Below are 57,466 nucleotides of genomic sequence, written 5' to 3'. Positions count from 1 at the left end.
CTCACGTTCGTGATGGGGCTCATCTTCGTGCTCGGTCAGGCCAACGAGTACCGCCAGCTCGTGCACGAGGGTGTGAAGATCAACGCCGACGGGTACGGGTCGATGTTCTACCTGACCACCGGCTTCCACGGCCTGCACGTGAGCGGCGGCCTGGTGGCGTTCCTGATCTTCATGGCCCGCACCACCATGGGCCGGTTCACGCCGGCGCAGGCCACCTCGGCGATCGTCGTCTCGTACTACTGGCACTTCGTCGACGTGGTCTGGATCGCGCTGTTCTCGATGATCTACCTGCTCCAGTGAGCGTGAGTAGGTTGTCACGTTCCGCCCGCTCGCTTCGTCCCATAGGTATGAAGGACATCTGGCATGACTTCTGACACCCCCGGCGGCCTGCTGGCGCGGCTGCGCCGCAGGCGGTCACAACCGCGCAGCCGGGTGCGGCGGCGCCTGGGCACGGTGGTGCGCCTCACGATCGCGCTGACGCTCGCCGGCGGTGTGTACACCGTCTTCGCCCCCGGCCTGTCGGCCGACGACACGCCGCAGCTGTCGACGGCGGCGCAGGAGGGCAAGGCGCTGTTCGACGAGAGCTGCATCAGCTGTCACGGGCGCAACGCCCAGGGCGTGGAGGGCCGCGGTCCCAGCCTGATCGGCGTGGGCGCGGCGGCGGTGGAGTTCCAGGTCAGCACCGGCCGGATGCCGATGGCGCGGCAGGAGGCGCAGGCGCCGCGCAAGCCGGCGATGTTCAACGACGACCAGACCCGCCAGCTCGCCCAGTACATCCAGGAGCTCGGCGGCGGCCCGCAGATCCCGGACGGTGACCTGCGCGCCCCGGAGGGTGACGACGAGGCGATCGCCCGCGGTGGCAACCTCTTCCGGATCAACTGCTCGTCGTGCCACGCGTTCGGCGGTGGCGGCGGCGCCCTCTCGTCCGGCAAGTACGCGCCGGACCTGAAGGAGGCGACCGACCGGCAGCTCTACGCGGCCATGCTGACCGGCCCGCAAAACATGCCGGTCTTCGGCGACAACCAGCTCACGCCGGAGCAGAAGAAGGAGATCATCTCCTACGTCCAGGAGGCCCTGAAGCAGGACAAGGACCCGGGCGGTTGGGGCCTGGGCCGGTTCGGCCCGGTCACCGAGGGGCTCGCGATCTTCCTGGTCGGCATCGTCGCGCTGGTGTTCGCGGCGCTCTGGATTGCGGGGAAGTCATGACCACGGATACACACGCCCACGACGTCGAGCCGGACGAGGTCGACGTCCACGACCCGCGGCTGTCCCGGTTCGAGATCGTCCGTGAGGGCGCGCGGCGTGACGGTGTCGAGATCGTCCACTACGAGGACCCGTTCCCGGTCAAGGGCACCAAGGCCGAGCGCCGGACGGTCCGTACGGTGTCGTTGTTCTTCCTGGTCACCGGCCTGGCCGCCACCGCGTTCATGATCATCTACATCTGGTGGCCGTGGGAGTACGAGCTGGGCGCCAACAACAGCAAGCTCTACACCCCGCTGCTCGGGCTCACCCTCGGCATCGCCCTGCTCGGCATCGGCTTCGGCATCCTGAGCTGGGGCAAAAAGCTGATGCCGCGGGAGATCGCGATCCAGGACCGGCACGACGGCCCGTCCGACCGGGCACAGCGCAAGCTGACCGGCGAGACGATGGCGTACATCGTCGACGAGCTGGGCATCAAGCGCCGCAAGACGCTCGGCCTCGCCGCGCTGCTGGGCCTCGCCCCGGTCGGCCTGGTCGCCGCCGCCCCGCTGATCGGTGGCCTGATCAAGAGCCCGACCAAGGACCGGATCCTGTTCCGCACCGGCTGGGACCCGGCCGCCAACGGCGGCCGCCCGGTGCGGCTGACCCGCGAGGACGGCACCCCGATCCGCCCCGAGGACGTCAGCGTCGGCGGCCAGATGACGGTCTTCCCCGGCATCCCGGGTGGCGCGACCAACGAGCACGCCGACTCGCCCACGCTCCTGATCCACCTGCGGGCCGGTGACGCGGAGCGGACCCGCGACAGCGCCAAGCCGGTCAACGCGGGCGCGCAGTGGGAGAACTTCGTGGCGTACTCGAAGATCTGCACCCACGCGGGCTGCCCGGCCAGCCTCTACGAGCAGCAGACCAACCGCCTGCTCTGCCCCTGCCACCAGTCGCAGTTCCTGATCACCGACAACGCCCGGCCGATCTTCGGGCCGGCCACGCGGAGCCTCCCCCAGCTGCCGATCACGGTGGACGAGGAAGGGTTCTTCGTGGCGACGTCCGACTACAAGGTGGCGGTTGGGCCAGCATTCTGGGAGCGGCCATGAAGCGCCGGAAGGTAGACGTCAGCGCGGTCCCCGCCAAGGTGGCCGGTGGGCTCGACGACCGGTTCCAGGCGGCCACACCGCTGCGCAACATCCTCAACAAGGTCTTCCCGGACCACTGGTCGTTCCTGCTCGGCGAGATCGCGCTCTTCTCGTTCATCGTCCTGCTGCTGACCGGTACGTTCCTGACGTTCTTCTACGAGCCGTCGCTGACCACCGTCACGTACGACGGCAGCTACGCGCCGCTGCGCGGGACGCACATGTCGGCGGCGTACGCGTCGAGCCTCGACCTCTCGTTCGACGTGCGCGGCGGCCTGATCATGCGGCAGATGCACCACTGGGCGGCGCTGACGTTCATGTCGGCGATCGTGGTGCACATGTTCCGGATCTTCTTCACCGGCGCGTTCCGCAAGCCGCGTGAGACGAACTGGATCATCGGCTCGCTGCTCTTCTGGATCGGCTTCCTCGCCGGCTTCACCGGCTACTCGCTCCCGGACGACGCGCTCTCCGGCACCGGCCTGCGGATCGCCTCGGCGATCATGCTGTCGATCCCGGTGATCGGCTCCTGGGTGACCACGTCGATCTTCGACGGCGAGTTCCCCGGCCACGTCATCATGGGCCGGTTCTACATCGCCCACGTGCTGCTCATCCCGGGCGCGCTGCTCGCGCTGATCAGCGTCCACCTCGGCCTGGTCTTCAAGCAGAAGCACACCCAGTGGCCGGGTCCGGGGCGCACCGAGCACAACGTGGTCGGCGAGCGCTTCGTGCCGCGGTACACGATCAAGCAGGGCGGCTTCTTCATGATCGTCTTCGGCGTCATCGCGCTGATGGGCGGTCTCTTCCAGATCAACCCGATCTGGCTCTTCGGCCCGTACGAGGCGTACACGGTCTCGGCGGCCAGCCAGCCCGACTGGTACGTGATGTTCCTGGACGGCTCGACGCGGCTCTTCCCGGCCTGGGAGATCCGCTTCGACCTCTGGGGCTGGGGTGACGGCTATACGATCCCGCCGATCTTCTGGCCCACGGTGGTGCTGCCCGGCATCTTGACGATGCTGCCGATGGCCTATCCATTCATCGAGGCGAGGCTGACCAAGGACCACCGCGCGCACAACCTGCTCCAGCGCCCGCGCGACGTGCCGGCGCGCACCGCGCTCGGCGCGATGGCGATCGCGTTCTGGCTGGTCCTGACGCTCTCCGGCGGCAACGACGTGATCGCCGACCAGTTCCACATCAGCCTGAACGCGATGACCTGGGCCGGCCGGATAGGCCTGCTGATCGCGCCGCCGCTCGCCTACTACGTCACGTACCGGATCTGCCTGGGCCTGCAGCAGCACGACCGCGAGGTGCTGGCGCACGGCGTCGAGACGGGCATCATCCGGCGGCTGCCGGACGGGCGCTTCATGGAGGTGCACCAGCCGCTCGCGCCGGTCGACGAGCACGGGCACGGCAGCCTGGACTACGCCGGCTGGGTGGTCCCGAAGAAGATGAACCGGCTGGGCGCGCTCGGCCCGGCGATCCGCGGCTTCTTCTTCCCGATCGAAAAGCCGTCCGAGGCGCCGGTCTCCCCGGGCCACCCGCCGGTCTCGGCGGCGCCGTCCGCGGAGCGCGAGGAGATCACCAAGTAAGGGTCCGACGTGTGACCGGAGAGGAGGCCGCGGACCCGCGGCCTCCTCTCTTTTCGCTGGTCCGGCGTCGCGGTCCCACCTTCCGCGGGTCTGGCTTCCCCGCGGGGTGTGGCTTCTCCGCGGGGTTGCGGCTTCTCGGCGGGTCTGGCTACTTCGCGGGTGCGGCTTCTCGGCCGGGCCTGTGCTTCTCCTCGGGTCTGGCTTATGCGCTGGCCTGGCTACTCCGCAGGTGTGGCTTCTCCGCGGGGCTGGCTTTCTCTGCGGTGCGGCATGATGGTGGGACAGCGACTGGCGGCCGGAGGATGGCTTCAACCATCGGGGAGCTTCGTCGCGGGCGTCGACCGCCTGGGCGCCCGTGCCGAGGAGGTCGCATGCCCGCCACCGCCCGCCTGCTCCCCGGCGCACCCGTCGCCGAGGCCGTCCTGGCCGAGACCGCCGCCGCCGTGTCCGCGCTCCGCGAGCGCGGCGTCACGCCCAGCCTGGCCACGATCCTGGTCGGCGACGACGACGCCAGCGCCGGCTACATCCGGATCAAGCAGCGCCAGGCCGCCGACCTCGGCTTCACCTCCCCGCACGAGCACCTGCCCGCCAACGCCAGCCAGGCCGACCTGGAGCGGGCGATCGACCGGTTCAACACCGACCCCGCCGTGCACGGGCTGCTGGTCCAGTACCCAGTACCGGCGCACCTGGACTACGACGCGGCGCTGCAGCGGATCGACCCGGACAAGGACGTCGACGGCATGCACCCGCTCAACATGGGGCGCCTCGCGGTCGGCCTGCCCGGCCCGCTGCCCTGCACGCCGGCGGGCATCGAGGCGCTGCTGGCGTACCACCAGATCCCCGTCGCCGGCCGCGAGGTGGTCATCCTGGGCCGCGGTGCCACGCTCGGCCGCCCGCTGGCCCTGCTGCTCGCGCAGAAGCGCCCCACCGCCAACGCCGCCGTGACCGTGGTGCACACCGGCGTACCGGACTGGCCCCGCTACACCCGGCGCGCCGAGATCCTGGTCGCCGCCGCCGGGGTACCGGGGATCATCCAGCCCGAGCACGTCCGGCCTGGCGCCGTCGTCATCGGGGCCGGCGTCCGCTACGCCGGCCGCCGCCTCCTGCCGGACGTCGACGAGGCCTGCGCCGAGGTCGCCGGCGCGATCACGCCCCGGGTCGGCGGCGTCGGCCCCACGACCGTCGCGATGCTCTTCCGCAACGCCGTCCGCGCCGCGCAGCGCGCCTCGGTCGCCGCACCAGCATGACCCAGATCTGAGCTGCCGCGACGCCCGTCGTGGTCCAAGACCCGACCCGCCTCGCCGTGATCGGGGCGCTGAGGTGAGCCCAAGGCGGAGATCGTGGTACTTCGCTGCCCCTGGAGGGGCACCCGTGTACCACGATCTGCCGGCGGCAGTCGCTGTGCGGGGTTCAGGTGGGGAGGGAGCGGGACCAGTCGGCGATGCGGGCGGCGAGAGGGTCGGCGGCGCGGGCCCAGGTGAAGTGGTCGGCGCCGGGGATCGTGTGGCGCTCGCGGGTCAGGGGCGCGGACGCCAGCTTGGCGCAGAGGTGGTCGAGTGTCTCGTGCGGCGTGAACTGGTCGTGGTCGACGCTGATGGCCAGCACCGGCGTCCCCACCTCGCGCAGCGCCGACTCCACGTCCACGCCGTCCAGGCGGGGGAAGCGGCCGGTCCGCGCCGTGTACGCCCAGTCGCGCATCACGCCCCTCGCCTGCCGGCCGCCGAAACCCCAGCCGGGCCAGACGCGCAGCAGGGCGCTCGTGGCGCCGATCGCCTGGGTCATGGCCAGCAGCCGGTAGCGCCGGCGGGGGTACGAGCGCCAGTAGGGGAGCCCCACCGCCACCAGCACCACACCGTCCACGCTGGACTCGCCGGGCCGCGCGGCCAGGTGCAGCAGCGCCGCCTGACCGCCCAGCGAGTGGCCGAGCACCAGCCGGCGCCGGCCGTCCAGCCTCGGCTTCAGCGCCTCCTGCACCGCGCCGACGTCGGCCGCCAGCTCGGCATACCCGTACCCGGAGGAACGGCTGGGTGGCGGGGTGCTGGCCCCCGTGCCGCGCAGGTCGACCACGACGGTGGCCAGGCCGGCCCGGCGCAGCGACGCGGCCAGGGGGCGGTAGTAGCGGGCGCGGACGCCCATCGCCGGCCAGACCACGACGACCGGGGCGTCCTGGACGCCCTCGGGCTCCGGATAGACCTGCAGGCCGATGCGGTCGGTGCCGCGGTCGAGGTGCTCCTGGAGGTACTCCTCAGTCGGCATCGTCGAGGCCGATCGCGAACGCGCCCTCGAGGTCGTGCTGCGAGTAGGCGCGGAACGCGATGTGGGTCTCGGTGTCGATCACGCCGGGCGTCTTGTTGATGGAGCCGGCGATGACCTCGGCGATCTGCTCGTACTCCCGGACGCGCACGATCGCGATGAGGTCGACGTGGCCGGCGACGGAGTAGACCTCGCTGACGCTGGGCAGGGCGGCCAGGGTCTCGGCCACCTCGGGGATCGAGTCGGTGGCGCAGTCGATCAGGACGATCGCGGTGATCACGCGCCTACCCTATCGGCATCGAGGGTGGGTCCGTCATCCGCTCCGGCGCTGTGCCCACCGTGCTCGGTCGCTCGGCGCTCATCCTCCGTGGTCGAGGCCCATGGCCTCGCGACTTCCGCATCCTGCTCGCCGAGCCACCGGTTGTGCGCCTCCCAGGCCGACTGCTTGGTGGTGCCGAGGGCGGCGCCGATCTGCGACCAGGAGGCGCCGGCCGACCGGGCCGAACGCACGCCGAGCTGCCGGCCGTAGCCCGCCTTGCGCGCGATCAGCTCGCCGAGCGCGAGCATCTCCAGGGCCTCCTCTTTGGACAGTGGCACCGCCGCGGGCGGCTCGTCGCCGGCCAGCGCGGGTGGGGCCAGTGTGTCCCGGGTGCGCAGAGTGTCGTAGCGGGCCACGGCGGTCTGCAGGGTGTGCTGGCGCTCCAGCTCGTCCGGCGTCGACATGCCGACCACTATGCCGTCAAGCCACCTTGACGTCAAGGCATCCTGACGATGTTTGATTACGCTGGGCGCGGATACCGAGCCGTATGCGTCCTTCCGCTCTGCTCCGCCGGGCCGCCCCGTTCGACAAGGTGTCCCGCTTCCTCGCCGAGGTCGACCGGGCCGCCGTCGCCCGTACCCAGCCGGACGAGCCGTCGACCGCGGTCACCACCGAGCTTCTCGCGCTCGGGGTCAACCTGGCCGGCGCCGGTGTCGCGGCCGCCGGGGTACTGACCCGGACGGCCCGGCTGCCCGACTCCGTACCTGCGCTCGTCTCGGCCGCCGTCAACGTGCCGCAACTGCGTACGTCGGTGCGCTCCCGCCTCGGCCCGGCCTGGTCCGAGCCGGTCGTGGCGGCCGGCGAGGCGACGCTGAGCGCGCTGGCCGGCCAGCCGGTGGGGCTGCTGGTCGACGCCGTACACCGGGTGCAGCGGCTCAGCGAGGCGCGGGCCCGGGCGGCGGCGTGGCGGCGGCGGGCGGGCGAGCTCTTCACCGAGGAGGCGCGGGAGGCGGACGAGGAGGGCGAGGACGGCGAGGAGGGAACGGATGGCGCGGACCGGCCCCGGCCGCTCGCCGAGGGGCCGGTCGAGCGGTACGCCTCGCGGGCCGCAACGGTCGGCCTCGGCGGTACGGCCGGTGGGCTGCTCGCCGCCTCGCCCCGGTTTTCGGCGGCCGCCCTCGCCGCCACGACCGCGAAGCCGGCGCGGCTGGCGAAGGAGTCGTTCGCCGCGCGGCTCGGCCGGTGCGTCTCCGAGCACGACGTCGTCGTGGTGGACCGGGAGGCGCTGCGCCGCCTCGACCGGGTGGACACCGTGGTGATCGACGCGGGCGTGCTGGTCACCGGCCGGTGGATGATCGACGAGGTGCGTTCCACCGGCGCCGACCCGGAGGGCGCGGACGACGCGGACCTGCACGCCCGCGCGCTCGGCCTGCTCGACCCGGCCGACCCCGCCCGGGAACGGCGGCGAAACGGCTGGCGGGTCGCGCCCAAGCGGGCCGGCCACCGGGGCACGGTGACGCTCTTTCGCCGCGACCGTGCCGTGGCCGAGGTGACGCTCCTGCCCGAGCTCGACCCGTACGCCGAGGCGCTGGTGTCGGCGGCGGCCGGCGTCGGCGACGTGTACGTGGCCGGCGTCTCCAGCCGCCTCGACCGCCGGTTGAAGGTGACCGGCTCGATCCCGGGCGGCTCGCGGCTCGGCGCCTCCCTGCGCCGGCTGGAGGAGGAGGGGCGCGGCATCGTCCTGATCGCCGGGCACGGCCGCCCCGGCCTCGCCGCCGCCGACATCGGCATCGCGGTGGTCGGCTCGGGCCCGGTCACGCCGGCGCACCGCGGCACCGGCCACCTGGTCTGCGGGCCGGGCCTCGCCGACGTGGTGCAACTGCTCGCCGCCGTACCGGCCGCCCGCCTGGCCGCCGCCGCGGGCGCGCGGATCGCCGGGTACGAGGCCGTCGCCGCGACCGTGCTCGGGCTCGCCGGTACGGGTGCCAAGGGCTCCCGCAACGCCCTGCTCGCCTCGAACGTCGCCGCGCTGGCCGGGATCGCCGTCGGCGTGTGGCACGCCGACCCGGTGATACGCATGCGCCCGCCCCGCCCGGTGGACCGCAACCCCTGGCACGCGATACCGGTCCGGGAGGTGCTCGCCCGGCTCCGCTCGTCGCCCCGGGGCCTGGACGAGCGGGAGGCCGCCGTCCGGCAGCCGGACCGGGCCGGCACCGAACCGGAGACGACCGGGCTCGGGCACGCGGTCGCCGAGGAGCTGGCGAACCCGTTGACTCCAGCCCTCGCCGCCGGCGCGGGGCTGGCCGCCGCCGTAGGGTCCACATTGGACGCGGCGCTGATCGGCAGCGTGGTCGCGGTCAACTCGCTCGTCGGCGGGGTACAGCGGCTCGGTGCCGACCGCGCGGTGCGGCGGCTGGCCGAGCACGCGTCCGTACCGGTGCGGCTGCTGCGCGACGGCGAGCAGGTCACCGTGCCGGCCGAGGAGGTGGTGCCCGGCGACGTGGTGGAGCTGCGGGCCGGTGACGCGGTACCCGCCGACTGCCGGGTCGTCGAGGCGGTCGGGCTGGAGATGGACGAGGCGAACCTCACCGGCGAGTCGCTGCCGGTGGCGAAGACCGCCCAGCCCAGCGCCGCGCGGATGCCCGCCGACCGGGTGAGCATGGTCTACGAGGGTACGGCGGTCGCGGCCGGCCACGGCCTCGCGACGGTCGTCGCGGCCGGCCCGGATACGGAGGCGCGGCGGGCCGAGCACCTCGCCCAGGCGCCCCGCCCCGGGGCGGTACACGACCGGCTGGACCGGCTCACCCGGCAGACCCTGCCGCTGTCGGCCGCCGGCGGCGCGCTGCTGCTCGCGGCGAACCTCCTGCGTGGACAGTCGATGAGCCAGGCGCTCTCGCCGGCGATCTCGCTGACCGTGGCGGCCGTGCCGGAAGGGCTGCCCTCCGTCGCCACCGTGGCCCAGCTGGCCGCCGCCCGCCGGCTGTCCCGCCGCGGCGTACTGGTGCGAAACCCGGGGACCCTGGAGTCGCTCGGCCGGGTGCAGGCGCTCTGCTTCGACAAGACCGGCACGCTCACCGAGGGGCGGCTGCGGCTGCGGCTGGTCACCGACGGCGCCGACGAGGCCGCCCCGGACGCGCTGCCGGAACGCCTGCGCGCGGTGCTGGCGGCGGCGCTGCGGGCCACGCCGGCGCACCGTACCGGCCGGCGGCTGCCGCACCCCACCGACCGCGCGGTCGCCGGTGGCGGGCAGGACGCCGGCGTCACCGTCCAGGATGGACTGTCCGGCTGGGAACGCCAGGACGAGCTGCCGTTCGAGCCGCGGCGCGGCTTCCACGCCGCGGTGGGTACCTCCCGGGAGGGGCGGACGCTCAGCGTCAAGGGCGCCCCGGAGACCGTGGTGGCCCAGTGCACGGCCCGCCTGCTGGGCGGCGACACCCGGCCGCTGGACGACCGGGCGCGGCGGGAGCTGACCGGGGCGGCCGGCCGGCTGGCGGAGCGCGGGTACCGGGTGCTCGCCGTCGCCGAGAGCCCGGTGCCGGAGACGTACGCGCTGGACGAGGAGCACCTGGACGGGCTCCGCTTCCTCGGCTTCGTGGCGCTGGCCGACCGGGTGCGCCCGGCCGCGGCCGAGGCGGTGGCGAAGCTGCGCGGGGCGGGCGTACGGGTGGTGATGGTGACCGGCGACCATCCCCGTACCGCCGAGGCGGTCGCGACCGAGTTGGGCGTACTCGACGGCGGGCAGGTGCTCAGCGGCGCGGAGCTCGACCGGATGGACGACGAGGAGCTGACCCGGATCCTGCCGGGCGTGACGGTCTTCGCCCGTACCGCGCCGGCGCAGAAGGTCCGCATCGTGCGGCTGCTGCGCCGGGCCGGGCAGGTGGTCGCGGTCACCGGCGACGGCGCCAACGACGCGCCGGCGATCCGGGCCGCCCACGTGGGCGTCGCGCTCGGCTCGCGCGCGACGCCGGCCGCCCGGGACGCCGCCGACGTGGTGGTGACCGACGACCGGATCGAGACCGTGGTCGACGCGGTGGTCGAGGGGCGCGTCCTCTGGTCGTCGGTGCGGGACGCGCTGGCGGTACTGCTCGGCGGCAACCTCGGCGAGATCGGCTTCACCGTCGGCGCCGGGATCCTCGGCGGTCCGGGGCTGAACACCCGGCAGCTGCTGCTGGTGAACATGCTCACGGACGTCGTACCGGCGCTGGCCCTGGCCGCGCGGCCACCCGCCGGCGCGACACCCGAGGCGCTGCTGGCCGAGGGGCCGGACGCCTCGCTGGGACCGGCCCTCAACCGCGACATCCGGCTCCGCGCCGTCGTCACCGCGGCCGCGACCGCCGTGGCCTGGACGCTCGCCCGGCTGACCGGCACCGCCACCCGCGCGTCCACTGTGGCGCTCGTGGCGATGGTCGGGGCCCAGCTGGGCCAGACGATGGTGGCCGGCCGCCTCGACCGGGTCGTCGCCGTGGCCTGCCTGGCGTCGGTGGCGGTGCTGGCCGTCGCGGTGCAGACGCCGGGCCTGAGCCAGCTGATGGGCTCCCGCCCGCTCGGCCCGGTCGGCTGGAGCATCGCCCTGGCCACGGCCGCCGCGGCGGCGGGTGTCGCGTGGTGGCTGGCCGCCCGCCCCAACACACCGGCCGGCGACGCTCCAGCGGACGATCCCGACCCGGCCGGCCCCGACGACGAGGACCCGGCAGACGCCGCAGGCCCGGATGACGAGGACCCGGCCGATGCGGCCGGCCCGGACGCCGCCGGCGCGGAGCAGGATGTCGCGGTCGAAGAGCGGGTCAGCTCGGCGGCGTGAGCCTACGGCACGGTCAGGTCCGCGCCGACCCGGATCGCGTCGACCAGGTGCTCGCCCGCGGCGACGTGCCCGCCCGGCCAGACCACGGCCCTGGTCAGCGCACCCTCCACGACCGCGCCGGCGCCGACCACCGCCCGCTCGACCGGGCCGGTCACCCGCGCGTCCGGGGCGACCAGGCTGCCACCACCGGCGGCGTGCAGGTTGGCCGCCAGGTAGTCGGGGGGCGTGCCGGTGTCCAGGAACGTGCCGGTGAACGTCACCACCTCCAGCGCCCCCTCGGCCTCGGCCGGCCGCCACACGGTGCGTACGAGCTCGGCCGGCTCGGGCGTGAGGTCGCGCAGGTACCGCCAGGGGAGCAGCGAGAAGCCGGCGAAGCGGTGGCCGGAGAAGCCGTACGGCTCGCCGGGTGCGGGCTGCCCGAGCAGGCGCACCGTCTCGCCGTCCCAGCCGTCCAGCAGCGCCACGGGATCCGCCCCGGGGCCGGCGAGGTAGGCGTCGGCGTTGCCCACGAGCGCGCCCCGGCCGTCGATCCAGCTCCGGAGCCTGCCCACCCCACCACTCGTACCCAGTGGGTGGTCTTCTGGGGAGACGTGCGCCCGCCCTCCGGCATGGGCGACCACCTGCTCACCGAGGTAGCTGGCGTTGACCGCGACGGTCGCCGGGTCGGCGAAGCCGAGCCGCGCCACGCGGGCGAGCGCGTGGTCGAGCAGCGGCACGTTGCCGACCGGGCAGAGCGCCTTGGGCACGCGGGCGGTGAGCGGCCGCAGCCGCCGGCCCTCACCCGCGGCCAGGATCACCGCGCAGAGATCGCTCATCGTTCGAGTGCGGCCCAGGGGCCGGGCTGGTCGGCGAGCGGGCCGATCCCGTAGTACGCGAGGAGCTTGGCGGTCGCGCGGGTGAGCTTTGGCAGGTCGTCGAGGCGGTGCCAGGCGGCCTCGTAGACCTCGGCGCCGTCGACGGTGAGCGTGGTGGTGGAGGCCGGCACGGACACCTCGAAGACGACGTCGACCCAGCCCCGGGCGTGTACGACCGCGTTGGGCACGGCCGGGCGCAGGTCCTGCGGGCGCAGCCGGATGCCGGACTCCTCGGCCAGCTCGCGGGCGGCGCCCACGATCGGCGCCTCCTGGCGCTGGAGCAGGCCGGCCGGCAGGCTCCAGCCGCGGCCGGGTGGCTGGCGGAGCAGCAGCAGCCGCTCGTCGCCGGACTCGGAGTCGCGGACCAGGCAGACCGCGCCCACGATGTACTTGGGGACGGCGCGCCGCACGAGCCACCGGCGCAGGCCGACGGGCAGGCGGTAGAAGACCCGGTAGGTGACGGCGCGCAGCGGATTCACGTGCCCAGGCTATCGGTGTATCTACTCGCGCCGGTCGACGAGGGCGATCAGCTGGTCGACCACGTCGTCGGGGGAGATCGTGCGGTCGACCACCGCGACCAGCATCGTCTCGAGGTCGGGGTAGCCGAGGTCGTCGGCGAGCGTGCGCAGCGGCATCTCGCTGGCCAGGCCGCGGTTGTGCTTGCGCAGCGCCAGCCCGATCGTGGCCCGGCCGAGCCGCACCTTGTCGCTGATGCTGATGCCGGGCTCCTGGTGGTCGGCGAACCACCGGTTGATCTGCATCTGCGCGTGCGGCGACTTGACGAAGTCGAGCCACTCGCGCTGCGGCCCGTGCGCCGCCTCGGTGAAGACCTCGACCACGTCGCCGTCCTGCAGCTCGGAGGCGAGCGGGGCGAGGCGACCGTTGATCTTGGCGGCGAGGCAGTGGTCGCCGGTCTCGGCGGAGAGCTCGTAGGCCAGGTCGACCGGGGTGGCGCCGGCCGGGAGCAGCACCTGGCGCCCCTCGGCGAAGACCAGGATCTGCGCCTCGGCCAGGTCGCACCGCAGCGACTGGAGGAACTGGGCCGCGTCGGCGGCATCCTGCTCCCAGTCGAGCACCCGGCGCAGCCAGGACAGCTCGTCCAGGCGGACCGACTCGCTGCGGTCGGCGGGGCGCTTGAAGCGGTAGTTGGCGGCTACCCCGTACTCCGCGGCGCGGTGCATCGCCTCGGTGCGGATCAGCACCTCGACCGTGCGCTCGCCGGGGCCGATGACCGTGGTGTGCAGCGAGCGGTAGAGGTTGTTCTTCGGGGAGGCGATGAAGTCCTTGAACCGGCCGGGCACCGGTCGCCACTGCCCGTGGATCGCGCCGAGCGCGGCGTAGCAGTCACCCTCCGGCCCATCGACCACGACCGCGATGCGGGGCAGGTCGAACGGGATGCCGTGGCCGCCGGCCACGGTGTCTTTCCAGATCGAGTAGTAGTGGCGGGGGCGGGGGGCGACGGCGGCGGTCACCTTGCCCCGCTTGAGCGCGAGGCGGGCGGCGGCGACGACGGTGTCGAGGTAGTCGGACCAGTCGGGGCGGCTGCGCACGTGGTCGTCGATCCGCTCGAACTCGTCCGGGTGGAGGTGCATCAGCACGATGTCGTCGAGCTCGCGCTTGAGCGCCTGGATGCCGAGCCGGTCGCAGAGCGGCACCAGCACCTCCTGCGTGGCCCGGGCGATGCGGGCGCGGGAGGCGGGGGAGCGGGCGTCGAGGGTGCGCATGTTGTGCACGCGGTCGGCGAGCTTGATGATCAGGACCCGGACGTCCTTGCCGGCCGCGACGATCATCTTGCGGATCGTCTCGGCCTCGGCCGCCTTGCCGTAGAACGCCTTGTCGAACTTGGTCACGCCGTCGACCAGGTGGGCCACCTCGGGACCGAAGTCGCCGTCGAGCGCCTGCAACGTGTACGTCGTGTCTTCGACCGTGTCGTGCAGCAGCGCGGCGACCAGCGTGGTCGTGTCCATGCCCAGCTCGGCGCAGATCTGCGCGACGGCCAGCGGGTGGGTGATGTAGGGCTCGCCGCTCTTGCGGTACTGCCCGCGGTGCATGCTCTCCGCGATCGCGTAGCCGCGGCGCAGGACGGTGGCGTCCGCGTACGGATGGATGGTGCGATGGGTCCGGGTCAGCACCGTCACCGGATCGTCGTCGGAGGACGAGCTCCAGGACAGGTAGGAACGCAACCGAGTCGTGAGGGGGAGGTCGGATGTCTGTGTCGGCAGGGCGCGTCCGATTGCGGCGCCGTGGCCGGCGTCGACGTCCACCGAGACACCTCCCTCACACGTTCACGCCGTAAAACGGGCGTTGGCCGCCAGGAATGCACTTGCCTAACAGCCTAAGTGAGTCTCGGTCATACGAATGGTTACTTAGTCATGAGCTTTCGGTCGAGTCTTTACCGGAAGCTGCCCTTTCCGCCCGGATGAGCAGATCGCGGAAGCGTGCTGCCCCTCGGATGGGTGACGCCCAACCGGCGGACATCTGCACCAGGCGGGTGTCCGGCCGCTCCAGCCAGGACAGGATCCGCTCGCTCTCCTCAGTGGACGCGGTGGGGCCGAGGACCGTCTCCGCGGTGATCCGGAGCATGTCGATCGTGGACCGTGGGTGCACCCGCGGCGGCGACACCCCGGCCGCGGCCAGCCGCCCGTGCCGCACGATCGCCAGCTCCCAGCCGCCGGTGGCCTGGTGGCGGCGGGCGGCCACCAGCTCGGCGATGCCGGTCAGCCCGGACAGCCGCTGCATGCGCACGGCCGCCCGGAGCAGCGCCGCCATGCGGGTGCGGACCACCGCCGCCTCCTCGTAGCGGCGTGCGTCGGAAAGTTTGCGGATGCGCGCCAGCAGGGGGTCGACCAGCGGTGCGGGGTCGCCGGTGATCGCGTCGCGGAACGGGGTGGCGGCCCGCTCCAGGTACTCCTGCGCGGAGATCCGGTGCTCGCACGGCGCCGGGCACCGGCCCAGCTCGGCCAGCGCGCAGGCGGGCGTCGTGCTGCGGGTGGAGAGGCGCAGCGTGCACTGCCGCAGCGGCACCGCGTCGTGCACCCCGGCGGCGGCGAGCTCGGCCGAGCGGCGCGAGCTGAACGGCCCCAGATACGCCGCCTCCGGCTCGCCCACCGCGCGGACCAGGGAGAGCCGGGGGTACGCCTCCGCCGTGAGCTTGAGCCAGACGACCCGCTCCGGGTACTTGGAGCGGCGGTTGTACGGCGGGGCGTGCGCGGCGATCAGGCGCAGCTCGCGCACCTCCGCCTCCAGCGAGTGGGCGCACTCCACCGGCTCCACCGTCTCGGCGGCGGCCAGCATCTCGGAGATCCGGGCCCGCTTCTCACCCGCCGTGAAGTAGCTGCGCACCCGGGTCGCGATGTCGCCGGAGGTGCCGACGTAGAGGGGGCGGCCGTCGGCGGCGCGGAAGATGTAGACCCCCGGAACGTGTGGCAGCCCGTCGGCCAGGTGGCGCTTGCGCCGCTGGGTGGGAGTGACCGCCTTGGCGAACTCGATCGCGTCGCCGAGCGTGTGCACCCGAAAACTGCCCAACCGGCCGATCAGCGCGTGCAGCACCTCCACCGTGGCCTGCGCGTCGTCGAGCGCCCGGTGGGTCGGCTGGCGGACGGTGTGGAAGTGGGCGGCGAGCGTGCCGAGGCGGTGGTTGGGCACCTCGTCGCGGGTCATCGCCCGCCGGGCCAGCGCGACCGTGTCGAGCACCTTGGGGTTGGGCCACCGGTAGCCGTGCTTGGCGCAGGCGGCCTTGAGGAAACCCACGTCGTACGACGCGTTGTGGGCGACCAGCACCGCACCCCGGATGAACTCCAGGAAGCTCGGCAGCACCCGCTCGATCGGCGGTGCCTCGTAGGTCATCGCCTGGGTGATGCCGGTCAGCACGGTGATGAACGGCGGGATCGGCACGCCCGGGTCGACAAGCGTGGCGAGCACGCCCAGCTCCTCGCCGCCGCACACCTTGACCGCGCCGATCTCGGTGATGCCGCCGCCGTCCGGTGCCCCGCCGGTGGTCTCCAGGTCGACGACGACGAAGGTGGTCTCCCGCAGCGAGAGGGCGGCGGGATCGTCGAAAAGGGTGTCGAGCGTCCCCTGGACGTAGTCCACATTCGTCACGCGCGGCACGCTAGAACACAGGTACGACATCCCCGGTCCCCGGAAAAGATCGTCTGCGCGACTGGGCGGGGACGGCGCTGGTGGTGGGAGACTTGTGGGATGTCCGTACCGGTTCCGCCCGACGGCCGCCCCGCTGATGGCGCGGCCCATGGGGGGTCGGAGCCTGTCTCGGGTGATATGCCCCTAAACGTCCCCTCGGAAGCGGGTGCGCCGCCCGACGAGCCGGAGCCGGTGCTGCCCGAGCCGGTCCGCCAGCGGGTGATCGCCCTCACCGCGGCCGCCCTGCCCACGCTCCCCAACGACGAGCTGCCGGCGGCGTTGCGGCGGGTGGCGAAGTTCGCGCCCAACCGCCGCGCCCGCCATGGCGGCCCGATGATCGCCACCCAGCTCGCCGGCGACCCCCTCTTCCGCCAGCGGATCACCAGCCGGGTCCTCGACGAGGCCGGTGACCTGGGCGCCGCCGTGCTCGACGGCATCTGCCCGGCCGCCGCCGACCCGGTCGAGGTCGCCGCGCTGGCCTACCTGGCCCGCCCGGACGGCTGGCGCGACCTGGTCGCCGCCGCCGGTGAGGCGGTCCGCGCCGAGGCCGACAGCGCCGCCGTCGCCGAGCTGCTCCGCGACGCCGAGCACCGGGCCGCCCGCGCCGAGCACGACCGCGCTGTCGCCAAGGTCGAGGCGGAAAAGCTCCGCGACGAGCTCGCCCGGGTCCGCGAGGAGCTGGGGCAGCTTCGCGAGGAGGCGCGGCAGGCCACCCGCGCGCTGCGGGAGACGCAGGCGCGCGAGCGCAAGGCCACCGAGATGCTCGCCACCGAGCGGGGCCGGGCCACCCGCGCCACCGCCGACCACGACTCGGAGCTGCGCCGGGTGCGGGCCAAGCTCGCCGAGGCCGAAGCCGTCGCCGGCAACGCCCGCACCAGCGCGAAGGAGGCGCGGGCCGTCGACGACGCCCGGCTGTGGCTGCTGCTGGAGACGATCGGGCAGGCGGCCGTCGGGCTCCGCCGCGAGCTGGCCCTCGACCCGGCCGACCGGCGCCCCGCCGACTTCGTGGCCGACTCGTTCGCCGTCCGGCCCGACGAGGTCTCCAGCACCCGCGCGCTGGACGCCGACGACCCCGCCCGCCTCGACCAGCTGCTCGCGCTGCCCCGGGCCCACCTGGTCGTGGACGGCTACAACGTGACCAAGCGCGGCTTCGGCGAGATGTCGCTGGAGCAGCAGCGCAAACGGCTGATCACCGGCCTCGGCGGCATCGCCGCGCAGACCGGCGACGAGGTGACGGTGGTCTTCGACGGCGCCGAACGGGTGCACGGGCTGCCACCCGCCCCGCGCAACGTACGGGTGCTCTTCTCCCGCAAGGGCGAGACGGCCGACGAGCTGATCCGCCGGCTGGTCCGCGCCGAGCCCACGGGACGCCCCGTCGTGGTCGTCTCCTCCGACCGCGAGGTCGCCGACGGGGTGCGCCGCCACGGTGCGTACCCGCTCGGCGCCGACTCCCTGCTGCGCAGGCTCTCCCGCGTCTAGCGAGCCTTCGGAGTGCACCCCACCGCTGTGATCGAAGCTCCCGCCAAGTCGCTAGAACGACTTGGCGGGAGCTTCGATCACAGCCCATCACCCGCCGGATCCGCTCCGGCGCTTTTTGTCGTACCCCTCCCATAGCGTCGATGTCACGGACGGTGCCAGACGGCCCACCCTGAGGAGGGACCATGCTCATCGACTGCGACACCTGCGCGGTCCGCGGAGCCGCGTGTGGCGGGTGCATGTTGAGCGCCCTGCTCGACACTCCGGCGGAGCGCGCCGACCTCACCGGTGACGAGCGCCGCGCGATCGAGACGTTCGCCCGCGCCGGCTTCGAGGTGGAGGTCATCTCCGAGCCGGCCCGCCCCCGGCTGCGGCTCATGCCCGGCGGACGCCGGCGCCGGCACGTGGCGTGACCCGCCCGCGGCGACAGCCGCGAGACGCCGGCGCCGCCACGTGGCGTAACCGTTACGATCGGCGTCCATGACCCCTAGGCTCTGGGCGGCCGTCGCTCTCGGCGGCCTCGCCGTGGCGCTGCTCGTGGCGGCCGTGCTGCTGGTGCCCTGGCACCGCCCGCCGGCACCCCGCGCCGACCAGCTCGACGCCCTCCGCGACCTGCCGCAGGAGCAGGTGCGCCGGGGGCGCGAGTTCCACGCGGCGCTGCGCCCGGGGTCGTACGGGGCGATGGCGCTCGGGCTGGCGGTGGCGCTCGCCCTGGGGCTCAGCCCGCTGGGCAGCCGCCTGGTCGAGCTGGTGGGGCGCCCCTTCGGCGACCACTGGGTGGCCCGCGCGGTGCTCGGCGGCCTCGCGATCGTGCTCGTCGCCGAGGTCGTCACGCTCCCGCTCGCCGCCTGGCGCCACACGATCATGGTGCGCTACGGCCTCTCCACCCAGACCTGGGCCGGCTGGACCGTCGACGTCCTGAAGTCGTACGCGGTGAGCGCGGTCATCGCCGCCATCGCCCTGCTCGGCTTCTACACGGTCACGCGGCTGGCGCCGCGCTGGTGGTGGGCGTTCGGCGCGGCGGGGGCGGCCGCGCTCGTCGTGCTGCTGTCGTTCGTCCTTCCGGTACTGGTGGAGCCGGTCTTCAACAAGTTCACGCCGATGGAGCCGGGGCCGCTGCGCACCGAGCTGATCAGCCTGGCCCAGCGCGACGGCGTGCCGGTCAAGGACGTGCTGGTGGCCGACGCGTCGCGGCGCACCCGCGCGGTCAACGCGTACGTGTCGGGCCTCGGCCCCACCCGCCGCATCGTCGTGTACGACACGCTCCTGCGCGAGGCGCCGCCGCAGGAGGTGGCGAGCGTGGTGGCGCACGAGCTCGGGCACGCCAAGGACCGCGACGTCCTCACCGGCACCCTGCTCGGCGCCCTCGGTGCCGCCGCCGCGGTCGTGGCGCTCTACCTGCTCGGCGGCTGGGGATGGCTGCTCCGCGCGGCCGGCGTCGAGTCGATGGGGGAGCCACGCGCGCTCGCGCTGATGGTCGCGGTGGTGAGCCTCGCCGGCATCGTGGCCGCGCCCGCGCAGAGCCTCGTCTCCCGCCGCGTCGAGGCCCGGGCCGACGCGCACGCGCTGGAGCTGACCGGCGATCCGGGCACGTTCGAGTCGATGCAGCGCCGCCTCTCCACGGTCAACCTCGGCGACCCCGACCCGCCCCGCTGGGAGTACCTCTACTCCGCCTCCCATCCGTCCACCGTGGAGCGGATGGCGGCGGCGCGGGCGTTCGCGCGCGGCGAGCGATGACCACGCTCCTGGTCACCAACGACTTCCCGCCCCGCCCGGGCGGCATCCAGTCGTTCGTGCACGGCCTCGCCGTCCGGCAGCCGCCCGGCTCGCTCGTGGTCTACGCCTCCACCTGGAAGGGCGCGGCGAAGTTCGACGCCGAGCAGCCGTTCGAGGTGGTGCGCGAGGCGACCGGCATGCTGCTGCCCACCCGCCGGGCCGCCCGGCGCTCGGCCGAGATCGCCCGGGCGTACGGCTGCGACACCGTCTGGTTCGGCGCGGCGGCACCGCTCGGCCTGCTCGCCCCCGGGCTGCGGCGGCGCACCGGCATCGAGCGCGCGGTGGCGCAGACCCACGGCCACGAGATCGGCTGGGCCGCGCTGCCCGGCGCGCGTGGCCTGCTGCGCCGCATCGCCCGCGGCGCCGACGTGGTCACCTACCTGGGGGAGTACACCCGGGTCCGGCTCGACAGGGCGCTGCACGGCCTCACCGACCTGCGCCGCCTCGCGCCCGGCGTGGACGTCGACGCGTACCACCCGGAGGTCGACGGCACCGACATCCGCCGCCGCCACGGCCTGGGCGACCGCCCGGTCGTCGTCTGCGTCTCCCGGCTGGTCCCGCGCAAGGGCCAGGACACGCTGGTCCGCGCGCTGCCCGCGATCCGCCGCCGGGTCCCCGACGCGGCCCTGCTGGTGGTCGGCGGCGGCCCGCACCGGTCCACATTGGAAAGGCTCGCCGCCGGCATGGACGGCGTCGTCTTCACCGGCTCGGTGCCGGCGGAGGAGCTGCCCGCCCACTACGCGGCCGGCGACGTCTTCGCGATGCCCTGCCGCACCCGCAACCGCGGTCTCGACGTGGAGGGCCTCGGCATCGTCTACCTGGAGGCCTCCGCGTCCGGCCTCCCGGTGGTCGCCGGCGACTCGGGCGGTGCGCCGGACGCGGTCCGCGAGGGCGCGACCGGCTACGTCGTGAGCGGCCGAGACACCGGCGCCGTCGCCGACCGCGTCGCCACCCTGCTCACCGACCGCGACCTCGCCCGTCGCCTGGGCACCGCCGGCCGCGCCTGGGTCGAGCGCGAGTGGCGGTGGGAGACCCAGGCCGCGAGGATGGCCGAGCTACTCCGGCAGGACCTTTCGACGTCAGAGTGATCAAAGCTCACCGGCGGGGCCCGCCGAACCCTGACCTCGAAAGGCATCCAGAGGCCCGGGCGTCCGGGCGCGCCGCTGCTGGTCACGGCGCGGCCACTGGCCCAAGATGAAGTTCCGGGCTACCGCGGACGTCGCGGTAGCTCGGATCTTTGTCTTGAAAGATCGGCTACAGCAGGGCGTCTACGTGGGACGGGGGCATCGGGGCGCCGAAGTGCCAGCCCTGGGCGGCGTCGCAGCCGATGGCGCGCAGCCGGTCCGCCTGGGTCGCCGTCTCCACGTTTTCGGCCGTCACCGTCAGCTTGAGCGTGTGGGCCAGCGACACCAGCGTCGCCAGGATGCGTTCGTCGGTGATGCTGGCCGGCTCGGCGGCGGGGGCGCGCAGGCCCTCGACGAAGGAGCCGGCCACCTTCAGCTCGCAGACCGGGAGCGTCCGCAGGTACGACAGGTTGGAGTAGCCGGTGCCGAAGTCGTCGATCGCGATCCGCACGCCCAGGTCGGCCAGGGAGCGGAGGCTGTCGACGGACTCGTCGGCGTTGTTCATCATGGCGCTCTCGGTGATCTCCAGCTGGAGCCGGTCGGGCGGGAGGCCGTGCTCGCGCAGCAGGCCGGTGACCTCCTTGACCAGCCCCTGGCCGCGCACCTGGCGGACGGCCAGGTTGACGCTCACGAACGGTGCCTTCGGGCTCAGGTCGACCCAGCGGCGGGCCTGCCGGCAGGCCTCGGCGAGCACCCAGCCGCCCAGGCGGACGATCAGCCCGGTCTCCTCGGCCAGCCCGATGAACTTGTCCGGCCGCAGCACGCCGAGCTGCGGGTGCCGCCACCGCACCAGCGCCTCCACGCCGAGCAGCCGCCCGTCGGCGAGCGAGACCAGCGGCTGGTAGTCGAGGCAGAACTCGCCCCGCTCCAGCGCGGCGGGCATCGCGGACGACAGCGCGTACCGGGTCAGCTCGCGCTCGTTGCGCTCCGGGTCGAACAGCGCCCACCGCCCCTTGCCCGAGGTCTTGGCCCAGTGCAGCGTGATGTCGGCGGCCCGCATCACCTCGCTCGGCGTGGTGCCGGCGACCGGGCGCTCGACGATCCCGATGCTGGCCGAGACGCGCAGCTCCTGCCCGTCCACGACGGTCGGCTCGTTGATCGCGGCCAGCGCGGCGTCGGCCACCTTGAGCACGTCGTCGGTGCAGGTGGTGTCTTCGACCAGGATGACGAACTCGTCGCCGCCCAGCCGGGCCACCAGGTGCTCGCCGACCCCGCGGCGCAGCTTGGCGGCGACCGAGGTCAGCAGCAGGTCGCCGGCGTGGTGGCCGAGCGTGTCGTTGACCATCTTGAAGCCGTCGAGGTCGACGAAGCAGACGCCGAGCCGGCGGGACGAACCGCCGTCGCGGTCGAAGGCGGCGGCCAGCCGCTCGGTGAAGAGCGCCCGGTTGGGCAGGTCGGTGAGGGGGTCGTGGGTGGCCTGGTGGCGGAAGCGGGACTCGCTCTCGCGCAGCGCCTGCTCGGCCTGCTCGCGGGCGACCATCGCGGCCCGGCGGATCGACTCCTGCTCGTCGAGCGTGCGGTCGCGCAGCGCCCGGGCGTACCCGATCGCGACGCTGCCGAGCAGCCGCGCCATCCGGTCGCGCAGGTCGTCTCCGGAACCAGGATCGGCGGAAGGGGCGGTCGGGGAGAGGCCGAGGTCGCGCAGGAGGCGAAGCTCGATGACCTCGATGGTGCGGCCGAGGCCCTCGGCCGAGGCGATGTGGGCGGCGACCAGGTCGGCGCCGATCTGGTACCCGCGGCGGAGGCTGAACGGCTCGGCGTAGAGCGCCTCGACGAGGCGGACCGTCAGCCCCTCCAGGAACCCCTCCAACTGGGCCGGGGTCACCGGCAGGTAGCTGGTGCCGGTCACCGCCTTGGCCCAGGCCCGCGCGAAGACCGCGAGGCCCGGGCGCTGCCCGCCGCGCTCGTGGCTCACCCGAGCCGACCTACGCCGCCGATGTAGATGGACCGCTCGGCCTCCTCGACCGCGTGCGGGCTGTCCGGCCGCCACTCCGGTACCCACACCACGCCCGGCTCGACCAGCGTGAACCCGTCGAAGAGGCGGGTGATCTCGGCGCGTCCCCGGTTGTGCAGGGGGTGGTCGGTGCGCTGGTAGATCGCGTAGGCCTCGGCCCACTCGGTGGAGGTGCGCCCCTCGCCGCAGGCCTGGGAGAGCACGAGGTAGCTGCCGGGGGCGAGCGCGGAGCGGAGGCGGGCGACGATCTCGGCGGGCCGGTCCTCGTCGCGGACGAAGTGCAGGACCGCCACGATCATGAGCGCCACCGGCTGCCCGAAGTCGATCAGCTTGCGCACTTCGGGGTGGTCGATGATGCGGTCCGGGTCGCGGATGTCCGCCTGGACGGCGACCGCCCGCTCGTTGCCGTCGAGGATCTCCCGGCTGTGCCCGACCGCGAGGGGGTCGACGTCGACGTAGACCACGGTGGACTCGGGCGCCGCCGCCTGGGCGATCTCGTGCACGTTGCCCACGGTGGGGATGCCGGAGCCGATGTCGAGGAACTGCCGGACGCCCGCCTCCGCCAGGAAGCGCACGGTCCGCCGCAGGAACGCGCGGTTGGCCTGGGCGATCAGCGGCGTCTCGGGTACGGCGGCGATCATCGCCTGGGCGGCTTCACGGTCGACGGCGAAGTTGTGCGACCCACCGAGGAAGTAGTCGTACATGCGGGCTGTGCTGGGCCGATCGATCTCGATCGTCGCTGATGCCCAGTCCGGACGTCGCATACCGTCCCCTCTGTCCTGTCCGGGGGCCAAAAGGCGGGCTTGGGTGGTCGCCGCCATTGTGCCCGTAGAGTGTGCCGTCTTCCAGACCGCCCGCTGTACCCCGCCCGTACCGGCAGACTACGCCCGAATGGCGCTGTGTGAGGTTCGCCCAGCCGGCGGGACGCCATGGTCATCCTGACGGTGACGTGTCACCGTGGGGAGCGTGGACCGTACGGCCTGGAGCGGGCTCGTCGTGGCCGTGGTGGCGCTGGCCGCCGCGACCGCCTTCGGGCTGTGGCGACGCCGCCGCGACGGCCGACTGCGCGCCGCCCCGGAGACCGCCCCGATGCCGGCGGTGCTGACCACGCTCGGGGTCGAGGAGGGCACGCCGGCCACGCTGTTGCAGTTCTCCTCCGCGTTCTGCGCGCCGTGCCGGGCCGTCCGGCGGGTCTGCGCCGACGTGGCCCAGACCGTCGACGGGGTGCGGCACGTGGAGGTCGACGCCGAGAGCCACCTGGATGCGGTCCGCGAGCTGGGCATCTGGCGTACGCCGACGGTGCTGATCGTCGACCGGAGCGGGCGGGTGGTCCAGCGGGCCTCCGGCGTGCCGGCCAAGGGCCAGGTCATCGCCGCGGTCGCCGCACTGCTGGAGCCGGTGCGATGACCGCTGGAGCCGGTGGCATGACCAAGCGCTTCCTGCTCACCCGCCGCCGCGCCGTCGACCACGGCCGGCTCGCGGCGAGCCTCTGTACGGGCTGACTGGCACCCGCTTTCCAGTCCGTCCCGTCGTACCCCCGGAGGCTCCTCATGCTGCTCGACCCCCGCGGCCCGCGCTTCGCCGCGGCGCTCACCGCCATCGTCGTCGTCGCCGTCCTGATCACCGGCTCAGGGTGGCTCGCCCTCGCGCAGGCGGCGGTCTTCGCCATCACCGCCGTCGATCCCCGCCGCGGCCCGTACGGGCTGCTCTACCGCGCGCTGGTCGCGCCCCGGCTGGGCCGCCCGGCTGAGTTGGAACCGGCCGCGCCGGTGCGCTTCGCGCAGGTGCTCGGCTTCGGGTTCACGCTCGTGGCCGGCGTCGGATACCTCTCCGGCGTGCCCGCGCTCGGGCTGGTGATGGCCGGGTTCGCGCTGGTCGCGGCCTTCCTCAACGCGGCCTTCGGCCTCTGCCTGGGCTGCGAGGCCTTCCTGGCGTTTCGCCGCCTGACCGGGCGGCCGATGGCAGCGCGGGTGCCGGTGGGGCGCGCGTGATCGAAGCTCACTTCAAGTCGTTCTAACGACTTGAAGTGAGCTTCGATCACAGAGGGGGCCTAGAACTTCGGTGCGTCCGGGGCCTCGAGCAGGCCCAGGCGCAGCGCGGTCATCAGGGCCTGGGCGCGGTTGGCGGCGCCGAGCTTCTCGTACAGCTTCGAGATGTGGGTCTTGGCCGTCGACTCGCTGACGAACAGCTGCTTGGCGATGCCGGCCACGCTCATGCCGTCGGCGAGCAGGCGGAGCACCTGGCCCTCGCGCGGCGACAGCTGCGGGCCGGACGGGGCGAGCCGGCGCTTCATCGCCTCGGCCAGGTCGGCCGCGGTGAACGCGCTGGGGGAGGAGGCCGCGTGCCGGGCGGCCGCCACCACCTCGTCGGCCGGGGCGGTCTTCGGCACGAACGCGCTGGCACCCGCCTCCAGGGCGCCGAAGAGCTGGTCGTCTCCCGCGTACATGGTCAGGACGACGATGCCCATGGTCGAGGAGGACTTGCGCAGCGCGCGGGTGGCCTCGAGGCCGCTGCCGTCCGGCAGGCGCAGGTCCATGATCACGACATCGGGCTGCAACGCGCCGGCCTGGCGGACCCCCTCGGCAGCCGTGGCCGCCTCACCCACGACCTCGAACTGGCGGTCCCGCTCGAACGCGTGCCGAAGACCCTTGCGGATCAGGTCGTGGTCATCGACGAGGAGGACCTTGGTGCGGGTGGTCGGTGGTGTGGGGCTGGTGGTCATGCTGGGCTTACTCCCCTTCTGGTGCATTCACGCTATCGCGCACGCTATCGCGCCGGGGCGAGCTTCCCAGCACGACAGCGACAGTTGTGCCGCTCGGATGACGTGGCCTGATCTCTAGCCGGCCACGGATACGTTCCGCCCTCTCGGCCATGATCGCAAGACCGTACCTCCCGTCCGGCCGCTGGTCAGCGATGCCCTGACCGTCATCCGACACTTCAATTTGCGCATACGGAGGATCGACGGCGCACGTGACCCAGAGATTCGACGCGCCGGCGTGCTTGCGCGCGTTGGTGATCGCCTCCTGGGCGATGCGCAGGAGCTCGGCCTCGGTGGCGGCCGGCAGCCGGGCGGTGGACTCGTCGAGGGTGTAGTGGACGCGGAGCCCGGCGGAGGCGCCGACCTGCCGGGCGTACTCGGAGATTGCGGCCGCCAGGCCACCGTGCCGGTCGACCTCGCTGCGCAGCTCGAAGAGGCTAAGCCGCAGCTCAGTGATGACGCGGGTGACCTCGCCGCGGAGGGTACGGAGCTCCTCGCCGCTCTCCTTCGCCTCCTCCGGCAGGAGCGCGAGGGCGTTGTCGATGCCGTACCCGACCATCACCAGCTCCTGCGCCACGCCGTCGTGGATCTCACGGGCGAGGCGCTGCCGCTCCTCGTTCGTGGCGAGGGAGCGGACCTCGTCGAAGAGCAGGGCGGCCTCCAACCGCAGCGCGGCCGGCCCGGTCACCGCGGTCACCCGCCCCACGACCGACGAGGGGTACGCGTTGGTGACATCAGCCTCGAGAGTCACTAATCCGACAGTGCGGACTCCGGCCACAAGAGGGACCACGAGGGCCGAGACATCACCCTTGCGGTGTGAACGCGCCTGCGACCGGTGGGCGGTCTGCGGCTGCTGGCTCGCCCACGCGTCGGCGATCGCCGAGTCGGCGTCGAGCGTGGTCTCCCAGTCGACCCGGTCGGCGCCGGTCTGCGCCAGTACGACCAGGCGGCCGCCGCCGCTCGCGGTCAGCACCGCCGCTCGTTCCGTCCGGGTGATCGTGCGCAGCTCGTCGAGCAGGTGCTCGGCGATGCCGCCCGGGTCGAGCGTGGCCCCGGGCAGCTGGCGGGCGACGCTGCGCAGCTGGGTGAGCAGGCGGGTGGCCTCGGCGTACGGCTGTGGGGGGCGGTTGCCCTCGCCGCGCGCCTGGAGCACCCGCTGGAGGGTGCCGGCGGCGGTGATGCCGACCGCGGCGAGGATGAGCCACTGCGCGCAGGCCAGCAGGTAGCCGCCGTCGGTGATCAGCCGCTCGTCGCTGACCTCGGTGACCGCGCCGCCGAAGGTCAGCGTGACCGCGGCGACCCCGAGCAGCGCGAGCGCCTCGCGGGTGCGGCGGTACAGGGTGGCGACGGTGAGCGGGACCGCCAGGTACGGCAGCATCGCCTCCGCGCCCAGCCCGGAGCCGAGCGTCCCCTGGATCTGCGCCTCGGCCGCGACCTTGCCGGCCGCCAGCCCCACGATGATCACCTCGGCGAAGCGGCCGAGCGGGCCGAGCACCGCGTGGCGCGGCGCCAGGACGGCCGGTATCCCCGCCACCGCCAGCAGCCCGATCCACCGCAGCTGCTCCACCTCGCGCGTGGTGATCAGCGTGAGCACCGCGACGAGGGCGAGCACGACCAGCCGCGCCGCCACGGCCAGCGGATGCGGCCGGGGCTGCCCGTGCGGGCGGGTGCGCGGTCGGGCCGCGACGGGGGACGGGAGCACCGGTCAGCCTCCGTAGATCGCGGTGATCTCGTCGGCGTACGTCTTCTGCACCACGCCGCGCTTCACCTTCAGCGACGGGGTCATCTCGCCGGTGGCCTCGGTGAAGTCGCGCGGCAGGATGCGAAACACCTTGATCGCCTCGGCGTGCGAGACGGCCTTGTTGGCCTCGTCGACCGCCTTCTGGATCTCGGCGTGCAGCTTTTCGTCCTCCCGGTGCTCGGCGACCGTGTCGGTCTCCGGGTAGCCCGCCGTGGCGAGCCACTTCGGCCAGGCCTCCTCGTCGATCGTGATCAGCGCGGCGATGAACGGCTGCCGGTCGCCGACCACCACCGTCTGGCTCACCAGCGGGTGCGCGCGGAGGCGGTCTTCGAGCAGCGCGGGCGCGACGTTCTTGCCGCCCGCGGTCACGATGATCTCCTTCTTCCGCCCGGTGATCTTGAGGTAGCCGTCGGCGTCGAGCTCGCCCAGGTCGCCGCTGTGGAACCATCCGTCGGCGTCGATCACGTCGGCCGTGGCCTGGGGGTTGTTCCAGTACTGCCCGAAGACGATGTCACCCTTGACGAGGATCTCGCCGTCGTCGGCGATCCGGATCGTCACGCCGGGCAGCGGGCGGCCGACGGTGCCGATGCGGATCGCGTCTTGCAGGTTGACGGCGACGGCGGGGGAGGTCTCGGTCAGCCCGTACCCCTCGTAGACGGTGACCCCGATGCCGCGGAAGAAGTGCGCGAGCCGCACGCCCAGCGGCGCCCCGCCGGAGATCGCGTCGGCGCACTGCCCGCCGAGGGCGGCGCGGAGCTTGCCGTAGACCAGGCGGTCGAAGAGCGCGTGCTGGAGCTTGACGCCGAGGCCGGGCCCGCCGGGCTTGTCCAGCCCCTCGCTGTACGCGATCGCGACCGCCTCGGCCCGGTCGAAGATCTTGCCCTTGCCCTCGCCGTGCGCCCGCTGCTTGGCGGTGTTGTAGACCTTTTCGAAGACCCGCGGCACCGAGAGCACGAACGTCGGCCGGAACGCCTGCAGGTCGGCCACCAGGTTTTTCACGTCCGCGCTGTGTCCCATCCGGGCCCGGGCGGAGACCACGCCGACCTGGATCAGCCGGGCGAACGAGTGCGCGAGCGGCAGGAAGAGCAGCGTCGAGGCGCCCGGGTGGAAGAGGTTGTGCAGGCCGGGGATCGCGTTGGCGATGTCGGAGTAGATATTGCGGTGGCTCAGGACGCAGCCCTTGGGGCGACCGGTGGTGCCACTGGTGTAGATGATGGTCGCCACGTCGTCCGCCCCGACCGAGGCACGCCGCCGGTCGATCTCGGCCGCCTCTACGCTCGCGCCCCGCCCGACCAGCGCCTCCAGGTCGCCGGTCTCGATCTGCCACACCTGCTCCAGGGCGGGCACCTGCTCCCGTACGCCGGCAACGGCCAGCTGGTGGATGGTGGTCTCCACGAAGCACGCGGTGGCGCCCGAGTCGGCGAGGATCCAGGCCACCTGCTCGGCGCTGGAGGTCTCGTAGATCGGCACGGTGACGGCGCCTGCCGACCAGATGGCGTAGTCGATCAGCGTCCACTCGTAGCGCGTCTTGCTCATCAGGGCCACCCGGTCGCCCGGCTCGATGCCCGCGGCGACCAGCCCTCGGGCCAGCGCCACGACCTCGTCGCGGAACTGGGCGCAGGTGACGTCGACCCACCCCCCGGAGGTACGCCGGGAGAACTGCACCGTGTCGGGGGCGGCCTCGGCGTTGTCCCAGACGGGGTCGGTCAGGTTAGCGGCGGCGTCGATGGTCACCACCGGCGGTACGGCGAACTCGCGCACGGCACTCCTCACGGGAAACTAACCGCAACCTACCCGGGAACTGGGCTTCCCCGCTCGCACGGGTAACCTCGCCGACATGGCGGACTCCTCCACCCAGTCCATCGTCGTCTCCGCGCCCCCGGAGCGGGTCGCGGCCGTCATCTGCGACTTCGCCCGGTACCCGGAGTGGACCGAGGCGATGAAGCGGGTCGAGGTCCTCGAAGAGTACGAGGACGGGTACGCCAGTAAGGTGCGGTTCACTCTCGACGCCGGTGTGATCGCCGACGAGTACACGCTGGAGTACGAGTACGCCGAGGACATCTCCCGGATCGAGTGGCACCTCGTCGCGCCGTCGAAGATGCAGAAGGCGCAGAACGGGTCGTACGACATCGTCGACAACGGCGACGGCACGACCACCGTCACCTACACCTTGGAGGTGGAGTTGTCGGTGGGCATGCTGGGAATGTTCCGCCGCAAGGCGGAGAAAATGATCATGGATACGGCCCTGAAGCAGCTCAAGCGCCGGGCCGAGGGGGAGTCCGCATGAACCCGACCGACCCCGCCTCCGCCCGCGAGGAGGCCGAGCGCCTGGTCGCGACGGTGCTCGCCACCGTCTCGTCCGGCTCCCTCTTCGGCGCGCCCACCGGCCCGGTCGCGACCGGCTCCGCCGAGTGCTGCGTGTGCCCGGTGTGCCGGGTCATCGGGGCGATGCGCGACCCCAACCCGGAGTTCGCCGAGCGGGTGGCGACCGGGGCGGGCGACCTCGCGGCCGGGGTGGCGAGCCTGCTGCGGTCGCTGTCCACGCCGCGATCTGCCCCGGAAACGCCCACGTCCCATTCCGGTTCGCGGGACGATGACGGGGATGTCTGGCGCGCGGCCACCCGGGCCAGTCATGATCCAGGGCCGAGCTAGAGCGGTGGCCACTGACGTTCACCGGGTGACCGGTGGCCCCTCGGCCGCTGGTCACCCGACGCCGGCGAAGGTTCGTGGCCCTAGGGCCTGTATCAAAGAGTTTGTCGGTGCGAGCCGGAGTCCAGGCGGCGTCAGGTGGTGGCGGGCGCAAGGTCGCATACCGGTGTTGTATGTGGCCCTACGCCCGGCGCCGCATGGCGGCGTCTGGGCCCGGCGCAGCCCGGCAAGGAATTTGATACAGGCCCTAGGGGCGCTTCGACAGAGGGGACATCGGCGTGACACTGACCATCGGTGTTGACGTCGGCGGCACGAAGGTGGCCGCCGGCGTGGTCGACGAGACCGGTGCGGTGCTGGCGCAGACGCGCCGCGACACCCCTGCCGAAGACGTGGCCAAGACCCGTGACGTGATCATCGAGGCGGTCCAGGAACTGGCCGAAGGGCGCGAGATCGAGGCGGTCGGCATCGGCGCCGCCGGCTGGATCGACGCCACCCGGTCCAACGTCATCTTCGCCCCCAACATCGCCTGGCGCGACGAGCCGCTCCGCGAGTACGTCACCGCCGCCACCGGCTTTCCGGTCATCGTCGAAAACGACGCCAACGCGGCCGCCTGGGCCGAGTTCCGCTTCGGCGCCGCCCGGCACGCCGAAGACTCGATGGTCCTGTTTACGATCGGCACCGGCGTGGGTGGCGCGATCGTGCTCGGCGGCGAGCTGGTCCGCGGCATCCACGGCATCGCGGCTGAGCTGGGCCACACGTGCTCGGTACCCGGGGGGCACCTCTGCGGGTGCGGGCGGCTCGGCTGCCTCGAGCAGTACGCGAGCGGCAACGCCCTGGTGCGCTTCGCCCGCGCCGGCGCCCGCCAGGAGCCGGGCAACGCGGTCGCCCTGCTCGAACTCGCCGAGGGTGACGCCGAGGCGATCACCGGCCCGATGGTCACCGCCGCGGCGATGGACGGCGATCCGGTGTCGCGGCAGGCGTTCGCGCAGATCGGCCACTGGCTCGGCATCGCCCTCGCCGACATGGTGCAGATCCTCGACCCCCAGATGCTCGTCGTGGGCGGCGGCGTCGTGGAGGCCGGCGACCTCCTGCTCGGCCCCACCGGCCGCTCCTATATGGACTCCCTGGCGCAGCGCGGCCGCGTACCGGTGGCCGAGCTCGTGGCCGCCGAGATGGGCAACGCGGCCGGCGTGGTCGGTGCGGGAGATCTCGCCCGCCGCCGTTAGGGTCGTTGCCGTGAGCGAGCTTGCTTCCGTTGCGCGAGCTTGCTTTTGGTGCGGCGCGAGCGAGCGGACCAGGAGGTTCGGTGGATCTGCGGGTGCTGACGTACAACGTGCACAGCCAGAAGGACGATCAGGACGCACTCGCCGCGGTGGTCAAGGATGTCGCGCCGGACGTGCTGATCGTCCAGGAGGGGCCGCGCCGCTTCCGCTGGCGCGGCAAGACCGCCGAGCTCGCCCGATCTTTCGGCATGCTGGTCGCCGCCGGCGGCTTGCCCTCGCTGGGCAACCTGGTGCTGACAAACCTCCGGGTACGGGTACACGACTCATGGTCGATCCGGCTGCCGCACACGCCAGGGCGGCACATGCGGGGCGCTGCCTTCGCGGAGTGCTCGGTGGGGCCGGCGCGGTTCGTGGTGGCCGGCTCGCACCTGTCGACGTACGCGGACGAGCGCCCGGCACAGGCCAGCGCCGTGCGGGCCGAGCTGTCCAAAGTAGACCTGCCGGTGGTGCTCGGCGCCGACCTCAACGAGCCCTCCTCCGGCGAGGCCTGGCGCATCCTGGCGGAGGGCCTGACCGACGCGGCCGGCGACGTCCAGCGGCCCACCTTCTCCTGCGCCAGCCCGCGCGAGCGCATCGACGCGCTCTTCGTGGACCCGCGGGTCGACGTGCTCGGATACGACGTGGTCGACACCCCCGAGGCACTCCGCGCGAGCGACCACTTCCCGGTGGTGGCGCACCTCCACTTCACGTGAGTCACCCGGGCCCTGGGCGACCCGTCCGCACCGCTGCCGCCAGCCGCCCACTACCAGCCGCTGGCCGCGGGCCCGACAACTCGGGGCGGGCGTGCCCCGGTACGTCACGCTGACGGCCCTGACCGTCCTGATCCTCCGCACCCTCCTCAACCCCGCCCCTGGGCGGGGCAGCACGAGACCGCACCAGCGGTGAACCTGGAGGGATGCCTAAACCTCCCCGGCGTCCGGCGGCGCTGGCCGGCAAGATCTTCCTGGCCCGCAACGCCTTGCGGCGGCGGCTGCTGACCCCCACCGAGCTGCGCAGTGCGGCGTGGCGGCCGCTGTTTCGCGGGGTCTACGCGGACGCCTCGTTGGCGATCACCCACCGGCACCGCTGCCTGGCGGTATGCCACTACCTGCTACCGGCCGGTGCCGCTGTCGCGGGCCGGTCGGCGGCGGCCCTGTACGGCGCCGGCGCGGCGGAGCCTGACCACCCGGTGGAGGTGGTGGTACCCCGCCACCTGCGGTTCGGCCGCTCGGCCGGCCTGCGCGCGCACTCGGCCGACCTGGTCGACGGGGATGTGCGTGATCTCGACGGAGTTCGGGTGACCACGCCGGTGCGTACCTGCTGGGACCTCGCCCAGTGGCTCGACCTCGTCGAGGCCGTGGTCGTCATCGACCTGCTGCTGCGAGGCCGGCTGTTGACCGTCGCCGACCTGCGGGCGTACGCCGCCCGGCGCCGGGGCGCCCGTGATTGGCGGCGGCTGCTGCGGGCGGCCACGCTCGCCGACCCGGGTGCCGAGTCGCCGCAGGAGAGCCGGTTGCGGGTGCGGCTGGTGCTGGCCGATGTGCCGGTGCCGGTCACCCAGTACGTGATCGAGCGCGATGGCCGGTTCCTGGCCCGGGTGGATCTGGCCTGGCCGGCGCAGAAGGTCGCGGTGGAGTACGACGGGCTGTGGCACGCGGGCCAGGACCAGATCCACCACGACCGCCAACGCCTCAACCGGCTGCTCGGCGCCGACTGGATCGTCCTGCACGTCACGTCCAAACGCCTCCGCGACGACCTCGACGGCGTGGTCGCCGAGCTGAAGGCCGCACTCCGCCGCCGCTCATGATCCGCGCAGAAACCAGGTTTCTGCTGTCAAAACCGGCGATGGTTACAGCAGAAACCTGGTTTCTGCTGTAACGCGACGCTGCGGGCACCGCGCGGGCGGCGCGGGTCGCGGGCACCCCAGAGGCCGCGCGGACGGCTTGAGCGGCGCGGACCGTGAGTGCAATGGACCGTCGCGTCGCATCAACCTTGAAACACTCGGTCCGGGGGTGGACAAAGAGGGCGGGCAGTCGAGAGGATTTCGCAGCCGCTATTTCAAGGAGAAGACTCGGTGACCACCTCCACCGACCATGACAGCGCGACCCTGTGGCGGGACGGGCGCCCGGTTTACGACCGGGGCGAGACAGTCTGCGTCGTCGGCGCCGGGCCCAGCGGCCTCGCCGCGGTGAAGAATCTCAGGGAGCACGGCTTCGGCGTCGACTGCTACGAGCGCGAGACCGGCGTCGGCGGGGGGTGGAATTGGCGCCACGACCGCAGCCCGGTCTACGCGAGCGCCCATCCGGTCTCGTCCAAGCCCCTCACGCAGTACCCGGACTTTCCGATGCCGGACGACTGGCCGGACTACCCGCACCACAGCCAGGTCCTCGCCTACCTCGAGCGCTACGCCGACCACTTCGACCTGCGGCCGCACATCTGGTTCGGCACCGAGGTGGTCAAGGTGGAGCCGGCCGACGGGATGCGGTGGGACGTGACCACGCGCAGCACGGGTGGATACGGCGCCGAGCGCACCCATCGGTACGCGGCGGTCGTCGTCGCCAACGGGCACAACTGGTCGCCCAACCTCCCGGCGTACGACGGGCTCGACGACTTCAAGGGCAGGGTGATCCACGCGTCGGCCTACAAGGATCCGGCCGAGCTGCGCGGCAAGCGGGTGCTCGTGATCGGCGGCGGCAACACCGGGTGTGACATCGCGGTGGAGGCGGCGCAGCAGGCGTCCCGCTGCTGGCACTCGACCCGCCGCGGCTACTGGTACGCGCCGAAGTACCTGCTCGGCCGCCCCGCCGACCAGTTCCACGACGCGATCCTGCGGCTGCGCCTCCCGCTGCGCCTGCGCCAGTGGCTGTTGCAGCGCATACTCCGGCTGGCGGTGGGCGACCTCCGGCGCTTCGGCATGCGGCGGCCCGACCACAAGGTCTTCGAGACCCACCCGATCGTCAACAGCCAGCTGATCTACCACGTCGGCCACGGTGGCATCGCGCCCGTGCCCGACGTCGCCCGCTTCCGGCAGTACAGTGTGGAGCTCGCCGACGGCACCGAGGTCGAGCCCGACGTGGTGGTCGCGGCGACCGGCTACCAGCCGAGGTTCGAGTTCCTGGCGCCGGAGGCGCTGGCCGCCACGGCGGAGGGGCGGCCGCGGCTGCACCTGCACGCGTTCTCCCGGCGGCACCCCACGCTGGCGGTGGCCGGGCTGATCGAGTCCGACTCCGGCATCCTCCCGCTCGTGCACTGGCAGACCGTGGCGATCGCGCGGTGGTTGCGCCTGCGCGAGGCGGCGCCGCAGCGGGCCGGCGAGTTCTGGGCCGGCACGGTGGCCAAGGAGCCCGACCGCCGCTGGACCGGCGCCAAGGTCAAGGACACGCCGCGGCACTGGTTCGAGGTCAGCCACGTCGACTACCTGCGGGCCCTGCAAAAGATGATCGACGGCCTGGCGGGAGCGCGCGCATGAGACTGATCCGCTTCGACGACTGGGCCAAGCCGGTGCCGCCGGTCCGTCGCGAGGTGCTCAGCGCCACCCCCGAGCTCGACGAGGGCAAGCCGCCGGTGCTGTTCGTGCCGGGCTTCGGGCACGGTGCCTGGGTGTTCGCCGAGTTCTGGCTGGAGCACGCCGCCGGCCGCGGCTTCGCGGCGCACGCGGTCAGCCCGCGCGGCCACGGCGGAAGCGCCGGCTCACCCAAAGCCACCCTCCGGGCGTACGCGCATGATGTCGTCCAGGCGGCGGCGAGCCTGCCCCGCCAGGCGGTGCTGGTCGGGCACGGCGCCGGGGCCCTGGTGGTCGAGCGCGCCCTCGCCCGCTACCCCGCGCGCGCCGCGGTGCTGGCCGCGCCGGTGCTGGGCGGCTGGGCGACGTTTGGGGCGGCAGTGCGGAGAAACCCCGGCGGCACGCTTCCGGCGATCTTCGGGGGGCGGCTGCGCCTCCGCCGCCGCCAGCTCTTCAGCCGCGAGGTGCCGGACGCGGTCGCCAAGGCCTACGCCGGCCGGCTGGGCCGCGCCTCCGCCCGCGCCCAGTGGCAGCTGCTCCTGCACCGCGCGCCCGAGCCGGCGGTGGGCGACCCGCCGGTGCTGGTCGTGGGGAGCCCCGACGACCGCGTGGTGCCGGCGTCCGCGCTGACCCGCGCCGCCCGCCGATACGGCGGCGCGCCCCTGCTCTTCCCCGGCATGGGCCACGACCTGATGCTCGACGCCCGGTGGCGCGAGCCCATCGACGCGATCCTCGACTGGCTGGAAAAGGGCGGCTCCTGAGGAGCCTTTCCACGATGGAGATTTGGGCTACCGCGACGTCCTCGGGAGCCGCAGGCCCCGGAGGCGGCAAAGCGTGGTGGGCGAGGCCATGTCGGGCCGGACGCGGTGCCCGGCCGGGTCCGCGGCCTGTGATCGAAGCTCCCTTCACGTCGTTCTAGCGACGTGAGGGGAGCTTCGATCACGGACGTGGGGGGGCGGGGAGCGGCGCGGGAGCGCCGCGCACAGACAGGTCGCCGAGCCCATGCACCCGGCGGGCTTGTCCCGCGGACCCGGCAGCGGAGGCCGGGGCTTTCGGCGAGCGCGAGCGAGCCGCCGGCCGCAGCGGTGCCCGCGGGAAAGCACCCCAAGAAAACGCTCCGCTGCGCTCCACGTTTCCCCGGGGGCCCCGCGCAAACGGTCTACGGCTGGCGCGGACCGGGGCAAATCTAGTCGGTGGTGAGGCGCGCGGCGAGGGAGCCGGTGTGGTCCAGGGCCGTGAGGTAGGAGCGGGCCCAGGCCTGGATGTCGTGGTCGCGCAGGTGCTCGCGCATCGCGCCCATCCGCGCGTTCACGTCGCCGGGCGCCGCCTCCTTGGCGTGCATGAGCGTCAGCTTCAGGCCGTCGAGGTCGTGCGGGTTGACCAGGTATGCCTGGGTCAGCTCCGCCGCCGCCCCGGCGAACTCGCTCAGCACCAGCGCGCCGCTGTTGTCGACGCGGGCCGCCACGTACTCCTTGGCCACCAGGTTCATGCCGTCGCGCAGCGGGGTGACGACCATGATGTCGGCGGCCCGGTAGAGCGCGGCCAGCTCGGCCCGGTCGAACGGCTGGTTGAGGTAGTGGATCGCCGGCTCGCCGACCCGCCCGAACTCGCCGTTGATCCGCCCCACCTCGCGCTCGACCCGGTCGCGGAGCACCTGGTACTGCTCGACGCGCTCGCGGCTCGGCACCACCACCTGCACCATCACGGTGTCGCGCACCTTGACGTGACCGTCGGCGAGCAGCTCGCTGTATGCCTTGAGGCGGTGCTCGATCCCCTTGGTGTAGTCCATCCGGTCGACGCTGAGGATCATGTGCTGCGGCTCGCCCAGGTCGACCCTGAGCTGCTTTGCCCGCGCGACCACGTCGGGACGCCCGGCGAGCTGCTCCATCTCGGCCATGTCGATCGAGACCGGGAACGCGCCGATGCGGACCACCCGGTCTTCGACGGCGATCCGGCGGTCGGTGGCCGGCACGTTGAGCACCTTGGCGCAGAGCTGGGCGAAGTTGTGCGCGGCCTGGGCCCGCTGGAAGCCGACCAGGTCGGCCCCGAGCATGCCGAGCAGCAGCTCGGCCCGGCGGGGGAGCTGCATGAACAGCTCCGGCGGCGGGAACGGCACGTGCAGGAAGAACCCGATCAGCAGGTCGGGCCGGAGCTCGCGGAGCATGCCCGGCACCAGCTGGAGGTGGTAGTCCTGCACCCACACCACCGCGCCGGGCTCCGCGATCTCGGCGGCCGCCTCGGCGAAGCGCTGGTTTACCCGCTGGTACGACTCCCACCAGCGGCGGTGGTAGACGGGCTGCTCGACGGCGTCGTGGTAGAGGGGCCACAGCGTCGCGTTGGCGAAGCCCTCGTAGTGGTCGCGCACGTCGTCGGCGGAGAGGGCCACCGTGTGCATGCGCACCCCGTCGACGTCGGGCAGGCTCGGTGCCGCGCCGGTGCCACCGGCCCAGCCCACCCAGGTCGCGGGCGTGTGATGGAGGATCGGGTGCAGGGCGCTGACCAGGCCGCCTGGGCTGCGTCGCCACTCACAGGCGCCGTCGGGCGCGACCGTGTCGTCGACGGGCAGGCGGTTGGCCACCACCACGAGGGAAGTCTGCCGCATTCGGCACCTCGTTTCGGCAGGGCGACGATCGGAAGAAGAATCCATCGACAAACCGCGCGCCATGGTCGGGGGAATTGGCGTGATAGGAGTATTCCTACTGACGCCAAGTTACACAAGCGTTACGTAACGGAGACGGCGGTAGATGAATTTCTCTGCCTCAGGGGTTGTGCGGCGGGAGGTTTCCGGGCCCCGGCGGAAATGTGGAGCGAAGCGGAGCATTTTCGTTGGGTGGTCTTCAGACCACGGCCCCGTCGTCGGGGTCGTCCTCCTCGTCGTCACCGGAACGGAGCCGCCAGATCAGCGTCACGAAACCGGCGAGGATCGCGGTGAACCCGAGCAGCGTCGTGATCCCCCGGTCGGCCGGCAGCAGGCTGGGGAAGAGGAAGAGCACGAAGCCGCCGATGATCGCGACGATGCCGAGCACCGCGTACCGCGAGATGCGGGGGAGGGGCGGTGGCGGGGGTGGCGTGTACCCCTCGTCGTCGTCATCACCGGGCAGATCGGCGCCGAACGTGTCGAGACCGTCCAGAAGGGACGGCTCCTCCTGCCGGCGGCCGAGCGTCACCCCGCTGACCCGGGTCGCGTCGGTCAGCGGCTCGCCCGGGTCGGCCGTGGGGCTCGGCGTGGCGTCTTCGGCGGCCGGCCACGGCGGCGTGCGCTCGGCGACGTCGGTGTGGAAGCCGGCCACGATGCGCTGCCACTCCGCCTCGACGTCGACGTCCACATCGCGCTCGGGCTGCGGCGCCTCGGCCAGCTTGGCGAGGTGGTCGCGGGCGACGTCGAGGTGGGCGCGGTCCACGTACAGCCGGTCGGTGGGGCGGGGCGGGATGGTCGTCGTACGGGTGACGGGGTTGAGGTCGGCGGAAGGCTGGAGGTAGGCCGCGATGCCCCCGGCGGCCAGGACGTCGAGGAGGTGCTCGCCGACCCGGGGGTCGACGTCGCCGGCCACGGCGTACTCGGTCGCGTCGAGCCCGTTGTCTCGCCGCCCCCGCCGGGCGCCACCCGCTGCCACCGCACACACTCCTCGCTGGCGCTCGTGGCGCCGGGTCGGCTCGGCTCGACGGCCCTCACCCGGGCGTGCGGGCCGTGCACTGAATCGTGACACGGCGAGGACTGGTTCGGGGAGTGCGTTGTGGCGCGGCGTACCCGCTTCGTAGGCTCATCCCGGACGGGTTCGTGCGCGGGTTGCGCGTGCGGAGCTCTGCGGGAAGGACGCCTGTGCTGTACTGGTTGCTCAAGTACATCCTGCTGGGGCCATGGCTCAGGCTGATCTGGCGGCCGCAGGTAGAGGGTCGCGACCACGTGCCGGACAGCGGGCCGGCCATCATCGCCAGCAACCACCTGTCGTTCTCTGACTCGATCTTCATGCCGCTGATGGTCAAGCGGAAAGTCACCTTTGTCGCCAAAGCCGAGTATTTCACCGGCAAGGGGATCAAGGGCTGGCTGGTGAAGATGTTCTTCGTCGGCACCGGCACGATCCCGGTCGACCGCTCCGGCGGCCGGGCCGCCCAGGCCGCGCTCGACACCCAGCTCCGCGTGCTGCGCGAGGGCAACCTGGCCGGCATCTACCCCGAGGGCACCCGCTCGCCGGACGGCCGCCTCTACCGCGGCAAGACCGGCGTGGCCCGGCTGGCGCTGGAGAGCGGCGCCCCGGTCATCCCGGTGGTGATGCTCAACGCCGACGAGATCCAGCCCCCCGGCAAGATCATCCCCAAGATCCAGCGCGTGAAGATCCGCTTCGGCCGCCCGCTGGACTTCAGCCGGTACGCGGGCATGGCCGGCGACCGCTTCGTCGAGCGGGCGATCACCGACGAGATCATGTACGAGCTGATGGAGCTCTCCGGCCGCGAGTACGTGGACATCTACGCCCAGAAGGTCAAGACCCAGCAGGCCAAGGCCGTCTCCACTCCCACCGACACCGGCGCCGAGCCCCCGCCCGCCCCGGTCGCCGCCTGACCCCGGCCAGCGCCGCCCGCGGCTGGCCGCGCCGGCTCCGGGGATCTCACGGCGGTGCTCAGGACGCGAGGATCGGCGAGTAGCTGGTGTCGGGGAAGGCGCCGTGCGCCAGGCGCAGCAGTCCGGGCGCCTGGTTGCGGTGGGCGAACGCCCGTACCTCCTGCAGCGTGCCGTCCGCCGCCGCGTGGTCGCCGCCGCGGCGCAGCTCGGCCGCGGCGAGCGCCAGGGCCAGCATCCGGTCGGTCGCGTCCGGGATGCCGGCGTAGATCTCCGCCGCCGCGAGGAGGCCGGCCGCCGGCCGGGCGGGGGTCGAGACCGTGTGCAGCGCGGCCTCCGCCCACGGGGTGCGGTGCGGCACCTCGGCGAGCGCGGAGCGCAGCGGCGCCGCCGCGTCCGGGCCGGTCAGGGCCGCCGCGTGGGCGGCCGCGGCCACCCATTCGCCGCTGGCCAGCGCGGGCACCCGGCGCCACGCCGCGACCAGCTCGTCGAGCAGGGCGGCCGCCTCGCGCCGCTGCCCGGCCAGCGCGCGGCACAGGGCGCCCAGGCCCAGCGCGGTCCAGTACGGGCGGTGGAAGCCGCTGCCGCGCGCGGTCTCCAGCGCCTCGTCGACGTCGTCCGCGTGCGCCTCGCCGCGGAGGATGCGCAGGACCGAGCGGACGCCGCGGACCTGCATGTCCCAGCGGCCGGTCGGGGTGTGCAGGAAGGCGTCGGCGGCGTTGAGCAGGGCCGGGAAGTCGCCGGCGAAGTACGCCCGCATCGCCTCGCCGGAGTACCCGGTCGCGAGTACGCCGGGGTCGGTGCCGCCGCCGAGCAGGGTGTCCGAGCCGAGCCAGTCGCCCTCCTCGCGCACCGCCCAGGCGAGGTTTTGCACGGCGCGGGGGAGGGCGAGCAGGCGGCGGTCCCGGCAGAAGGCGTGCACCTCGTACAGCTCGTCCAGCCCGGCCCGCTCGCCGGCCTGGTAGCGGGCGGCGGCCACGGTGATGCGGGCGTTGGCGACCACCTCGACGGCGCCCAGCCGCTCGGCCATCTCGGCCGCCGCCGTGGCCGCCTGGACGGCCGGTTCGCGCTCGTAGTTGAGCATGTGGAGGCGGCCCAGCTCGGCGTACGCGTCGGCCTTCTGCGCGCTGTCCGGCAGCGCGTCGAAGAGCTCCACGGCGCGGTCGAGGCTGGCCAGCGCGGCCGGGCGGTCGGCGCGCACCCAGGCGGCCTGGCCGAGCAGCGTCCAGGCGCGGGCCGCCCCGGCGTGGTCGCCGCCGGCGAAGAGGCGGGCGGCGAGCGCGGCCACCGAGTCGACGTCCAGCGTGCCCAGCCGGTGGAACGAGATCTCCGCCGCCAGCAGCTCCAGCCCGAGGCCGGGGATGCCGGGGAGCGCGAGGGCCCGTTCGGCGTGGGCGGCGGCCGCGTCGAGCGCGTGCAGCGCGTAGGCGCGCCGGGCCGCGCGGTGCAGGGCGCCGCGGGCGGCCGCGGCGTGGCGTTCGGCCCGGACCCCCAGCCGGCGGGCGATGTCGTGGGCCGCCCACCGGTGGTGGGCCAGGACCTCCGCGAGATCCGTGTCCCGGGTACGGGAGAGCGCGTCCAGCCAGTCGGCGGTGCGCTCGTGCCGGGCGACCCGCTCGGTGCGGGGGAGGCGGCGGTAGCAGACGTCGCGGACGAGCACGTGGCGGAAGCGGTACTCGGCCTGCCCGGCGATCGTGGACTGGGCCCGCTCGTGCACGAAGTCGCGCTGTTCGAGGCGGCGCAGGCAGCGCTCGACCCACTCGACCGGGCGGCTGAGCGCGGCGGCGACCGCACCGGGCCAGAACGAGGTGCCCACCACCGAGGCGGCCAGCAGCACCCGCCGGTCGTCGCCGTCGAGCAGGTCGATGCGGTTGGCGATCACGCCGTGGACGCTGTCGGGCATGGGCAGCTCGCGCTCGGCGTCCAGCGACCAGCCCCGCCCGGACTGGCGCAGCGTGCCCTGCTCGATGAGCATCCGCACGTACTCGTGGGCGTAGAGCGGGTTGCCGTCGGCGACTTCGACCAGCGGGCCGAGCATGTCGGCGGCGACCGGGCCGCGGCCGAACAGGTGGCTGTAGAGCGCGGCGATGCCGGTGTCGGGCAGCGGCGGCAGGGTGATCGCGAGGGAGCTGGTGCCGGCCCAGCCGGGTGCCTGGTCGAGCAGCTCGGGGCGGGCGGTGCAGAGCAGCATGAGCGGTACGTCACGGGCGGAGGCGGCCAGCAGCTCCAGGAAGCGGAGCATGGTGTCGCCGGCCCAGTGCAGGTCTTCGAAGACCAGCACGGTGGGGCGGCGGGCGGCGAGCGCGACCAGGAAGCGCCGCCACGACGACTCGGCCTCCTCGGCGGGCAGGCGGCTGCCGTCCAGTCCGACGAGCGGGCGGAGCGCGTCGACCAGCCGGGTGGCCTCCGCGGGCGGTACCAGGTCGGCGACCGCGTCCGACAGGCGGCGGGCCGCGGTGGGGGCGGTGTCGGTGTCGAGGATGCCGGTCGCCGCCTTGACGATGTCGGCCAGCGCCGCGAACGCCACGTCGTCGCCGAACGGCGGGCAGTTGCCGACGTACCAGGTCGCGGGTGGTGTGGCGAGCCCGTGCAGCTCCCGTACCAGGCGGGATTTTCCGATGCCCGCGTGGCCGAAGAGGGTGACCAGCTGCGGCGTGCGGTCCTGGAGCGCGCGTCGCAGCGCGTTGTCGAGGAGCCGCAGCTCGTGCTCGCGGCCGATCATCGGCGTCGCGTCGGGCGCGCGGTCGGCGCGGGCCGCCCGCAGCGGCGCCTCGGCCAGCCACACCTCGGTCGGCGCCGACCGGCCGCGCAGCGTCACCGCCGGGCGGGCCGCGTACCGGACGGCGGAGCGGGTCAGCGCGTACGTGGTGCCGCACACCAGCACCCCGCCGGGCGGCGCGACCGCCTGCATCCGGGAGGCGGTGTTGACCACGTCGCCGGCCACGATCGCCTGGCCGCCGTCGCGGGCGGCGGCCACGTCGACGAGCGCCTCGCCGGTCGCCACGCCCACCCGGAAGCGCAGGTCACCGGCGAACCCGGTGAGCACCCGCTGCAGCTCCAGCCCGGCTCGCACGCAGCGCAGCGGGTCGCTCTCGGTGGCCACCGGCGCGCCGAAGAGGGCCATCACCGCGTCGCCGATGTACTTCTCCACCACCCCGCCGTACTGCCCCACGACCCGGCGGGCGGCCGAGAAGAAGCCGGTCTGCATCCCGCGGACGAGCTCGGGATCGCTGCTCTCCACGTACGGCGTGAAGTCGACGAGGTCGACGAAGAGCACGCTGATCCGCCGGCGGTCCTCCTGCGGGGCCGCGGCCTGGACCGGGCCGACGGCCGCCCCGCATCCCGTGCAGTACGCCGCACCGGCCACCAGCTGCCGGCCGCACCGCGCGCACACCGGGCTGAGCTCGGCGCCGCACCCTGCGCAGAATCGGTCAGCTGCGGCGGCTGGCCGGGCGCACCGAGGGCATGGGGCGGTGATGCCGTCCTCCAAGAAGGTAGGGGCCCTTCTGTCGGATAGGGCGTGGGGCCCTTACCAGACCGAGTATCGCGGCGTCCCGCCAGCGCGGGAAGCGGGCAGTCGGCCGAATCACCCTGTCACAATCAGCGGTCGGCCATGCCCGCCCGGCGCCGCAGGGCCGCCACGTCGGTGACCACGATCCGGCGTCCTTCGGTGCGCAGCCAACCGCGGCTGGCGAATGAGCCGATGGCCTGGTTGACGCTTTGGCGGGAGCCGCCGGCCATTTCGGCGAGCTGGCTCTGGTTGAGCTCGATGGTGATCATCGGGGCCTGGCTCTCGCCGGCGAGCCGCACGAGCGTCTTGGCGACCCGGCCGGGCAGGTCGAGGAAGACGTGGTCGGCGTTCTGCTCGGTGAGGCGGCGGATCAGCGCGCCGAGGGAGCGCATGACGGCGTCCAGGATGCGCGGGTTGTTGTGCACCAGTTCCATGAACGCCGGCCGGGACAGGGCGAGGGCGGTGCAGTCTTCGATGGCTTCGGCGGAGGCGGACCGGGTGGAGGCGTCCAGGAGGGACACTTCGCCGAGGACGTCGGGCGGGCGCACGACGGACAGGACGGCGCGCTCGCCGGTCGGCGAGGTGCGAAAGACGGCGACGGCGCCGCGTTTGAGGACGATGAGCGAGTCGCCGGGGTCACTCTCGACGAAGAGGAGCTGACCTTTCCGGTACGTGCGCGGCACGGCCGCGTTGATGACACGCTGTCGCGCCTCGGGCTCGAGACCGGCGAACATCTCGACGCCCGTCAGTGCGTCGCCAGGATCCGGCAGGCGACCTTCCACGGTCCAACCCCTCCCCGGTAAGGACCACATTCCCGTTTCGCCCGCCATCGCGGCAGAAACAGGTCGAACACACAACAATCACCGCCAGTGGCGGGCCTGTCAACACCAGATGCCGTCCCGCGTGTCGTGTCCTGTACACCCGCGCGATCACATCGGCGACAGTCAGAGTCTCAGCATACGTGCAGGCTAGAGGAGCGATCCGTCGCAGGTGGGGGACTTTACGGGGGCCACGGCGGGTCCGGCGGCGGGGATGAGGAGCCGGCCGGGTAAAGCGAGGGGGGCTGCTTTACCCGGCCGGCTCGTCGCATTAGTACTCGATCGGGCTAGCGGGCATGATGACCCCCGATGGTGTACCGCTATTTCTACGACTGCGAGTTCATCGAGGACGGCCAGGTGGTCGACCTCGTCTCTATCGGTGTCGTCGACGAGTACGGCCGCGAGTTCTACGCGGTCTCGACCGAGTTCGACGACGCGAAGGCGGTGCCCTGGGTCCGCCGCAACGTGCTCGACCGCCTCCCCTCGCCGAGCGACCCCGCCTGGCGCTCCCGGGAGCGGATCCGGGACGACCTCCACCGGTTCCTGACCGAGCCGCTCAAGGGGCGGCCGCACGAGCGGATGGAGCTGTGGGCCTGGTACGCGGCGTACGACCACGTCGCGCTCGCCCAGCTCTGGGGGCCGATGCCGGCGCTGCCCCGGGAGATTCCCCGGTTTACCAAGGACCTCCGGCAGCGCTGGGACGACCGTGGCCGGCCCCATCTGCCGGACGCCGAAGCCGACCGCCACGACGCTCTGGTGGACGCCCGCCACAACCTCGCGCGGTGGCGGGCGATGGGTTGAACCCGGCCATCCCGCGTTCAGGGTGGACGACTACAGTGCGCACTGACGGCCCCGCCGCAGGGCCGGCAATGACGCCGACGGGCCATCTTCCTTCACCAGCCCATCAGATCTCGCTTCAGCAGCCCATCAGGAGGATTGAGGACATCATGCGTATCGGCGTGCTCACCGGCGGCGGTGACTGCCCTGGTCTCAACGCGGTGATCCGAGCGGTGGTCCGCAAGGGCGTGGCCACGTACGGGCACGAGTTCGTTGGCTTCCGGGACGGCTGGCGGGGTCCCCTCGAGGGTCTGACCAAGCCGCTGGGTATCGCGGAGGTGCGGGGCATCCTCCCGCGCGGCGGCACCATCCTCGGCTCCTCCCGCACCAACCCGTTCAAGATCGACGGCGGCGTGGAGAAGATCAAGGAAAACCTGGCCGGCCTCGGCGTCGACGCGCTGGTCGCCATCGGCGGCGAAGACACGCTCGGCGTCGCGACCAGGCTCGACGAGCTGGGCGTGAAGGTCGTCGGCGTGCCGAAGACCATCGACAACGACCTCAACGCGACCGACTACACGTTCGGCTTCGACACCGCGGTCAACATCGCGATGGAGGCGATCGACCGCCTGCACACGACGGCGGAGAGCCACCACCGCACGCTGGTGGTCGAGGTCATGGGCCGCCACGCCGGCTGGATCGCCCTGCACGCCGGCATCGCCGGTGGCGCCAACGTGATCCTGCTGCCCGAGCGGCAGTTCGACGTCGACCAGGTCGCCCAGTACGTCGAGAAGCGCTTCCAGCACCAGTACGCGCCGATCGTCGTCGTCGCCGAAGGCGCGCAGCCGCTCGACGGCCAGATGGTCCTGCACAACCAGGAGCTCGACTCGTTCGGCCACGTGCGGCTGGGTGGCATCGGCCAGTGGCTCGCCGAGCAGCTCGAGGCGCGGACCGGCAAAGAGGCGCGTACGGTCGTGCTCGGCCACATCCAGCGCGGCGGCACGCCCACCGCGTTCGACCGGGTGCTCTCCACCCGCTTCGGCCTGCAGGCGATCGACGCGGTGCACGAGGGCGACTTCGGCAAGATGATGGCGCTGCGCGGCACCGACATCGTCCGCGTACCGCTCAAGGACGGCACCGGCGAGCTCAAGACCGTGCCGATCGAGCGCTACACCGAGGCCGAGGTCTTCTTCGGCAGCTGAGACCCAGCGTCCGCAACGGCGCGCCGTCCCGAGGGCGGCGCGCCGTTTCCACGTTCGAAGAGGGAGGATGACCCCATGGCACCCGGAGTGCACGCCGTCGCCGTGATCGGCGCGGGCAAGATCGGTGAGCTGATGCTCTCCGGCCTGCTGCGCGCGGGCTGGCCGGCCGACAAGCTGCTGGCGACCACCCGCCGCCAGGCCCGGGCCGAGGAGCTGGCCGAGCGGTACGGGGTGCGCGTGGTCGACAACCTCACGGCCGTCGCCGAGGCCGAGGTGCTGGCGATCGCGGTCAAGCCGCAGGACGCCGGCGCGCTGCTCGACGACATCGGCGTCAAGATCCCGTCCGGCAAGCTGGTGATCTCGCTCTGCGCCGGGCTCCCGACGAGCTTCTTCGGGCGGCGGCTGCCCGAGGGCACCCCGGTCGTCCGGGTCATGACCAATACGCCGGCGCTGGTCGACGAGGCGATGACCGCGATCTCGGCCGGCCCGCACGCGACCGCGGCCCACCTGGCGCTGGCCGAGGAGATGTTCAAGCCGCTGGGCGCCACGCTCCGTGTACCCGAGTCGCAGCAGGACGCGGTCACCGCGCTCTCCGGCTCCGGCCCGGCGTACTTCTACCTGCTGGTCGAAGCCATGATCGACGCCGGCATCCTGCTGGGGCTGCCCCGCCAGGTCGCGCACGAGCTCATCGTGCAGACCGCGATCGGTTCGGCGGTGATGCTCCGCGACTCCGGCGAGCACCCCGTAAAGCTCCGTGAAGCAGTGACTTCACCTGCTGGGACAACGATTTCTGCGATCCGTGAGCTGGAAAACCACGGAGTCCGCGCGGCCCTGCTGGCGGCGCTGGAAGCGGCCCGCGACCGGGCCCGCGAGATCGCCCAGCAGAGCGGCTAGCGCGAAGATCAGGAACACGCGCCACTCTCAGGTGCTCCTGATTCATTCACGCGTTCATCCCTTCCGGGCCGCTCCGCGCGCTCCTAGTGTCATGACAGGGAGTAGTGATAGCGGCACCCAGGGAGGTACGGCCATGCGACGTCTCGCGGTGATCCTCGGCGGTGTTGCGGCGGCCCTCTGGGTCTCCGCACCGGCCTCCGCGTTCGCCCACGACAAGGTCTCCAGCCCCGTCCTGCACGCGGTGCTCGACGTGCTCGTGCTGGCCGTGGTGACGGCGCCGGTGTGGACCGCGTACCTCTGGGGCGGCCGGCGGCGGGGCCTGTTAGCGGCCCTCGTGGCGGTCGTCCAGATACCGGTGGCGGTCATCGCGTTCGTGCCGATCGTGCACCCGCTCGTGCACGCGGTCGCGTTCGTGACCGGGCTCGGCCTGACCGCCGCATCCCTGCTGTACGTGCGCCGGACCGCGTCTGCCGGGGTGCGGCCGGCGGGCGCACCACACTAGGCCCGCGCCCTATCCGGAGCGCGAGGGGGCGCCCGCCATCTTCCCCGCAGCAGGCGGGCGCCCAGGACGTGAAAGAAGTGCACAACTCGACAGAGACCCGGGGCAGCGCCCCGCTCAGGACCCGCTGTCGGCCGCGCACGCGGCCGGCGGCGGCCAAGGTCCGAGTCCTTCCGGCCCGCCGACCGCCGGCAGGACAGCTTCCGGACCAGGAGCGCGCGCCCCACCCGACGGCGGGCCGGTCACCGGTTCGGCGGGCAGGATGTGCTCGCCGAGCGTGAGGGCGGTGACCCGCCCGCCGTCGTGCACTCTGGCGACCGGCGGGCAGCCCTGGCGCGGCGGCTCCCACGAGCCATCCGGCCGGCGCAGCGCGTTGAAGCGGCAGTGCGCCTCACCCACGTACCCCCAGGCCATCATGAGCTCGGCCCCGGCGTAGCTGTAGACGCCGACGGTGAGCAGCCCCGACCCGCTGGGGCGGCGGTGGAAGCTGCCGCGCAGGCCGCGCACGACCACGCCGTCGAGGTCGACGTCGTCGATCACCTTGTGTAGTCGAAACCCCGACAAATCGGGCAGGTCCATGCCCGACTAACGAATGCACCATACTGTCGGACGTGTTCACTCTGGCCCAGGCACGCCACCTGCTCGCCACCCTGCGCCCGCGCGTCGACGAGCTGATCGTGCTCCGCGCCGACCTCGCCGAGCTGCATGCCGACCTGGCCGACGGCGGCACCAGCCCGCATGGTGGCCTGCCCGAGGTCAAGGCGCTGGAGGCCCGCATCTACGGCATCCTCGACGAGCTCGGCGAGCAGGACATCCAGGTCAAGGGGTACGCGCCGGTGCTGCTCGACTTCGCCGGCGAGCGGGACGGGCGGCCGGTGCTGTGGTGCTGGCTGGAGGGCGACCGGGACATCAGCTGGTACCACCGCCTGGAGTGCGGCTTCGCCGGCCGCCGCAAGCTCACCTAGGCGCGCGGTGTGATCAAAGCTCCCGTCAAGTCGCTCTAGCGACTTGACGGGAGCTTTGATCACCAGGGACAGCTGGTCAGCGGCGGTCCAGCTTCACCGTCCCGATGCCCTCGGCGGCGTCCACGTCGTACCCGGCTTTCGCCTGCGCCCACCCGTTCGGCGTGAACGTCGTACCGGGCGCGACCTTCGATCGGTTGAGCCGGTCGAGCGTGAGGTTGGTGACGCCCTTACCGATCTTCACCCGGGTGAGTACGCCCCGCGGCGCGTGCAGCAGCAGCTCGTTGAGGCCGCCGCGGAGCTGGATCGGCACCGTCGCGTCCGGCTTGGGCAAGGTCAGCTCCAGCCGCGTCGCCCCGCCCGCCATCTCCAGCCCGGAGAGTCGCCCGCCGCTCATGTCGACGGTCTGCGTCTTCGCGCCGGTGGTGAAGACCAGCCGCCAGGTCACCCGCGAGTTGAGGCGGATCTCGACCGCGCTCGCCCCCTCGCCGCGGTTCGACGTCAGCCGTACCGTCGTGCGGTCGCCCTGGATCGTCGCCCTGGGGATCGCGTCGTCGCTGTCCGGCGTGGTCACCTGGAAGAGGTTGTCGCCGAGGTCCGCGCCGCTCACCGTGACGGTCTCGGCGCCGCTCGCGAGCTGAAGCTCCCCCTTGGTACGGCCGCCGAGCGGCGCCGCGATCGTGTGCGAGCCTTGCGTCCCGCCGTCGAAGACCAGGCGGTAGATGGTGCCGGCGGCGACCACGGCCGAGGCGGCGACCGCCGCGGTCAGGGCGATCGCGAGCACCATCAGCGGCTTGCGCCGGCGCCCGCGCCCGCTGGGCCGCCCGCCGGTCCGCCCCCCGGTCGGCGGGCCGCTGGGCCGGGGACGGGGCTGGGGGCCGCGCCGCCGCTTGGCCGGGGGCTCGTCCAGGTCGTCGTCGGGCGTGATGTCCAGGGGCGCCGGCCATGCCTCGGGGACCGGGTTGTCGCTCGGCTCGGCGTCCGCCCACCCACCGTCCGGGGCCGCGGCCGGGGCGCCCGCGGGAACCGGGCTGGTCACCCAGTCGGGGCGCGCCTTCCGCTCGCCCCCGTCGCCCGTGCCGACGCGGCGCTCGCCGCCTCCGCCCCAGCCGCCGGGGTCGTCCGGCTCGTTGCCTGTGCTGACGCGGCGCTCGCCGCCTCCGCCCCAGCCGTCGCGGTCGTCCGGCTCGTTGCCTGTGCTGACGCGGCGGTCGCTGCCTCCGCCCCAGCCGCCGGGGTCGTCCGGCTCGTTGCCTGTGCTGACGCGGCGCTCGCCGCCACCGGCCCAGCCGTCCCGGCTCTCCGGCTCGTCGTCCCAGCCCTTGCGGCTACCCGGCTCGTCCCAGCCGGTGCGGCGGTCGGACTGGTCGGGGCCGCTGTTCCGGCCGTTGCGGGGGTCGGCCGGCTCGGGCTCGCTGTCCCACCCACGGCCGCGATCGGTCGGCTCGGGCCCGCCGTTCCAGCCGGTGCGGCGGTCGATCTGCTCCGGCTCACTGTCCCAGCCGGTGCGGCGGTCCGCCTGCCCTGGGCCCTCGCGGTCGGCCTGTTCCGGGCGGCCGTCCCAGCCGTCTCGCGGATCCGGCTGTTCGGGCGCGGTGTCCCAGCCGTTTCGGGGGTCGGCCTGTTCGGAGGCGGTGTCCCAGCCGTGGTCGGGCTGGTCGGGATTGGTGTCCCAGCCCGGCCGGCCGTCCGGTGGTGGCGCGGCGTCCCAGGCCGGGCCGGCGGGGGTCTCGCGTGGCGTGTCCCAATCCGGCGTGGCGACCCAGTCCGGCCTCTGCGGGGTCTCGGCGGCGAAGGCGCCCCGGTCCGCCGCTGCCGGCGCGTCCCAATCCGGGCCGGTGGCGGGCGTGCCCCGATCCGCTGACGCGGCGTCCCGGTCCGGGCCGGCGGCCGGCTCCCGGGGCTGGTCCCACTCCGGGGTCGGTGCCGCGGCCCAGTCGCCGCCGCGCTGGGGTGGCTCGTCCCACTCCGGACGGTCCGCCTCGCCATTGGGCGCGCCGTCCCCGCCGGGTGCCTCCCGCGGCGTGAACCAGTCCTCACGAGGGGCCTCCCGCGGAGGTGGCGGCGGGACGGGCGGGGTGCTGGCCCAGTCCTCGTCGTCGAGCGCGCCTTCCGGGGCGGCGGCCCAGGCCGGATGCGGTCCGGTGTTGCGGGGTGCCTCCTCGGGGAGGGCCGCCAGCCCGCCGTCACGGGGCTTCGTATCGCGGGACGCCGCCCACTCCTGCCGGGGTGCCGGGCCGCGGAGCGTGGTGAGCCAGTCGTCGCCGGCCGGCGCCGGCCGGTCGCCTGCACGCGGCGTCACGTCGCGGGGTGGGTCGTCACGTGGGGGCTTCTCCTGGGTCGCCTTCCCGCGCCGCCACAGCCTCCCGCGGGGCGGTTTCGGCGGCTTCGGGGGCTTGGGCGCCTTCTCCCGCCGCGACTTCTTGGCGGGTGGCGGCTCCTCGGCGGCGGGGGTCAGCTCGATCACCGACTCCACCGGTACGAAGGGCACGGAGCCCCGCTTGGGGTCGTCCTCGTCCAGCCACGACACAGTGCGTTCGCCTGGCTGGGCCGTCATGGGCCGTCCTCCCCTCGACTGGAGCGCCCGCCCGGGGCCACCGCTGGGGCTGTGCCGTCCGGGCCGATCGCTCACTCCTACGTACGTAGCCGGGGCGCCAGCGGTTGAGCCCTGCCGCGATCGAGAAATTCGCATCTTGACGAGTTCACACACGTGTGAGTAACGTCGCATCAACCTTCTGGAAAGTTTCCTAACAATTAGGGAGACGTCGGATGAGGAGATCCCTACGGCGTGCGCTGTGGGCCAGCACGGTGGTCGCTGTGGCAGTCGCCGCGATCCCCGTCGCGTCGGCCTTTGGCGCGGGCAGCGTCACCACCCAGTTCACGGCCAGCTCCGACTGGGGGAGCGGCCACGAGGTAAAGGTCACGGTAACCAACGGCTCGGACGCCTCCGTCGCCACCTGGCGCATCGAGTTCGACCTGCCCGCGGGCACCACCATCAGCAGCTTCTGGGACGCGGACGTCACCCGCACCAACAACCACTACGTGGCGACCAAGAAGAGCTGGGCCGGCAGCATCCCGCCCGGCGGCTCGCAGACCTGGGGCTACATCGGCACCGGTGCCTTCCGCGCCCCGACCAACTGCACCATCAACGGCGCGTCCTGCGGCGGCGGCACCACCCCCACCACCGCGCCGCCCACGAGCAACCCGCCGACCACCGCACCCCCGACCACCCCACCCCCGACGACGACCCCGCCGACCAGCCCGCCGCCGCCCGGTGGGCAGAAGCTCGTCGGCTACTTCGCCCAGTGGGGCGTCTACCAGCGGCAGTACTTCGTCAAGAACATCCACACCAGCGGCTCGGCGTCGAAGCTGACCCACATCCTGTACGCGTTCGGCAACGTCACCAACGGCCAGTGCGCGATCGGTGACTCGTACGCCGACTACGACATGGCGTACACGACGGCGAACAGCGTCGACGGCGTCGCGGACACCTGGGACGCCGGCGCGCTGCGGGGCAGCTTCAACCAGCTGCGCAAGCTCAAGCGGATGTACCCGAACATCAAGGTGATCTGGTCGTTCGGCGGCTGGACCTGGTCCGGCGGCTTCGGCCAGGCCGCGCAGAACCCGACCGCGTTCGCCAACTCCTGCTACAACCTGGTCGAGGACCCGCGCTGGGCGGACGTCTTCGACGGCATCGACATCGACTGGGAGTACCCGAACGCCTGCGGCCTCACCTGTGACACCAGCGGGCCCAACTCCTTCAAGAACCTGATTTCGGCGCTGCGTACCCGCTTCGGCTCCAGCGCGCTGGTGACCGCGGCGATCACGGCGGACGGCAGCAGCGGCGGCAAGATCGACGCGGCCGACTACGCGGGGGCCGTGGGCAATCTCAACTGGCTGATGCCGATGACGTACGACTACTTCGGCGCCTTCAGCCCGCAGGGCCCGACGGCTCCGCACTCGCCGCTCACGTCGTACACCGGGATCCCGACCCAGGGCTTCAACTCCGACGCGGCGATCCAGAAGCTGAAGAGCAAGGGTGTACCGGCCAGCAAGCTGCTCCTCGGCGTCGGCTTCTACGGCCGCGGCTGGACCGGCGTCACGCAGAGCGCGCCCGGCGGTACGGCGACCGGCGCGGCACCCGGCACGTACGAGGCGGGCATCGAGGACTACAAGGTGCTCAAGACCCGCTGCCCGGCCAACGGCACCGTCGGCGGCACGGCGTACGCGTACTGCGGCAACCAGTGGTGGAGCTACGACACTCCGGCCACGATCGGCGGCAAGATGTCCTACGCCCGTACCCAGGGCCTGGGCGGCGCCTTCTTCTGGGAGCTCTCCGGCGACACGACCAACGGCGAGCTCATCGGGGCCATGCGCGGCGGCCTCGGCTAGACCAACACGCAAGTCCCACACCCGGGGCGGGGAGCCAGGTTACTGGCTCCCCGCCTCGCCTCAGCAGGAGGCGCGAGAGGCCGCAGGAGAGGCGCGAGAGGCAGGAGCCGCAGGAGCCGCGGGAGGCCGCAGGAGCCGCGGGAGAGACTGCGGGAGAGGCCGCGGGAGGCCGCGGAAATAGAGTGCTGCCCGCGGGCGTTCGTCGGTATCGTGATCGTCATGTTCGCCCCGGTTGGCTTCGCGCGGCCCGCAGGCATCGGCCTGCCCGCCGCGGCCGCCGTGTGTGCGTCGCCGGTCCGTCTGGATACCTGACCCTCCTCCCGTTCCCGCGGGCATGCCGTCCACTTCGGACGGACATGGACGTGCGCGCGGACGCCGGGTGGAGGGTGCCCCGCCTTTCTCCCGTAGCAAAGCCTTTCCGGAAACAGGGGTAGATCCAACCATGGCCAAGAGCCAGTTCCTGCGGACCAAACCGCACCTCAACATCGGCACGATGGGGCACGTCGACCACGGCAAGACGACGCTGACCGCCGCCATCACCAAGGTCCTCGCCCAGCGGGACCCGTCCGTCAACCAGTTCGTGTCGTTCGACGGCATCGACCGGGCACCGGAGGAGGTCGCCCGCGGCATCACCATCAACATCGCGCACGTCGAGTACGAGACGGCCACGCGGCACTACGCCCACGTGGACATGCCCGGCCACGCCGACTACGTGAAGAACATGATCACGGGGGCAGCACAGGTGGACGCGGCGATCCTCGTCGTCTCGGCGCAGGACGGCGCGATGCCGCAGACCCGCGAGCACGTGCTGCTCGCCCGGCGGGTCGGCGTGCCGTACCTGGTGGTGGCCATGAACAAGGCCGACGCGGTCGAGGACACCGAACTGCTCGACCTGGTCGAGCTGGAGGTGCGTGAGCTGCTGTCCGAGTACGGGTTCCCGGGCGACGAGGTGCCCGTGGTGCGGGTCTCCGCCCTCCGCGCGCTGGAGGGCGACCCGCGCTGGACGCGGTCCATCGTGGACCTGCTCGACGCGGTCGACCGGTACGTGCCGGTGCCGCCCCGGGTGCTGGACGAGCCGTTCCTGATGCCGATCGAGAACGTGCTCACCATCTCCGGCCGCGGCACGGTCGTCACCGGTGCCGTGGAGCGCGGCGCGCTGCGGGTCGGCGAGCCGGTGGAGGTGGTCGGCTTCGTACCGACGACGTCCACTGTGGCCACCGGGCTGGAGACGTTCGGCAAGTCGCTGGAGCGGGCCGAGGCGGGCGACAACGCGGCCGTCCTGCTGCGTGGCGTGAAGCGCGACCAGGTACGGCGCGGCCAGGTGGTCGCGGCGCCCGGTTCGATCCGCACGCACGCCCGCTTCCGGGCGCGGCTGTACGCGATGACGACCGCCGAGGGCGGCCGGCACACGCCGTTCTTCGGCAACTACCGGCCACAGTTCTACTTCCGGACCACGGACGTGCCGGGCTCGGTGGACCTGGGCGAGATCACGATGGTCATGCCCGGTGACACCGTCGACCTGACGGTCACGCTCGGCGCGCCGGTGGCGATGGAGGTCGGGCTCGGCTTCGCGGTACGCGAGGGCGGCCGCACGGTCGCGGCCGGCTCGGTCAGCGAGCTGCTCGACTGAACCAGGGGGCGCGGCCCAGCACGGGGGGCCGCGCCCCCGCTACCGTCGCGGCGGGCTCAGGCGAGCTGGGCGGGCTCCACGCCCACTTCACGGGCGGCGGTGCCCCGGATCCAGTCGCTGAGCTGCCGGCGGCTGATCACCCGATCGTGCACCGTCACCTGCACCGCGAGACCGTCGACGAGCGCGAGGATCCGCCAGGCCGCGCCGGCCGCGTCTTCGCACTTGAACGACCCCGCGTCGACCCCTTCCGAGATCACTTCGGTAAGGGCTTCCTTCCACCGGAGATCCAACCGGCGGGAAACCTTTTCCAGCTCCGGCGTGCGCAGCGACTCGGACCAGCCGTCGATCCACATCGCCCACGACTTGGAACGGCCCTGTGGCGCGTACAGCCGGAGGATCTTTTTCAGCTTTTCCAGCGGCGACGCGGTGGAGTGGACGACCGCGTGGAGGCGGGCCAGGTCCTGCTTGGCCGCGTACGCGAATGCTTGCGCGAGCAAATTTTCTTTGGTGGCGAAATGGTAGAAGACCAACGCTTGGCTGACGCCCGCGGCGGTGGCCACGTCGGAGGTGCGGGTGTTTGCCAGGCCGCGCTCCACGATCACATCGCAGGCGGTGCTCAGTAGCGCATCAAGCCGGACTTCTGCGGTACGTCTCGTCACAGCGCACACAGTAACTCATGAATGCCTGCACATATTTCTCAGCCATTAGCCGGTGTCATTCCGGAATGAAATCGAATCCGTGATCTTTCCGCGCGACGAGCGGGGGAGGGGGCACCGGCCGATCATCCGAGCCGAACAGATCATGATCGGCGCCTGTCGTTACCCGCTGGCACTATCGGTTCGCATGAGGTACCTGTGCAGAGGATGTCGCTAAGGCCCGAATGGGCCGATCGTAGGCGTGGTCGCCCGCGGGGGGTGACTTGGGGCTTCTTTCCTGGATTTTGGTTTGGCTGCCGAGTCCTGGAAACGCCCAGCTGGCCAGTGGACGGAGTGTGCGGCTATGGGCGGCTTTGGGCGGGCGCCGGCTCAGGCCGGCGCCATCGTGCCCGCCGTCCGGGCGGCCGCGCACCGCACGCCGGAAGACGGCGCCGGGCGGGTCGCCGGGCACCAGTCCGGACCCGGCCCGCTGCGCTCGATCGGCGTGCGCATCCTCCTGCCCGTGCTCGTCGCGACGGTCGGCCTGGTCACGCTCGGCGTGATCCAGACCCGCGACGCGCTGACCGAGTCCGACCGCGCCGGCGACGCCCGGGTCCTGGCCCGCACCGCGAGCGCCGGTATCGCGGTCGCCCACCAGGCCGAGCTCGAGCACACCGAGACCATCGCGCTGCGGCTGCGCGGCGGCGAGGCCGGCAAGCAGCTCCTGGAGGCGCAGCGGGCCCGCACCGACGCGGCCCGCGCGCGGTACACGGCGGCGGCGCGCGAGGCCCGCGAGGTCTCACCGGCGCTGGCGGCCAAGCTCGACGCGGCCGACGCCGTCCTCGCCGTCCTGCCCAGCGTGCGGGCGACCGCGGTCGGCGCGCCGGACGGGTCGCCAGAGGTCTTCGACGCGTACAACGCGGTGACCCACGCGATGATCGGCGTCGCCGACGCGGTGCCCAGCCAGCTCAGCGAGCCGCGGCTGCTGGAGAGCGCCCGCGCGGTCGTGGTCGTCACCGAGCTGGAGCACCTCGCCTCCGAGCAGCTCGACCTGCTGCGCCGGGTCTTCACGCGCGAGCGGCTGCAGCCGGGTGAGCTGGTGCGGCTGGCCGCCTGGGAGGGTGCCGAGCACCAGCAGTTCGAGGTGATCGAGCGGCTGCCCGGGGGGACCGACGAGCGGTTCGCGCAGCTGGTGACCGGCGACGACGTCAACCGGGCCCGCGAGATCCGTGACGCGGTGCTGACCAGTGGCGGGGGGCGCGCGTCGCTCCAGGTCGACCCCGACGTCTGGTACGCGGCGCAGAGCGGCCTGCTGCGCCGGCTGCGGCTGATGCAGTCCGAGCTCTCGACCGTCATGGAGCGCGAGGCGTACGACATCCAGGTCGCCGCGCACACCCGTACCCTGCTGACCGCCGCGCTCACCAGCCTGCTCGTCGGGCTCGCGCTGGCCGGCGCGGTCATCCAGGCCGTGCGTACGAGCCGCCGCCTGCGCCGTATGCGGGCCACCGCGCTCACCGTCGCGCACGCCGAGCTGCCCGACGCGGTCGCCCGTGTCTCGGCCGCGCCCGACGAGCCGGCGGTACGTGGCACGTTGCAGGCTTCGGGCACCCGGGTCGAGGCGATGCTCCCGCCCGGGGCGGACGAGATCGGCGAGCTGGGCACCGCGTTCGCGACCGTGCACCGGCAGGCGTTGCGGCTCGCCGCCGAGCAGGCGTTGCAGCGGATGGAGACCACGGCCACGTTCACCGCGCTGTCCCGGCGCGGGCAGACGCTGGTGCAGCGGCAGCTCCACCTGATCGGCGAGTTCGCCCGGCAGGAAGTCGACCAGGCCAGCCGGGCCCGGCTCTTCGCCCTCGACCACCTGGCCGCCCGGATGCGGCGCAACGAGGAAAACCTGCTGGTGCTCGCCGGCGGCGACCCGGGCCGGCGGTTCACCGAGCCGGTACCGGTGCGTGAGGTGATCCAGCTCGCGGCGGCCGAGATCGAGGAGCCGGGCCGGGTCGCCGCGGTGGCGACGCCGCTGCTGGCGGTCGCCGCGCACGTCGTCGGCGACGTCGTCCACCTGCTGGCCGAGCTGCTGGAAAACGCGGCGAGCTTCTCGCCGCCCACGACCGCTGTCCGGGTCTCCGCCCGCCAGGCCGTCGACCACGTGGCGCTGGCCATCTTCGACGAGGGCATCGGGCTCACGGCCGACCGGCTCGACGAGGCCAACGAGCGCATCGCCCACCCGTCGGCGTTGACCAGCACGCTGGTCGGCACGATGGGCCTGCTGGTGGTGGGGCGGCTCGCCGCGCGGCACGGCATCCAGGTGCGGCTGACCAGCGTGGCGGGCGGCGGCACCGCGGCCACCGTCACGCTGCCGGAGCGCGTCCTCGCACCGCTCCCGCCGCCGACCCGGTTCTACCGTGGACAGTTGCTGGGGCCGGTGCCCGATCCGACCCCCTCGGCCGCGCCGCCGCGCGTCGCCGCCGTGCGGCACGTCGAGGAGCCGGCGCCGCCGACCCCGTCGACCCCGGCGATGGCGCCCGCGTCCGTCGACGGGCAGACCGCCTCCGGCCTGCCCCGGCGCGCCCCCGCCCACGCGTTGCCGTCCGGCCCCGTCGCCGGGCGCCCGAGCCGTGCGGGTACGCCCGACCCGGACGAGGTCCGCGCCCGACTGTCCAGTTTGGCCAGTGGCATCGCCGCCGGCCGCAGTACCACGCCACCAGCCGCACCGACTACGAGCCCGCAGCCGTCCCGGGAGGATTCAGATGAACCACGTAACGGAGTCCCTACCGGCCCCCGTCGACTACGGTGACCTCGGCTGGCTGCTGACCTCGTTCGCGAGCAAGGTGCCGTCCATCGTGTACTCGCTGGCGGTCTCGGTCGACGGCCTCGCGCTGGCCGCCTCCGAGCGGCTCGAGCCCAACCAGGCCGACCAGCTCGCCGCCATCACCAGCGGCCTGGCCAGCCTCTCGGTCGGCGCGGCGAAGTGCATGCAGACCGGGCAGATCCGCCAGTCGGTGCTCGACATGGAGGGCGGCGTACTGCTCATCATGTCGGTGGCCGACCGCGCCTACCTGGCCGTGCTCGCCGAGTCCGGCGCCGACCTCGGCCAGGTGGGCTACGAGACGGCCGTGCTCGCCCGGCGCG

At 73.1% G+C, this 57,466-nt stretch carries 47 protein-coding genes, 1 pseudogene and 1 riboswitch (2 of these 49 only partly in view); of the genes and pseudogenes, 29 read left to right on the top strand and 19 right to left on the bottom strand.

The genetic code is table 11. The annotated features are described in order from the left end of the window. From ctaE to RB614_RS15115, 5 genes are all read left to right on the top strand, one after another. Window positions 1-300 carry the end of an aa3-type cytochrome oxidase subunit III gene (ctaE, locus tag RB614_RS15135; protein ID WP_308713123.1) on the top strand. 300 nt of this gene lie to the left of the window's left edge, so 300 of the gene's 600 nt are visible here — the last part of the coding sequence; its start codon lies beyond the left edge, outside the window; its stop codon occupies window positions 298-300. Window positions 301-363: 63 nt separating this feature from the next. Further along, complete coding sequence (gene qcrC / locus RB614_RS15130; protein WP_308713122.1) at window positions 364-1,206, top strand: cytochrome bc1 complex diheme cytochrome c subunit; 843 nt, start codon at window positions 364-366, stop codon at window positions 1,204-1,206. Then, a complete protein-coding gene (gene qcrA / locus RB614_RS15125; protein ID WP_308713121.1) occupies window positions 1,203-2,291 on the top strand; it encodes a cytochrome bc1 complex Rieske iron-sulfur subunit in 1,089 nt (362 codons plus the stop codon). Before qcrC ends, qcrA begins: the two co-directional genes overlap by 4 nt. Beyond that, window positions 2,288-3,913, top strand: a complete 1,626-nt coding sequence (qcrB, locus tag RB614_RS15120) for a cytochrome bc1 complex cytochrome b subunit (RefSeq protein WP_308713120.1) — start codon at window positions 2,288-2,290, stop codon at window positions 3,911-3,913. Before qcrA ends, qcrB begins: the two co-directional genes overlap by 4 nt. 274 nt (window positions 3,914-4,187) lie before the next feature. After that, window positions 4,188-4,271, top strand: a riboswitch (ZMP/ZTP riboswitch). Window positions 4,272-4,284: 13 nt separating this feature from the next. Then, window positions 4,285-5,160, top strand: a complete 876-nt coding sequence (locus tag RB614_RS15115) for a bifunctional 5,10-methylenetetrahydrofolate dehydrogenase/5,10-methenyltetrahydrofolate cyclohydrolase (RefSeq protein WP_308713119.1) — start codon at window positions 4,285-4,287, stop codon at window positions 5,158-5,160. Window positions 5,161-5,323: 163 nt separating this feature from the next. On the opposite strand, the gene RB614_RS15110 is transcribed toward RB614_RS15115, so the two are convergent. Genes RB614_RS15110 through RB614_RS15100 form a run of 3 tightly spaced genes read right to left on the bottom strand, consistent with a single transcriptional unit; the run spans window position 5,324 to window position 6,889 of the window. Continuing rightward, the gene (locus RB614_RS15110) at window positions 5,324-6,169 is read right to left on the bottom strand and encodes an alpha/beta hydrolase family protein (RefSeq protein ID WP_308713117.1); all 846 of its coding nucleotides are present in this window, start codon (window positions 6,167-6,169) and stop codon (window positions 5,324-5,326) included. Further along, entirely contained in the window at window positions 6,159-6,446 is a 288-nt protein-coding gene (locus tag RB614_RS15105; RefSeq protein WP_308713116.1) for an Lrp/AsnC family transcriptional regulator, read from the bottom strand. Before RB614_RS15105 ends, RB614_RS15110 begins: the two co-directional genes overlap by 11 nt. Further along, window positions 6,443-6,889, bottom strand: coding sequence for a hypothetical protein (locus tag RB614_RS15100; RefSeq protein ID WP_308713115.1), 447 nt, complete (start codon window positions 6,887-6,889; stop codon window positions 6,443-6,445). Before RB614_RS15100 ends, RB614_RS15105 begins: the two co-directional genes overlap by 4 nt. Window positions 6,890-6,972: 83 nt before the next feature. Between RB614_RS15100 and RB614_RS15095 the strand changes: the two genes are divergently transcribed. Then, window positions 6,973-11,226, top strand: coding sequence for a cation-translocating P-type ATPase (locus tag RB614_RS15095; RefSeq protein WP_308713114.1), 4,254 nt, complete (start codon window positions 6,973-6,975; stop codon window positions 11,224-11,226). A gap of 2 nt (window positions 11,227-11,228) precedes the next feature. Here the strand turns inward: RB614_RS15095 and RB614_RS15090 are convergent, their stop codons facing one another. The 4 genes from RB614_RS15090 to RB614_RS15075 all read right to left on the bottom strand — a co-directional run bounded on the left by RB614_RS15090 (window position 11,229) and on the right by RB614_RS15075 (window position 16,211). After that, on the bottom strand, window positions 11,229-12,041 hold the full coding sequence (locus RB614_RS15090) for a nucleotidyltransferase family protein (RefSeq protein ID WP_308713113.1): 813 nt from the start codon (window positions 12,039-12,041) through the stop codon (window positions 11,229-11,231). Continuing rightward, complete coding sequence (locus RB614_RS15085) at window positions 12,038-12,559, bottom strand: NUDIX domain-containing protein (RefSeq protein ID WP_308713112.1); 522 nt, start codon at window positions 12,557-12,559, stop codon at window positions 12,038-12,040. Before RB614_RS15085 ends, RB614_RS15090 begins: the two co-directional genes overlap by 4 nt. 21 nt (window positions 12,560-12,580) lie before the next feature. Continuing rightward, window positions 12,581-14,344, bottom strand: coding sequence for a RelA/SpoT family protein (locus RB614_RS15080; protein WP_308713111.1), 1,764 nt, complete (start codon window positions 14,342-14,344; stop codon window positions 12,581-12,583). Window positions 14,345-14,450: 106 nt separating this feature from the next. Further along, window positions 14,451-16,211: a DEDD exonuclease domain-containing protein gene (locus RB614_RS15075; protein ID WP_428983006.1), complete on the bottom strand. Its 1,761-nt coding sequence runs from the start codon at window positions 16,209-16,211 to the stop codon at window positions 14,451-14,453. Window positions 16,212-16,358: 147 nt separating this feature from the next. Between RB614_RS15075 and RB614_RS15070 the strand changes: the two genes are divergently transcribed. The 4 genes from RB614_RS15070 to RB614_RS15055 all read left to right on the top strand — a co-directional run bounded on the left by RB614_RS15070 (window position 16,359) and on the right by RB614_RS15055 (window position 20,560). Continuing rightward, complete coding sequence (locus tag RB614_RS15070) at window positions 16,359-17,699, top strand: NYN domain-containing protein (RefSeq protein ID WP_308713109.1); 1,341 nt, start codon at window positions 16,359-16,361, stop codon at window positions 17,697-17,699. Between the two features lie 182 nt (window positions 17,700-17,881). After that, window positions 17,882-18,109, top strand: a complete 228-nt coding sequence (locus RB614_RS15065; protein ID WP_308713108.1) for a hypothetical protein — start codon at window positions 17,882-17,884, stop codon at window positions 18,107-18,109. 67 nt (window positions 18,110-18,176) lie between these two features. Then, window positions 18,177-19,433: a M48 family metallopeptidase gene (locus RB614_RS15060; protein WP_308713107.1), complete on the top strand. Its 1,257-nt coding sequence runs from the start codon at window positions 18,177-18,179 to the stop codon at window positions 19,431-19,433. After that, the gene (locus RB614_RS15055; RefSeq protein WP_308713106.1) at window positions 19,430-20,560 is read left to right on the top strand and encodes a glycosyltransferase family 4 protein; all 1,131 of its coding nucleotides are present in this window, start codon (window positions 19,430-19,432) and stop codon (window positions 20,558-20,560) included. The genes RB614_RS15060 and RB614_RS15055 overlap by 4 nt, the downstream gene beginning before the upstream one ends. A gap of 166 nt (window positions 20,561-20,726) precedes the next feature. Here RB614_RS15055 and RB614_RS15050 read toward each other — a convergent pair whose 3' ends face one another. Both RB614_RS15050 and RB614_RS15045 read right to left on the bottom strand, forming a co-directional pair. Beyond that, entirely contained in the window at window positions 20,727-22,511 is a 1,785-nt protein-coding gene (locus RB614_RS15050) for a putative bifunctional diguanylate cyclase/phosphodiesterase (protein WP_308713105.1), read from the bottom strand. After that, the gene (locus tag RB614_RS15045) at window positions 22,508-23,314 is read right to left on the bottom strand and encodes an SAM-dependent methyltransferase (protein WP_308713104.1); all 807 of its coding nucleotides are present in this window, start codon (window positions 23,312-23,314) and stop codon (window positions 22,508-22,510) included. Before RB614_RS15045 ends, RB614_RS15050 begins: the two co-directional genes overlap by 4 nt. A gap of 202 nt (window positions 23,315-23,516) precedes the next feature. Here RB614_RS15045 and RB614_RS15040 point away from each other — a divergent pair, with 202 nt between their 5' ends. Both RB614_RS15040 and RB614_RS15035 read left to right on the top strand, forming a co-directional pair. Continuing rightward, window positions 23,517-23,957 (top strand): thioredoxin family protein, encoded by a 441-nt coding sequence (locus tag RB614_RS15040; protein ID WP_308713103.1) that lies wholly within the window; start codon window positions 23,517-23,519, stop codon window positions 23,955-23,957. Between the two features lie 143 nt (window positions 23,958-24,100). Next, on the top strand, window positions 24,101-24,541 hold the full coding sequence (locus RB614_RS15035) for a DUF4395 domain-containing protein (protein WP_308713102.1): 441 nt from the start codon (window positions 24,101-24,103) through the stop codon (window positions 24,539-24,541). 59 nt (window positions 24,542-24,600) lie between these two features. Here RB614_RS15035 and RB614_RS15030 read toward each other — a convergent pair whose 3' ends face one another. The 3 genes from RB614_RS15030 to RB614_RS15020 form a co-directional block, all read right to left on the bottom strand. Next, window positions 24,601-25,272: a response regulator transcription factor gene (locus RB614_RS15030; RefSeq protein WP_308713101.1), complete on the bottom strand. Its 672-nt coding sequence runs from the start codon at window positions 25,270-25,272 to the stop codon at window positions 24,601-24,603. Window positions 25,273-25,279: 7 nt separating this feature from the next. Continuing rightward, a complete protein-coding gene (locus tag RB614_RS15025) occupies window positions 25,280-26,926 on the bottom strand; it encodes a sensor histidine kinase (protein WP_308713165.1) in 1,647 nt (548 codons plus the stop codon). Window positions 26,927-27,013: 87 nt separating this feature from the next. Then, on the bottom strand, window positions 27,014-28,810 hold the full coding sequence (locus RB614_RS15020) for an AMP-dependent synthetase/ligase (RefSeq protein WP_308713100.1): 1,797 nt from the start codon (window positions 28,808-28,810) through the stop codon (window positions 27,014-27,016). 76 nt (window positions 28,811-28,886) lie between these two features. Between RB614_RS15020 and RB614_RS15015 the strand changes: the two genes are divergently transcribed. From RB614_RS15015 to RB614_RS14985, 7 genes and pseudogenes are all read left to right on the top strand, one after another. Then, the gene (locus tag RB614_RS15015) at window positions 28,887-29,336 is read left to right on the top strand and encodes an SRPBCC family protein (RefSeq protein ID WP_308713099.1); all 450 of its coding nucleotides are present in this window, start codon (window positions 28,887-28,889) and stop codon (window positions 29,334-29,336) included. Next, window positions 29,333-29,686, top strand: a pseudogene (locus tag RB614_RS15010) (hypothetical protein); the annotation flags it as partial. The gene RB614_RS15015 and the pseudogene RB614_RS15010, both read left to right, overlap by 4 nt. 290 nt (window positions 29,687-29,976) lie before the next feature. Next, window positions 29,977-30,924 carry an ROK family glucokinase gene (locus RB614_RS15005; RefSeq protein ID WP_308713098.1) on the top strand — a complete coding sequence of 316 codons (948 nt, stop codon included), beginning with the start codon at window positions 29,977-29,979 and terminating at the stop codon, window positions 30,922-30,924. A gap of 80 nt (window positions 30,925-31,004) precedes the next feature. After that, complete coding sequence (locus RB614_RS15000; protein ID WP_308713097.1) at window positions 31,005-31,673, top strand: endonuclease/exonuclease/phosphatase family protein; 669 nt, start codon at window positions 31,005-31,007, stop codon at window positions 31,671-31,673. A gap of 203 nt (window positions 31,674-31,876) precedes the next feature. Next, window positions 31,877-32,767 (top strand): endonuclease domain-containing protein, encoded by an 891-nt coding sequence (locus RB614_RS14995; protein WP_308713096.1) that lies wholly within the window; start codon window positions 31,877-31,879, stop codon window positions 32,765-32,767. A gap of 267 nt (window positions 32,768-33,034) precedes the next feature. Beyond that, window positions 33,035-34,429 (top strand): flavin-containing monooxygenase, encoded by a 1,395-nt coding sequence (locus RB614_RS14990; RefSeq protein WP_308713095.1) that lies wholly within the window; start codon window positions 33,035-33,037, stop codon window positions 34,427-34,429. Continuing rightward, window positions 34,426-35,223 carry an alpha/beta hydrolase gene (locus RB614_RS14985; RefSeq protein WP_308713094.1) on the top strand — a complete coding sequence of 266 codons (798 nt, stop codon included), beginning with the start codon at window positions 34,426-34,428 and terminating at the stop codon, window positions 35,221-35,223. Before RB614_RS14990 ends, RB614_RS14985 begins: the two co-directional genes overlap by 4 nt. A 425-nt stretch (window positions 35,224-35,648) precedes the next feature. On the opposite strand, the gene RB614_RS14980 is transcribed toward RB614_RS14985, so the two are convergent. Further along, window positions 35,649-37,064, bottom strand: coding sequence for an alpha,alpha-trehalose-phosphate synthase (UDP-forming) (locus RB614_RS14980; RefSeq protein ID WP_308713093.1), 1,416 nt, complete (start codon window positions 37,062-37,064; stop codon window positions 35,649-35,651). 235 nt (window positions 37,065-37,299) lie between these two features. Beyond that, window positions 37,300-38,076, bottom strand: a complete 777-nt coding sequence (locus tag RB614_RS14975; protein WP_308713092.1) for a DUF308 domain-containing protein — start codon at window positions 38,074-38,076, stop codon at window positions 37,300-37,302. A gap of 206 nt (window positions 38,077-38,282) precedes the next feature. Here RB614_RS14975 and RB614_RS14970 point away from each other — a divergent pair, with 206 nt between their 5' ends. Then, window positions 38,283-39,020 (top strand): lysophospholipid acyltransferase family protein, encoded by a 738-nt coding sequence (locus RB614_RS14970; protein ID WP_308713091.1) that lies wholly within the window; start codon window positions 38,283-38,285, stop codon window positions 39,018-39,020. Window positions 39,021-39,078: 58 nt separating this feature from the next. On the opposite strand, the gene RB614_RS14965 is transcribed toward RB614_RS14970, so the two are convergent. Both RB614_RS14965 and RB614_RS14960 read right to left on the bottom strand, forming a co-directional pair. Continuing rightward, a complete protein-coding gene (locus RB614_RS14965) occupies window positions 39,079-42,507 on the bottom strand; it encodes an ATP-binding protein (protein ID WP_346434200.1) in 3,429 nt (1,142 codons plus the stop codon). A 110-nt stretch (window positions 42,508-42,617) separates the two neighbouring features. Further along, window positions 42,618-43,310, bottom strand: coding sequence for a Crp/Fnr family transcriptional regulator (locus RB614_RS14960; protein WP_173070968.1), 693 nt, complete (start codon window positions 43,308-43,310; stop codon window positions 42,618-42,620). A 345-nt stretch (window positions 43,311-43,655) separates the two neighbouring features. Between RB614_RS14960 and RB614_RS14955 the strand changes: the two genes are divergently transcribed. From RB614_RS14955 to RB614_RS14940, 4 genes are all read left to right on the top strand, one after another. Beyond that, on the top strand, window positions 43,656-44,147 hold the full coding sequence (locus RB614_RS14955; protein WP_308713089.1) for a polyadenylate-specific 3'-exoribonuclease AS: 492 nt from the start codon (window positions 43,656-43,658) through the stop codon (window positions 44,145-44,147). Window positions 44,148-44,293: 146 nt separating this feature from the next. Next, window positions 44,294-45,322 (top strand): 6-phosphofructokinase, encoded by a 1,029-nt coding sequence (locus tag RB614_RS14950; protein WP_308713088.1) that lies wholly within the window; start codon window positions 44,294-44,296, stop codon window positions 45,320-45,322. Between the two features lie 75 nt (window positions 45,323-45,397). Further along, window positions 45,398-46,216 (top strand): pyrroline-5-carboxylate reductase, encoded by an 819-nt coding sequence (gene proC / locus RB614_RS14945; RefSeq protein WP_308713087.1) that lies wholly within the window; start codon window positions 45,398-45,400, stop codon window positions 46,214-46,216. Window positions 46,217-46,349: 133 nt separating this feature from the next. Next, window positions 46,350-46,718 (top strand): hypothetical protein, encoded by a 369-nt coding sequence (locus RB614_RS14940; protein WP_308713086.1) that lies wholly within the window; start codon window positions 46,350-46,352, stop codon window positions 46,716-46,718. A gap of 114 nt (window positions 46,719-46,832) precedes the next feature. Here the strand turns inward: RB614_RS14940 and RB614_RS14935 are convergent, their stop codons facing one another. After that, window positions 46,833-47,255 carry a hypothetical protein gene (locus RB614_RS14935; RefSeq protein ID WP_308713085.1) on the bottom strand — a complete coding sequence of 141 codons (423 nt, stop codon included), beginning with the start codon at window positions 47,253-47,255 and terminating at the stop codon, window positions 46,833-46,835. Between the two features lie 71 nt (window positions 47,256-47,326). On the opposite strand from RB614_RS14935, the gene RB614_RS14930 reads away from it, so the two are divergent. Continuing rightward, on the top strand, window positions 47,327-47,680 hold the full coding sequence (locus RB614_RS14930) for a DUF2203 domain-containing protein (protein ID WP_308713084.1): 354 nt from the start codon (window positions 47,327-47,329) through the stop codon (window positions 47,678-47,680). Between the two features lie 76 nt (window positions 47,681-47,756). Here the strand turns inward: RB614_RS14930 and RB614_RS14925 are convergent, their stop codons facing one another. Next, window positions 47,757-50,234: a toast rack family protein gene (locus RB614_RS14925; RefSeq protein WP_308713083.1), complete on the bottom strand. Its 2,478-nt coding sequence runs from the start codon at window positions 50,232-50,234 to the stop codon at window positions 47,757-47,759. Window positions 50,235-50,446: 212 nt separating this feature from the next. Here RB614_RS14925 and RB614_RS14920 point away from each other — a divergent pair, with 212 nt between their 5' ends. Next, a complete protein-coding gene (locus RB614_RS14920; RefSeq protein WP_308713082.1) occupies window positions 50,447-52,069 on the top strand; it encodes a glycosyl hydrolase family 18 protein in 1,623 nt (540 codons plus the stop codon). A 442-nt stretch (window positions 52,070-52,511) separates the two neighbouring features. After that, window positions 52,512-53,699 (top strand): elongation factor Tu, encoded by a 1,188-nt coding sequence (gene tuf, locus RB614_RS14915; RefSeq protein WP_308713081.1) that lies wholly within the window; start codon window positions 52,512-52,514, stop codon window positions 53,697-53,699. Between the two features lie 56 nt (window positions 53,700-53,755). Here the strand turns inward: tuf and RB614_RS14910 are convergent, their stop codons facing one another. Beyond that, on the bottom strand, window positions 53,756-54,358 hold the full coding sequence (locus tag RB614_RS14910; RefSeq protein WP_308713080.1) for a TetR/AcrR family transcriptional regulator: 603 nt from the start codon (window positions 54,356-54,358) through the stop codon (window positions 53,756-53,758). A 340-nt stretch (window positions 54,359-54,698) separates the two neighbouring features. Here RB614_RS14910 and RB614_RS14905 point away from each other — a divergent pair, with 340 nt between their 5' ends. Both RB614_RS14905 and RB614_RS14900 read left to right on the top strand, forming a co-directional pair. Further along, a complete protein-coding gene (locus tag RB614_RS14905; protein ID WP_308713079.1) occupies window positions 54,699-57,131 on the top strand; it encodes a sensor histidine kinase in 2,433 nt (810 codons plus the stop codon). Further along, window positions 57,085-57,466, top strand: partial view of a roadblock/LC7 domain-containing protein gene (locus RB614_RS14900; RefSeq protein WP_308713078.1) — the 5' portion only. The gene runs 38 nt beyond the window's last position; only the first 382 of its 420 coding nucleotides appear in the window; it begins with the start codon at window positions 57,085-57,087; its stop codon lies beyond the right edge, outside the window. The genes RB614_RS14905 and RB614_RS14900 overlap by 47 nt, the downstream gene beginning before the upstream one ends.

Source organism: Phytohabitans maris (genome assembly GCF_031085175.1).
Classification (GTDB): Bacteria; Actinomycetota; Actinomycetes; order Mycobacteriales; family Micromonosporaceae; genus Phytohabitans; species Phytohabitans maris.
This window is presented reverse-complemented; position numbering and strand designations above follow the sequence as displayed.

Excerpts from the sequence above, each read along its gene's own strand:
- qcrC (WP_308713122.1), top strand. The coding sequence starts at position 364 with ATGACTTCTGACACCCCCGGCGGCCTGCTGGCGCGGCTGCGCCGCAGG.
- qcrA (WP_308713121.1), top strand. The coding sequence starts at position 1,203 with ATGACCACGGATACACACGCCCACGACGTCGAGCCGGACGAGGTCGAC.
- qcrB (WP_308713120.1), top strand. The coding sequence starts at position 2,288 with ATGAAGCGCCGGAAGGTAGACGTCAGCGCGGTCCCCGCCAAGGTGGCC.
- RB614_RS15115 (WP_308713119.1), top strand. The coding sequence starts at position 4,285 with ATGCCCGCCACCGCCCGCCTGCTCCCCGGCGCACCCGTCGCCGAGGCC.
- RB614_RS15110 (WP_308713117.1), bottom strand. The coding sequence starts at position 6,169 with ATGCCGACTGAGGAGTACCTCCAGGAGCACCTCGACCGCGGCACCGAC.
- RB614_RS15100 (WP_308713115.1), bottom strand. The coding sequence starts at position 6,889 with ATGTCGACGCCGGACGAGCTGGAGCGCCAGCACACCCTGCAGACCGCC.
- RB614_RS15095 (WP_308713114.1), top strand. The coding sequence starts at position 6,973 with ATGCGTCCTTCCGCTCTGCTCCGCCGGGCCGCCCCGTTCGACAAGGTG.
- RB614_RS15090 (WP_308713113.1), bottom strand. The coding sequence starts at position 12,041 with ATGAGCGATCTCTGCGCGGTGATCCTGGCCGCGGGTGAGGGCCGGCGG.
- RB614_RS15075 (WP_428983006.1), bottom strand. The coding sequence starts at position 16,211 with ATGTCGTACCTGTGTTCTAGCGTGCCGCGCGTGACGAATGTGGACTAC.
- RB614_RS15070 (WP_308713109.1), top strand. The coding sequence starts at position 16,359 with ATGCCCCTAAACGTCCCCTCGGAAGCGGGTGCGCCGCCCGACGAGCCG.
- RB614_RS15065 (WP_308713108.1), top strand. The coding sequence starts at position 17,882 with ATGCTCATCGACTGCGACACCTGCGCGGTCCGCGGAGCCGCGTGTGGC.
- RB614_RS15060 (WP_308713107.1), top strand. The coding sequence starts at position 18,177 with ATGACCCCTAGGCTCTGGGCGGCCGTCGCTCTCGGCGGCCTCGCCGTG.
- RB614_RS15055 (WP_308713106.1), top strand. The coding sequence starts at position 19,430 with ATGACCACGCTCCTGGTCACCAACGACTTCCCGCCCCGCCCGGGCGGC.
- RB614_RS15045 (WP_308713104.1), bottom strand. The coding sequence starts at position 23,314 with ATGCGACGTCCGGACTGGGCATCAGCGACGATCGAGATCGATCGGCCC.
- RB614_RS15035 (WP_308713102.1), top strand. The coding sequence starts at position 24,101 with ATGCTGCTCGACCCCCGCGGCCCGCGCTTCGCCGCGGCGCTCACCGCC.
- RB614_RS15030 (WP_308713101.1), bottom strand. The coding sequence starts at position 25,272 with ATGACCACCAGCCCCACACCACCGACCACCCGCACCAAGGTCCTCCTC.
- RB614_RS15015 (WP_308713099.1), top strand. The coding sequence starts at position 28,887 with ATGGCGGACTCCTCCACCCAGTCCATCGTCGTCTCCGCGCCCCCGGAG.
- RB614_RS14995 (WP_308713096.1), top strand. The coding sequence starts at position 31,877 with ATGCCTAAACCTCCCCGGCGTCCGGCGGCGCTGGCCGGCAAGATCTTC.
- RB614_RS14985 (WP_308713094.1), top strand. The coding sequence starts at position 34,426 with ATGAGACTGATCCGCTTCGACGACTGGGCCAAGCCGGTGCCGCCGGTC.
- RB614_RS14980 (WP_308713093.1), bottom strand. The coding sequence starts at position 37,064 with ATGCGGCAGACTTCCCTCGTGGTGGTGGCCAACCGCCTGCCCGTCGAC.
- RB614_RS14955 (WP_308713089.1), top strand. The coding sequence starts at position 43,656 with ATGGTGTACCGCTATTTCTACGACTGCGAGTTCATCGAGGACGGCCAG.
- RB614_RS14950 (WP_308713088.1), top strand. The coding sequence starts at position 44,294 with ATGCGTATCGGCGTGCTCACCGGCGGCGGTGACTGCCCTGGTCTCAAC.
- proC (WP_308713087.1), top strand. The coding sequence starts at position 45,398 with ATGGCACCCGGAGTGCACGCCGTCGCCGTGATCGGCGCGGGCAAGATC.
- RB614_RS14940 (WP_308713086.1), top strand. The coding sequence starts at position 46,350 with ATGCGACGTCTCGCGGTGATCCTCGGCGGTGTTGCGGCGGCCCTCTGG.
- RB614_RS14925 (WP_308713083.1), bottom strand. The coding sequence starts at position 50,234 with ATGACGGCCCAGCCAGGCGAACGCACTGTGTCGTGGCTGGACGAGGAC.
- RB614_RS14920 (WP_308713082.1), top strand. The coding sequence starts at position 50,447 with ATGAGGAGATCCCTACGGCGTGCGCTGTGGGCCAGCACGGTGGTCGCT.
- tuf (WP_308713081.1), top strand. The coding sequence starts at position 52,512 with ATGGCCAAGAGCCAGTTCCTGCGGACCAAACCGCACCTCAACATCGGC.
- RB614_RS14905 (WP_308713079.1), top strand. The coding sequence starts at position 54,699 with ATGGGCGGCTTTGGGCGGGCGCCGGCTCAGGCCGGCGCCATCGTGCCC.